This is a genomic window from Enterococcus sp. SMC-9 (assembly GCF_021011285.1).
In the GTDB taxonomy this organism is placed as follows: domain Bacteria; phylum Bacillota; class Bacilli; order Lactobacillales; family Enterococcaceae; genus Enterococcus_C; species Enterococcus_C montenegrensis.
In genome coordinates, this window is sequence record NZ_JAILYE010000004.1 from 57,070 (window position 1) to 114,740 (window position 57,671).

53 protein-coding genes, 1 pseudogene and 2 riboswitches (2 of these 56 only partly in view) are annotated in these 57,671 nt (G+C 36.5%); of the genes and pseudogenes, 7 read left to right on the forward strand and 47 right to left on the reverse strand.

The window, feature by feature from the left end; genetic code table 11:
* From K4422_RS13620 to K4422_RS06945, 19 genes are all read right to left on the reverse strand, one after another.
* Positions 1-209, reverse strand: the 5' portion of a protein-coding gene (locus K4422_RS13620) for a glycosyltransferase (protein WP_230710051.1). The gene continues 925 nt to the left of window position 1, outside the view; the window shows 209 of its 1,134 coding nt (coding positions 1-209); its start codon is at positions 207-209; its stop codon lies beyond the left edge, outside the window.
* A complete protein-coding gene (locus K4422_RS06860; RefSeq protein WP_230710053.1) occupies positions 206-1,345 on the reverse strand; it encodes a CDP-glycerol glycerophosphotransferase family protein in 1,140 nt (379 codons plus the stop codon). The genes K4422_RS13620 and K4422_RS06860 overlap by 4 nt, the downstream gene beginning before the upstream one ends.
* Positions 1,342-2,514: an O-antigen ligase family protein gene (locus K4422_RS06865; protein WP_230710055.1), complete on the reverse strand. Its 1,173-nt coding sequence runs from the start codon at positions 2,512-2,514 to the stop codon at positions 1,342-1,344. The genes K4422_RS06860 and K4422_RS06865 overlap by 4 nt, the downstream gene beginning before the upstream one ends.
* A 15-nt stretch (positions 2,515-2,529) precedes the next feature.
* Positions 2,530-3,555 (reverse strand): glycosyltransferase, encoded by a 1,026-nt coding sequence (locus tag K4422_RS13625; RefSeq protein WP_230710057.1) that lies wholly within the window; start codon positions 3,553-3,555, stop codon positions 2,530-2,532.
* A gap of 8 nt (positions 3,556-3,563) precedes the next feature.
* Complete coding sequence (gene wecB / locus K4422_RS06875; RefSeq protein WP_230710058.1) at positions 3,564-4,688, reverse strand: non-hydrolyzing UDP-N-acetylglucosamine 2-epimerase; 1,125 nt, start codon at positions 4,686-4,688, stop codon at positions 3,564-3,566.
* A 1-nt stretch (position 4,689) separates the two neighbouring features.
* Positions 4,690-5,799 (reverse strand): polysaccharide biosynthesis C-terminal domain-containing protein, encoded by a 1,110-nt coding sequence (locus K4422_RS06880; RefSeq protein WP_230710060.1) that lies wholly within the window; start codon positions 5,797-5,799, stop codon positions 4,690-4,692.
* Positions 5,796-6,818 (reverse strand): polysaccharide biosynthesis protein, encoded by a 1,023-nt coding sequence (locus tag K4422_RS06885; protein ID WP_230710062.1) that lies wholly within the window; start codon positions 6,816-6,818, stop codon positions 5,796-5,798. Before K4422_RS06885 ends, K4422_RS06880 begins: the two co-directional genes overlap by 4 nt.
* Positions 6,805-8,037 (reverse strand): glycosyltransferase family 4 protein, encoded by a 1,233-nt coding sequence (locus K4422_RS06890; protein WP_230710064.1) that lies wholly within the window; start codon positions 8,035-8,037, stop codon positions 6,805-6,807. Before K4422_RS06890 ends, K4422_RS06885 begins: the two co-directional genes overlap by 14 nt.
* On the reverse strand, positions 8,034-8,657 hold the full coding sequence (locus K4422_RS06895) for a sugar transferase (protein WP_230710066.1): 624 nt from the start codon (positions 8,655-8,657) through the stop codon (positions 8,034-8,036). Before K4422_RS06895 ends, K4422_RS06890 begins: the two co-directional genes overlap by 4 nt.
* A complete protein-coding gene (locus tag K4422_RS06900) occupies positions 8,644-9,768 on the reverse strand; it encodes a DegT/DnrJ/EryC1/StrS family aminotransferase (protein WP_230710067.1) in 1,125 nt (374 codons plus the stop codon). The genes K4422_RS06895 and K4422_RS06900 overlap by 14 nt, the downstream gene beginning before the upstream one ends.
* A 1-nt stretch (position 9,769) precedes the next feature.
* Positions 9,770-10,417 carry an acetyltransferase gene (locus K4422_RS06905; protein ID WP_230710069.1) on the reverse strand — a complete coding sequence of 216 codons (648 nt, stop codon included), beginning with the start codon at positions 10,415-10,417 and terminating at the stop codon, positions 9,770-9,772.
* Positions 10,401-12,230 (reverse strand): polysaccharide biosynthesis protein, encoded by a 1,830-nt coding sequence (locus K4422_RS06910; protein WP_230710071.1) that lies wholly within the window; start codon positions 12,228-12,230, stop codon positions 10,401-10,403. Before K4422_RS06910 ends, K4422_RS06905 begins: the two co-directional genes overlap by 17 nt.
* 11 nt (positions 12,231-12,241) lie before the next feature.
* Entirely contained in the window at positions 12,242-13,006 is a 765-nt protein-coding gene (locus tag K4422_RS06915) for a tyrosine-protein phosphatase (protein WP_230710074.1), read from the reverse strand.
* 22 nt (positions 13,007-13,028) lie between these two features.
* Positions 13,029-13,736 carry a CpsD/CapB family tyrosine-protein kinase gene (locus K4422_RS06920; protein ID WP_230710076.1) on the reverse strand — a complete coding sequence of 236 codons (708 nt, stop codon included), beginning with the start codon at positions 13,734-13,736 and terminating at the stop codon, positions 13,029-13,031.
* A gap of 12 nt (positions 13,737-13,748) precedes the next feature.
* Positions 13,749-14,546 (reverse strand): YveK family protein, encoded by a 798-nt coding sequence (locus K4422_RS06925; protein WP_230710078.1) that lies wholly within the window; start codon positions 14,544-14,546, stop codon positions 13,749-13,751.
* 16 nt (positions 14,547-14,562) lie between these two features.
* Positions 14,563-15,495, reverse strand: coding sequence for an LCP family glycopolymer transferase (locus tag K4422_RS06930; protein WP_230710080.1), 933 nt, complete (start codon positions 15,493-15,495; stop codon positions 14,563-14,565).
* 11 nt (positions 15,496-15,506) lie between these two features.
* Entirely contained in the window at positions 15,507-16,403 is an 897-nt protein-coding gene (locus tag K4422_RS06935) for a hypothetical protein (RefSeq protein WP_230710082.1), read from the reverse strand.
* Positions 16,404-16,895: 492 nt separating this feature from the next.
* Positions 16,896-18,083, reverse strand: coding sequence for a 3D domain-containing protein (locus tag K4422_RS06940; protein WP_230710084.1), 1,188 nt, complete (start codon positions 18,081-18,083; stop codon positions 16,896-16,898).
* 211 nt (positions 18,084-18,294) lie between these two features.
* Entirely contained in the window at positions 18,295-19,065 is a 771-nt protein-coding gene (locus K4422_RS06945; RefSeq protein WP_230710484.1) for a putative ABC transporter permease, read from the reverse strand.
* Positions 19,066-19,344: 279 nt separating this feature from the next.
* Between K4422_RS06945 and K4422_RS06950 the strand changes: the two genes are divergently transcribed.
* Together K4422_RS06950 and K4422_RS06955 are read left to right on the forward strand one after the other, a co-directional pair.
* The gene (locus K4422_RS06950) at positions 19,345-21,099 is read left to right on the forward strand and encodes an ABC transporter ATP-binding protein (protein ID WP_230710086.1); all 1,755 of its coding nucleotides are present in this window, start codon (positions 19,345-19,347) and stop codon (positions 21,097-21,099) included.
* Positions 21,089-22,846, forward strand: a complete 1,758-nt coding sequence (locus tag K4422_RS06955) for an ABC transporter ATP-binding protein (RefSeq protein WP_230710091.1) — start codon at positions 21,089-21,091, stop codon at positions 22,844-22,846. Before K4422_RS06950 ends, K4422_RS06955 begins: the two co-directional genes overlap by 11 nt.
* Positions 22,847-22,900: 54 nt before the next feature.
* On the opposite strand, the gene K4422_RS06960 is transcribed toward K4422_RS06955, so the two are convergent.
* The 6 genes from K4422_RS06960 to K4422_RS06985 all read right to left on the reverse strand — a co-directional run bounded on the left by K4422_RS06960 (position 22,901) and on the right by K4422_RS06985 (position 28,783).
* Positions 22,901-24,073, reverse strand: a complete 1,173-nt coding sequence (locus K4422_RS06960) for a glycoside hydrolase family 3 protein (protein ID WP_230710093.1) — start codon at positions 24,071-24,073, stop codon at positions 22,901-22,903.
* Between the two features lie 279 nt (positions 24,074-24,352).
* A complete protein-coding gene (locus K4422_RS06965; protein WP_230710095.1) occupies positions 24,353-24,880 on the reverse strand; it encodes a folate family ECF transporter S component in 528 nt (175 codons plus the stop codon).
* Between the two features lie 39 nt (positions 24,881-24,919).
* Positions 24,920-25,021, reverse strand: a riboswitch (THF riboswitch).
* 571 nt (positions 25,022-25,592) lie between these two features.
* Positions 25,593-26,216: a hypothetical protein gene (locus tag K4422_RS06970; protein ID WP_230710098.1), complete on the reverse strand. Its 624-nt coding sequence runs from the start codon at positions 26,214-26,216 to the stop codon at positions 25,593-25,595.
* A gap of 335 nt (positions 26,217-26,551) precedes the next feature.
* Positions 26,552-27,439 carry a 16S rRNA (adenine(1518)-N(6)/adenine(1519)-N(6))-dimethyltransferase RsmA gene (gene rsmA / locus K4422_RS06975; RefSeq protein WP_230710099.1) on the reverse strand — a complete coding sequence of 296 codons (888 nt, stop codon included), beginning with the start codon at positions 27,437-27,439 and terminating at the stop codon, positions 26,552-26,554.
* Positions 27,423-28,016, reverse strand: coding sequence for a ribonuclease M5 (gene rnmV / locus K4422_RS06980; protein WP_206902362.1), 594 nt, complete (start codon positions 28,014-28,016; stop codon positions 27,423-27,425). The genes rsmA and rnmV overlap by 17 nt, the downstream gene beginning before the upstream one ends.
* On the reverse strand, positions 28,013-28,783 hold the full coding sequence (locus K4422_RS06985; protein ID WP_206902417.1) for a TatD family hydrolase: 771 nt from the start codon (positions 28,781-28,783) through the stop codon (positions 28,013-28,015). Before K4422_RS06985 ends, rnmV begins: the two co-directional genes overlap by 4 nt.
* 560 nt (positions 28,784-29,343) lie before the next feature.
* Here K4422_RS06985 and K4422_RS06990 point away from each other — a divergent pair.
* Together K4422_RS06990 and K4422_RS06995 are read left to right on the forward strand one after the other, a co-directional pair.
* Entirely contained in the window at positions 29,344-29,946 is a 603-nt protein-coding gene (locus tag K4422_RS06990) for a hypothetical protein (RefSeq protein WP_230710102.1), read from the forward strand.
* 193 nt (positions 29,947-30,139) lie between these two features.
* Positions 30,140-30,991 (forward strand): annotated as a pseudogene (locus K4422_RS06995) (metallophosphoesterase); the annotation flags it as partial.
* 345 nt (positions 30,992-31,336) lie between these two features.
* Here the strand turns inward: K4422_RS06995 and yfcC are convergent.
* From yfcC to K4422_RS07045, 10 genes are all read right to left on the reverse strand, one after another.
* Positions 31,337-33,061, reverse strand: a complete 1,725-nt coding sequence (gene yfcC / locus K4422_RS07000) for a putative basic amino acid antiporter YfcC (protein ID WP_230710105.1) — start codon at positions 33,059-33,061, stop codon at positions 31,337-31,339.
* Positions 33,062-33,445: 384 nt separating this feature from the next.
* A complete protein-coding gene (locus tag K4422_RS07005; RefSeq protein WP_206902358.1) occupies positions 33,446-34,474 on the reverse strand; it encodes a 3-deoxy-7-phosphoheptulonate synthase in 1,029 nt (342 codons plus the stop codon).
* Positions 34,475-34,845: 371 nt separating this feature from the next.
* Positions 34,846-35,523 (reverse strand): uroporphyrinogen-III synthase, encoded by a 678-nt coding sequence (locus tag K4422_RS07010; RefSeq protein ID WP_230710107.1) that lies wholly within the window; start codon positions 35,521-35,523, stop codon positions 34,846-34,848.
* A gap of 117 nt (positions 35,524-35,640) precedes the next feature.
* Positions 35,641-35,943 carry a nitrite reductase (NAD(P)H) small subunit gene (locus K4422_RS07015; protein ID WP_230710109.1) on the reverse strand — a complete coding sequence of 101 codons (303 nt, stop codon included), beginning with the start codon at positions 35,941-35,943 and terminating at the stop codon, positions 35,641-35,643.
* Positions 35,943-38,372 (reverse strand): nitrite reductase large subunit NirB, encoded by a 2,430-nt coding sequence (nirB, locus tag K4422_RS07020; protein WP_230710110.1) that lies wholly within the window; start codon positions 38,370-38,372, stop codon positions 35,943-35,945. Before nirB ends, K4422_RS07015 begins: the two co-directional genes overlap by 1 nt.
* 183 nt (positions 38,373-38,555) lie before the next feature.
* On the reverse strand, positions 38,556-39,014 hold the full coding sequence (locus tag K4422_RS07025) for a precorrin-2 dehydrogenase/sirohydrochlorin ferrochelatase family protein (RefSeq protein WP_206902354.1): 459 nt from the start codon (positions 39,012-39,014) through the stop codon (positions 38,556-38,558).
* Positions 38,995-39,708, reverse strand: a complete 714-nt coding sequence (locus K4422_RS07030) for a sirohydrochlorin chelatase (protein WP_230710118.1) — start codon at positions 39,706-39,708, stop codon at positions 38,995-38,997. The genes K4422_RS07025 and K4422_RS07030 overlap by 20 nt, the downstream gene beginning before the upstream one ends.
* Positions 39,709-39,733: 25 nt before the next feature.
* Positions 39,734-40,366 (reverse strand): response regulator, encoded by a 633-nt coding sequence (locus K4422_RS07035; RefSeq protein ID WP_230710120.1) that lies wholly within the window; start codon positions 40,364-40,366, stop codon positions 39,734-39,736.
* A 12-nt stretch (positions 40,367-40,378) separates the two neighbouring features.
* Positions 40,379-41,362 carry a sensor histidine kinase gene (locus K4422_RS07040; protein WP_230710122.1) on the reverse strand — a complete coding sequence of 328 codons (984 nt, stop codon included), beginning with the start codon at positions 41,360-41,362 and terminating at the stop codon, positions 40,379-40,381.
* On the reverse strand, positions 41,359-41,796 hold the full coding sequence (locus tag K4422_RS07045) for a GAF domain-containing protein (protein WP_230710124.1): 438 nt from the start codon (positions 41,794-41,796) through the stop codon (positions 41,359-41,361). Before K4422_RS07045 ends, K4422_RS07040 begins: the two co-directional genes overlap by 4 nt.
* Before the next feature lie 97 nt (positions 41,797-41,893).
* Here K4422_RS07045 and K4422_RS07050 point away from each other — a divergent pair, with 97 nt between their 5' ends.
* Entirely contained in the window at positions 41,894-43,375 is a 1,482-nt protein-coding gene (locus K4422_RS07050; protein WP_230710126.1) for an amino acid permease, read from the forward strand.
* Between the two features lie 263 nt (positions 43,376-43,638).
* Here the strand turns inward: K4422_RS07050 and K4422_RS07055 are convergent, their stop codons facing one another.
* From K4422_RS07055 to K4422_RS07065, 3 genes are all read right to left on the reverse strand, one after another.
* A complete protein-coding gene (locus K4422_RS07055) occupies positions 43,639-44,967 on the reverse strand; it encodes a DUF438 domain-containing protein (protein WP_230710128.1) in 1,329 nt (442 codons plus the stop codon).
* Positions 44,968-45,198, reverse strand: a complete 231-nt coding sequence (locus K4422_RS07060; protein ID WP_230710131.1) for a DUF1858 domain-containing protein — start codon at positions 45,196-45,198, stop codon at positions 44,968-44,970. It lies immediately after the preceding gene.
* A gap of 256 nt (positions 45,199-45,454) precedes the next feature.
* The gene (locus K4422_RS07065; protein ID WP_230710134.1) at positions 45,455-46,198 is read right to left on the reverse strand and encodes an oxidoreductase; all 744 of its coding nucleotides are present in this window, start codon (positions 46,196-46,198) and stop codon (positions 45,455-45,457) included.
* A 185-nt stretch (positions 46,199-46,383) separates the two neighbouring features.
* On the opposite strand from K4422_RS07065, the gene K4422_RS07070 reads away from it, so the two are divergent.
* Positions 46,384-47,223, forward strand: coding sequence for an aldo/keto reductase (locus tag K4422_RS07070; protein ID WP_230710136.1), 840 nt, complete (start codon positions 46,384-46,386; stop codon positions 47,221-47,223).
* 114 nt (positions 47,224-47,337) lie between these two features.
* Here the strand turns inward: K4422_RS07070 and K4422_RS07075 are convergent, their stop codons facing one another.
* The 5 genes from K4422_RS07075 to K4422_RS07095 form a co-directional block, all read right to left on the reverse strand.
* Positions 47,338-48,123 carry a Cof-type HAD-IIB family hydrolase gene (locus K4422_RS07075; RefSeq protein WP_230710138.1) on the reverse strand — a complete coding sequence of 262 codons (786 nt, stop codon included), beginning with the start codon at positions 48,121-48,123 and terminating at the stop codon, positions 47,338-47,340.
* A 112-nt stretch (positions 48,124-48,235) separates the two neighbouring features.
* Positions 48,236-49,528 (reverse strand): hypothetical protein, encoded by a 1,293-nt coding sequence (locus tag K4422_RS07080; RefSeq protein WP_230710140.1) that lies wholly within the window; start codon positions 49,526-49,528, stop codon positions 48,236-48,238.
* 15 nt (positions 49,529-49,543) lie between these two features.
* Complete coding sequence (locus K4422_RS07085) at positions 49,544-50,059, reverse strand: hypothetical protein (protein ID WP_230710142.1); 516 nt, start codon at positions 50,057-50,059, stop codon at positions 49,544-49,546.
* Positions 50,060-50,284: 225 nt separating this feature from the next.
* On the reverse strand, positions 50,285-51,250 hold the full coding sequence (locus tag K4422_RS07090) for an AEC family transporter (RefSeq protein WP_230710144.1): 966 nt from the start codon (positions 51,248-51,250) through the stop codon (positions 50,285-50,287).
* 18 nt (positions 51,251-51,268) lie between these two features.
* Positions 51,269-52,891 carry a malolactic enzyme gene (locus K4422_RS07095; RefSeq protein WP_230710146.1) on the reverse strand — a complete coding sequence of 541 codons (1,623 nt, stop codon included), beginning with the start codon at positions 52,889-52,891 and terminating at the stop codon, positions 51,269-51,271.
* Between the two features lie 159 nt (positions 52,892-53,050).
* Between K4422_RS07095 and K4422_RS07100 the strand changes: the two genes are divergently transcribed.
* On the forward strand, positions 53,051-53,962 hold the full coding sequence (locus tag K4422_RS07100; protein WP_230710147.1) for a LysR family transcriptional regulator: 912 nt from the start codon (positions 53,051-53,053) through the stop codon (positions 53,960-53,962).
* Positions 53,963-53,998: 36 nt separating this feature from the next.
* Here K4422_RS07100 and K4422_RS07105 read toward each other — a convergent pair whose 3' ends face one another.
* The 4 genes from K4422_RS07105 to K4422_RS07120 all read right to left on the reverse strand — a co-directional run.
* Positions 53,999-54,322 carry a hypothetical protein gene (locus tag K4422_RS07105; protein WP_206902337.1) on the reverse strand — a complete coding sequence of 108 codons (324 nt, stop codon included), beginning with the start codon at positions 54,320-54,322 and terminating at the stop codon, positions 53,999-54,001.
* 9 nt (positions 54,323-54,331) lie between these two features.
* A riboswitch (SAM riboswitch) is annotated at positions 54,332-54,426 on the reverse strand.
* A 55-nt stretch (positions 54,427-54,481) separates the two neighbouring features.
* Entirely contained in the window at positions 54,482-54,949 is a 468-nt protein-coding gene (locus K4422_RS07110) for a flavodoxin domain-containing protein (protein ID WP_206902336.1), read from the reverse strand.
* A 257-nt stretch (positions 54,950-55,206) separates the two neighbouring features.
* A complete protein-coding gene (locus K4422_RS07115; RefSeq protein ID WP_206902335.1) occupies positions 55,207-57,054 on the reverse strand; it encodes an ABC transporter ATP-binding protein in 1,848 nt (615 codons plus the stop codon).
* Positions 57,055-57,066: 12 nt separating this feature from the next.
* Positions 57,067-57,671: the 3' end of an ABC transporter ATP-binding protein gene (locus K4422_RS07120; RefSeq protein WP_230710153.1), read on the reverse strand. It continues 1,786 nt past the right edge of the window; 605 of the gene's 2,391 nt are visible here — the last part of the coding sequence; its start codon lies beyond the right edge, outside the window; it ends in the stop codon at positions 57,067-57,069.

The following is a 57,671-nucleotide window of genomic DNA, read 5'->3' on the forward strand; positions in this document are numbered from 1 at the left end:
ACCGAAATATATTTTTTATTACACTTATAAATCGAATATAAATACGGAATATTTTCAAAATCGTCGTTTTGAGCTCCTTTGAGATTTTCAATCTTCATTGCTTGAACCGTCTCGACAAAAATAAACTGATTACCAAATAGCTGATAAAAATGATCAGCAATAGGTTTAATATGATGATTGAAATAATTAGAAACAAAAACTATATTCACTTTTTACTTCCTCTCTGAAAAAAACCTAATTGAGTTAATAAATCTTTTGAATTATTAGGGAAATTATCATATTTTTGAAATACATTTTTTTGATCTTCTGTCATACTTTTTAAACTAGTTACTTTATCATCATCTACAAGGGATGATAAAAAAAGAAAAAAGCTTTGAATATCGTGTATAGTATAATTTTTAATACTTTTATCTACATTCTCTATCAAACCTCGATTTTTTACATATTTAGTGCGATCTGAAACGTCAATAGCAATTGGTTTATTTAATAATAAGTAATCAAAATAGATAGATGAATAATCAGTAATCAGTGCTGAAGTCTTGTTTAAAATAGAATAAAAGTTTTGTGGTAATAAATTATTTGAAGATGTAGCTATCCTTATATTGGTACATTCTTTATTAACCTGCTCCATCTTATAATTTTTATTCAATAAATCATATGGATGAAGTTTAACGATTAAATTAATACCTTTCTTTTTTAAAAAAACATCTAAATTTTGCATATCTAATAAGCTAAAAAAGGATATTGCATTCTCGTCATATTCGCCATTCAAATCTTCAGAATAAATATTTTTTCTATAAGTGGGCATCCAAATAACAGTTTGATTTAAGTTATCAAATAAATCAAAAAAATCGAATTGATCGTTACTGCTAAAAAAATCATTTCTTGGAGATCCCATATGCAATATTTTATCCGGATTAATTCCAAAAGATCTTATTAATGGTTCATTAAAAATTGGTGAATTACTTATAGTATAATCAAAATTAAATTTTGCAGCTTTATTTGAGAGTTTTCCAATCATCTTCAATGGCATACCATGCCAAAGATTTATTTTTTTTTGCCAAATAGGGCTAGAAAATTTTTCAAAGAAACCGTGCGTATAAAATATATAGTTTCCAATGAAAGAAAATAACAAGCCCTTTATAGATTTTTTTTGTACAAAAATAATCTTAATATTATTTTCTAAATTAGGCTTCATTAACAGCTGCTTATGTGTTTCAATTTCCTTTTCGTTATTACAAAGCCAAATATATTTTCCTTCAATCCTTGATTTAATCATCTCCCCAAATACTGCATATGTGTTTCCTGAGGTATTCGTATCACTAACAAATATATATTTTTTCATCTATTCCCCTCCAATTCTGCGTCGTAAGAAATAAAAATTCCACATAAAAAAAATAAAGAAAAAAGAGATGATGGTACAAATAGTGTATGTTCAAACAAAGAAGAAATAATGCTAATGAAAAAAAACAAATAGGATATGAGACTAGAATTGCGAATCTTACAAAATATTCCTATCAATATACCTAGTACCTGAATACAACCAAACAATCCAATGGTCACTAAAAAGTATGTTGGCGTGTTGTCCGTATTCAAAAAATGAGCATAAACATTTTCATCTGAATAGAGGGCACTAGAATTTAAATTCCCCATTCCAAACATAGTCAATCCATTGTCGATGAGATATCGGATTGTAATAATTTGTCTTTCAAATCTGCCACTAGTTAATGTATTAAATTCATATAAATTAAAAGATATATCATCAAAATAGAATATAAAAAATAACAATATGGTACAGACGGTCACACAAAAAAATATAACGCGAATTTCAATTCGTAGTTTTTTTATCATGTATATTGTTATAATAAAAAATATTGCTAAGGCGGGTGAAAGTAATGCTGTTCTGGAACCTGTATTGATTATTACAAAAAGGTAAAATCCCCCCATAATTAAATTCATTTTCAATTGATCTTTTCTTAATATAGATATTAGGCAGCAGATTAGACCCACCATAGCAATTAATCCGACAACATTAGGATTAGTAAACCCCAAATAACTTCTATACTCTCTTTCGTTTCCAAGCATATCAGCAAGTAAGTTGATTATATTAAATTTAAGTTCTCTACTATATATCACGTTCAAAAATAATGAAATAAAAATAGCTATATTCGTTATTTTGCAATAATTATATATATCGTTAAATAAACTAATAACAGCGATAACGAGAAAGATAAACAAAATATAACTAAAACTAAAGATAAGAGCATCCACAGTCATTAGACTATAAATATTAAATAAAATCAAAACTAGTGGACTTAAAAAGAAGGGTCCCAATAAGCTTAAAATTAAAGCATATCTTTTCAAGCTGATTTTTTCCTTAACTAAATAAGTAATCATTAAAAATGTAAAAGCGTATTTCATTAACTTTCCAAGCGACTGAAACTGAATTGAAGAAGATAAGACATAGCCTAATATTAAAAGAAAATAAAAGTTAACGTATAATTTTTTATTCATTTATGCACCACAACCTTATCTATTTCTCGTAATTATATCCAATAATGAATCATTATCTTCTTTTCGTTCATTCTTTGGTATATATGGAATATCCTCTTGAATTTGTTTTCTCATTAAATTAGCAAGTTGATTGGCATCAAAAAAATCAAAAAAATAACTATTTGGATAGCCATCTAGTACTTCTAAGGACACCTCTGTCTTTGCCGCAAATATCTTCGTTCCGGAATTCATACCTTCTAACAAAGGGATACCATATGATTCAATATACGATGGAAATATCAATATACTTTTAGAATACATTTCTAAAACTTTTTCTCTTGAAATTTTCCCCAAAAAAATAATATTGGATGTATTTACATTATACTTGCCAGAATTTTCAATAGTTAGAAAAACTTTAAAATTCACAATTTTTTGTTTGTTAAGAATTTCAATTGCTTTATAAATAACTTCATGGTTTTTATACAAAATATCAGCTGCAGGAAAGAAAAATGTTCTTACTTCCTTATCTTCATAAAAAAAACGCTGTGGCTTAACTTTTGGCTTTAAAATATAAATATCATTATTCATTTGTCTTTTTAATTCATTTGCTAAATATACAGTTTGAACTATTACTCCAGATTTACTAAGTTTTATGGTCTTTTTTATAATTAATCCTATTATTTTTTGATATATAGCGTACAAACGCTCTTCTTTTTTAAAAAAAGAAAAATGTTTTTCTTTTTGAAATGGTAATATTTGATGTAAATACACAAATTGTGGAGCTTTGATGCCCAAAGTAGCTGTATTTTGTAAGGAAATGTATATATCTGGAAATAAGTTATTAATCAATCTTCTCCCAAAAAAGACATCAAAATTTAGCCTTTTAATCCAACTTTTTTTTATATCTGGAAGAATCTTAATCTTTATGTTTGGTTTCTCTTCAAGGTAATAATCGTTGAGTAAAAAAATCCATTCATTATCATCATTAGAGTCTATAATCTCCTGATAAAGTTCTTTTAAAACCGACATTGCTCCTCCTTCAGAAGCCGCAATATCGTTCACAACAATCCTCATTTACTCCACACCACACGATTCACATAATCTGTATAACTTAAAATAATCCGTAATACTTTATTCGAAACATTAGGCATCGAATAATCTGCAACATGTCTTAAAGTATCTTTTTCCTGAGTTTCCAGAACCTTCAAGCCTTGTAAAATTCTTTCTTTATCCAATCCCACCATCATAACGCTCGCTTCTTCCATTGCCTCAGGACGCTCATGTGCTTGACGAATATTTAACGCTCTAAATCTAAGAATAGAAGATTCTTCGCTGATTGTACCACTATCACTTAATACTGCTTTAGCATTAACTTGTAGTTTATTATAGTCATTGAATCCCATAGGTTTCATGGTTTGCACAAGTTCATGGAATTTAACACCCTTAGCTTCAATCATTTTCATCGTTCTTGGATGAGTACTAATAATAATTGGCAATTGATAAATCTCCGCAATAGCATTTAGACTCTCAACTAACGACATAAAATTAGTTGTCGAATTAATATTTTCTTCGCGATGCGCTGATACGACAAAGTATCCATCTTTTTCTAGATTTAACTTTTCTAATATATCAGAGTTTTCAATATCTTCTTTACGAGAATTCAAAACTTCAAACATTGGGCTTCCAGTTTTAATCACTCGATCTGCAGGTAATCCTTCACGTAATAAGTATTCTCTTGCAATATCACTATATGTTAAGTTGATATCCGCGGTATGATCAACAATTTTACGATTGGTCTCTTCTGGTACTCGTTGATCAAAACAACGATTTCCGGCTTCCATATGAAAAATCGGAATATGTCGACGTTTCGCAGCGATAGCACACAAGCAGCTATTTGTATCGCCTAAAACAAGAAATGCATCTGGTTGTACTTCCTCTAAAATAGGATCAATTTTTATTAAAATATTGCCAACTGTTTCTATTGCTGTACCTACAGCAGCATTTAGGAAATAATCAGGTTTTCTTAATTTAAAATCTTCAAAAAACACTTCATTTAATTCATAGTCGTAATTTTGCCCTGTATGAACTAAAATATGTTCAATTGCCTCAGATTCTTCTAATCGATTGATCACTGCAGCAAGGCGAATAATTTCGGGGCGCGTTCCAACTACAGTCATGACTTTTAACTTTTTCATGTCAGACCTCCACGTAATAAGTATCAGGATTTTTCGGATCAAAAACCTCGTTGACCCACATAACAGTTACCATATCGTTATCACCTAAATTTTCGATATTATGTGTATAACCGACTGGAATGTCAACTACTTCAAGTTTTTCTCCTGAAACAAAATATTCAATAATTTCATCAGTATCGATTTTCCTAAAACGGATAACGCCAGTACCACTTACCACTAAAAATTTTTCATTTTTAGTATGATGCCAATGATTTCCTTTTGTTATTCCAGGTTTTGAAATATTAATGGAAACTTGACCACGATCTGGCGTTCGCAAAAATTCGGTAAAAGAACCACGATTATCAATATTCATTTTTAATGGGTAACTAAACTGATCTTCTGGTAGAAAACTTAAGTAAGTACTATATAAATTTTTCTCAAAGCGTTGATTTAATTCTGGTAAAGATAGAGTTTTGCGGCTTTCCTTAAAAGAGATAATCAAATCTTTCAATCTTCCGATAGAAATTGAATCAATCTCAGGAACGACACAGAAACCATCAATAGTAGTTGGATTTCCAACCAAACAACGTAATAACTCACTAACTACATCATCAATATAGCAAAAATCAATTATTACGTTTGGATCATTAACGGTAACTTCTTCATCACGAGCTATTTTATAGCAAAATGTTGCCACAACAGTATTGTAATTTGGACGTGACCATTTTCCATATAAATTGGCAAAACGATAGATGTAAACATCCGTGCTCGTTTCTTTAGAGTAGTTTCTGAATAAATCTTCACCAGCTTTCTTGCTTTTTCCGTAAGGATTATCAAGCTCAGCTTGTGTGGAAGAAGACAGCACAACAGGACAATTATTATTCTTTTCTTTTAAGATACTTAATAGTTCCGAAGAAAAGCCAAAATTTCCAGTCATAAACTCAGTTTCATCTTTAGGCCGATTAACGCCTGCCAAATGAAAGACAAACTCAGCATTTTCACAGTATTGTTCCAATAAATCTTTAGAGGTATTAATATCGTATTCATATACTTCATGTTGATTCAAATTCTTTAATTGAGCAACTAAATTTTTTCCTACAAAGCCTTTAGCCCCGGTTACTAGTATCTTCATTTGGCACTCCAAGCTTTCAATTCTTCTTGTATAATATCTAATTCCAATAATTTTTCTTTAATTTCATCAATGGTTAAGCGATGTGTATTATCAGAATTATACTCTTCATCTTGAGACAATTTTTTATCTCCATCTACAAAATACTTATCATAATTTAAATCACGTTTATCTGCAGGAACGCGGTAGAAACCACCCATATCTTTTGCAACAAGGTACTCTTCACGCGTTAATAAAGTTTCAAAGCGCTTTTCGCCGTGTCGTGTTCCAATAATATGAATTTCATTATCAACATTAAATAGTTCTTTTACAGCTTGAGCCAAATCGCCTACAGTTGAAGCAGGTGATTTTTGAACCATGATATCGCCAGGTGAAGCATTTTCAAATGCAAATGCCACTAAGCCTACTGCTTCATCAAGATTCATTAAGAAACGTGTCATATCTGGATCTGTCACTGTTAATGGTTTACCAGCTTTAATTTGTTCAATAAATAGGGGAATAACTGACCCTCTGGAAGCCATAACGTTACCATAGCGTGTGCAGCAAATCATAGTTCCTGTTCCTTCAACAGCACGAGCTTTGGCGATAATTACTTTTTCCATCATTGCTTTTGAAATCCCCATTGCATTGATTGGATAAGCTGCTTTATCAGTAGATAAACAAATAACTTTCTCAACACCAGCCTCAACAGCAGCAGTTAAAACGTTATCTGTTCCTAAAATATTAGTCTTTACAGCTTCAATTGGGAAAAATTCACAAGAGGGCACTTGTTTTAAAGCAGCCGCATGAAATACATAATTTACGCCGTACATCGCGTTTTTTACACTAGCTAAATCACGCACATCCCCTATGTAAAATTTCAACTTATCATTATTGTATTTCTTGCGCATATCATCTTGTTTCTTTTCATCACGAGAAAAAATACGAATTTCTTTTAAACCAGAATCTAAGAATCCCTTCATAACAGCATTACCAAAAGATCCTGTACCCCCTGTGATTAGTAACGTTTTATTTTCTAACATTGTCTTCATCCTCGCTAAAGTGTCTTATTATATTTTTATATGATTTTGAAACATCAAAATTATTCTTTAAATACTCGTAACCGTTATTCCCCATGATATTTCTTTTATCTTTGTCTAACAATACTGATAAATTATTCTTAAAACCATCTATGTCACCATGTTGAGACCATAACCCATATTCTCCATCAACCAATAAATCCTTTAAGTCTGTATTGATATCAGTCGCAGCAAGTATTGGTAGCTGAGCTTGCATATACCCTAACATTCTTGACGGAATATTAGGAATTGTGAACCGTTTATCTAAAAGAATCAAACCTATATCCGCCGTTTTTTCAAGATTATTGTAATTTTCTTTAGGCAAATATTTCATTAGCTGTGTTTTTTTTAATTTCATATTAGATAAGTAAATTTGGATTTTTTCATACTCCGTACCTGATCCAACAATCACCAAAGATACTCCTTGTATCACGTCAATGTATTCAGCAATTTCTAACAAAAAATCTATTCCTTGTGGAATTCCCAAGTTGCCTCCATAAAGAAGTAATGTATCACTCTCTGGTATATCCAATTGCTGACGCATGTTCTCATTATCTATATCTTTATTAAATTCTTCAACACGAATGGAATTTGGATTTACTTCTATAATTTTGTCATTCAAAAAAGGATTATTTTTTAGCAAATATTCTGAATTTCCCTTTGACATTGTTCCAATGTAATCAGATGCTTCATATAGTTTCTTCTCTTTGTATCTGAAATATTTATAGATAATAGATATAGTTTTCAACTTATTCAGATCTACAGCATTTTGAGGAAATATATCCTTTAGTAACAAATAACTTTTTGCGTTGTCTCTTTTCTTTACAAAACTAACTACTTTCTGAAAGGTAACGGGTGGTGTTGAATAAATAATCAAATCAAATGATACATCCGAAAAATATTTTTTTATTCCTTGTATATATTGACTTTCTAAGCGAATTGTTGATATTCCTTTTTCTATCAAATTTGTTTTTTGTATATTGCCTATTCTAAGCTTTAAAATCCGACAATTCTTTTCTATATTAATTAGCTTAGTTACTTTCTTTTTTTTTAATTCCACCGGAGAAATTATAGATATGTTATGCCCATTTTTTTTGAATTCTGAAAGTAAATCTGTATATATATTTCTTTCATTTAAACTATCAAAATCTAATAACGACAAGAAGAGAATGTTAAGACTCATGATTTATTTCCCTCAAATCTTTCAATCGTGACATGTTCATCTGCAGATATCCCTTCTCTAACAAATACTTTTTTTATCGTTAAGAAAAATATCTTCACATCAACCCTAAATGTAATATTATCCACATATTTACAATCCAAATTAAATTTTTCTTCCCAACTTATCGCATTTCGACCATTTACTTGAGCCAAGCCAGTTAGCCCTGGTCTAACCTCATGGCGCTTCTTTTGTTCTGAATTATACAATGGTAGGTATTCAACGAGCAGCGGTCTTGGACCAATAATACTCATATCTCCCTTAAGAATATTCCAGAGTTCGGGTAATTCATCAAGACTCGTAGATCTCAGTAATTTTCCAAATTTTGTTAGCCGCATTTCATCTGGCAACAAATTACCTGTACTATCTTTCTCATCAGTCATCGTTCGAAACTTATACATTGGAAAAATATGTTCATTTTTCCCTGGCCGAAGTTGTTTAAACAAAACTGGGGAGCCCAACTTAGTCCTTACTAAAATAGCCACAATTAGAAAAATTGGGCTTAAAACAATCAAAGCTAGGCCGGAAAGCAAAATATCCAAGCAACGTTTTACATACTTTCTATAAAAACTAGCCTTTCTCATTGGACAACACTCGCTTTATAACAGTTGCTACTCGGCTTAGATCCTCATCGGACATTTTTGAATCCGAAGGTAGACATACACCTGTTTCAAAAAGTCGTTGAGCAACGGTTTCCCCAATATAATCGTACTTTTCAAATACAGGCTGCAGATGCATTGGCTTCCAAATAGGTCGAGACTCGATATTTTCTTTTTCCAACTCGTCCATCAAGTAGGTTGGATTCACGTCTTTTAAAGTAATAGCTGATAGCCAATAGTTTGAAAAATCCCAATCATTTTCTGGCATAAATGAAATCTGCGATAATTCTTTCAATTCTTCTTTATAAAAATCATGTATATAGCGTTTTTTGGCAATACGGTCCTTCAAGACTTTCAACTGACCTCTGCCAATACCAGCAACAATGTTGCTCATACGATAGTTATAGCCAATCTCACTATGTTGATAATGTCTTGCTTGGTCCCGCGCTTGCGTTGCCCAAAAACGGACTTTCGCAATTCTCTCTTCGTTGTTAGAAACCAACATGCCCCCGCCAGACGTTGTGATGATTTTATTACCATTAAAAGAATAAATACCATAATCTCCAAAAGTGCCAGTATATTTCCCCTTATATGTCGTACCCAATGATTCTGCAGCATCTTCAATCAATGGTACATTAAATTCTTTACATATTTCCATAATTTCATCTAATTTCGCAGATAGTCCATAAAGATGAACAACAATAACAGCTTTGGCATCTGGATATTTTTCTAAAGCTTTCCGTAAATATGCAGGATTCATATTCCATGAATCTTTATCACTATCAACAAATACCGGTGTAGCATCTTGATAAATAATAGGATTAGCTGTGGCCGAAAAAGTCAATGACTGACAAATCACTACATCCCCTTTTCCAACACCAACTGCCTTTAAAGCCATATGGATTGCCGAAGTTCCTGAAACTAAAGCGGCTGCATGTCCCGCACCTACGAGTTCAGCTAACTCATTTTCAAAACCTGTAACATTTGCACCCAAGGGAGCAATCCAGTTTGTATCAAATGCCTCTTGTACATATTCTTGTTCATATCCTTGATCACTCATATGTGGTGAAGACAACAATATACGTTCATTTTCCATTTTATTCCCAGCTTTCTATTACTCTAGTTGGTACTCCAACATTTTTTGTCTTACTCTCGATATCTCTTATCACAACACTACCAGCTCCGATAATTGATGCTTCTCCTACTGCTAGTCCCTGAATAATTTTACTACCTACACCAATACTAGTTTCATTCCCAATCCTAACATTCCCCGAAACATTAATGCTTGGAAACAACGAGTTGTAACTACCTATTTCAACATCATGACCGATTGTTGTAGCAATATTTATCATATTAAAATTACCTAGTCTGATTGAGCTAGTAAAAGTAGTGTTGGCCATAATAATATTTCCAATCCCCATCTCAATCTCAAGACCAAATAAAGCACTTGGATCTATCAAATTAGGGAATATTAAATTTGATTTAGTTCTCAGTTTTTTATAGATATTTTTTTTAGCCTGTGGATTGGCAATTCCGATAGCAATAGCACACTCTTCATCTAAAGATAATAAATAATCTGTATTTCCTATTACTGGGTAGTCTAAAATCACGTTCCCGTGTAAATCACTATTATCATCCACATAGCCTAGTAGTTGATAATTTTCAATACGTGAAAGTAAGAATGTTACTTCCTTCGCAAATCCACCAGTTCCGACAATAATGATTTTTCTATTTATTCGAGGCATTTGCAAATTTCACAACCTCTCTAGCCAATTCTTTGTCATCAACATCAGCTAAGCTTTTAACAAAAGCCATTACCTGTGTTAAATCAAATCCCTTGATATTACCAACAAATATCTTTTCATAAACTTCTTCATCATTACGCTCTTTATCTAAAAGCAATTCTTCATACAATTTTTCCCCAGGACGAATACCCGCTTCTACAATTTCAATATCATCTTCACTGTAACCACTTAAACGGATCATATTTTTGGCTAAATCGATAATTTTAACGGGTTCGCCCATATCTAGCACAAATATTTCACCACCTTTTGCTAAGGCACCAGATTGGATTACCAACCGGCTTGCTTCTGGGATTGTCATAAAATAGCGGGTCATCCGAAAATCCGTAACTGTCACGGGGCCACCTTTTGCGATTTGTTCTCTAAATAATGGAATAACACTGCCGCGAGAACCTAGTACGTTACCGAAGCGAACTGCTGAAAATTTAGTTTTTCCAGTTTCATTTAAGCTTGTGACAATCATTTCTGCTATTCGCTTTGTTGAACCCATCACATTTGGTGGATTGTTGGCTTTATCTGTTGAGATCATAACAAAGTTTTTTACATTATTTGCTTTAGCAGCTTCTGCCACGTTTTTTGTCCCATAGACATTGTTTTTTACGGACTCTCTGGGATTATACTCCATCAAAGGAACGTGTTTATGGGCGGCGGCATGATAGACAATATCCGGATGGTAACGCTCCATCAATTCAAAAATTAATTTGCGATCTTGCACATCGGCAATAACCGGAACATATTCCGTTACTTTTCCTTTATACTTTGTAGTCAATTCCCGATGAATCTGGTAAATGGAATTTTCCCCATGTCCAAGTAATAAAATTCGTTTTGGGTTAAAATTAGAAACTTGTCGACAAATTTCCGAACCAATTGAGCCACCAGCACCGGTCACTAAAATCGTTTTCCCCGTTAATTGATCTTTAATAGCTGCAATGTCAAGCTTAACTTCTTCTCTTCCTAATAAATCAACGACATCAATTTCTTTTAAGCGTGACAAACTAACTTTTCCTGCTGCAACTTCTTCCATTGAAGGCATCGTGTTAACTTTTACTTCAGTTGATTCTAGCAGTTGAAAAATTTCACGCAGTTTTTTTCGCGATAAAGACGGGATAGCAATTGTCACCATGTCAATATCATTCTGTTGTACAAGTTCTGGTAAATCGCTAATTCTACCTAATACACGTCTGCCTGAAAGGTAAATTTTTTGTTTGTTGGGGTCATCATCAACAAAACCTATAACGTCAATGTCCCCGGCGGTTTTTGAGCCCAAAAAACTATTTAACAGAATACGACCACCTTCGCCAGCACCAACGATTATGGTGCGTTTTACTTCATCAGCATTTTGATTTTTACCACGCATATTCCGCCATTCCACAAACAAGCGCCAGATTAAACGACTACTGATAATCAAAAATGTCGATAAAATATATGTAAATAACTCTAAACGACGACTAAAAATATTATCTGAAAAAATAGATAATAAAATGATACTAAAAAAAGATTGTGAGGTTGTCGCTAAAAAAATAGCAATCATCTCTCTTAGATTGGTATAACGATTAATCCGTGTAAAAACGTGAAAGACAAAACCAAAAACTAAGTATAAGCCTATTGAAAGTAGCGTAGAGGATAGTACAAACCTTTCAGAAATTGGTACGAAAGGTTTCATAAATACATACGCTAATAAATTAGCAATTGCAATTAAAATACAGTCAACCACAACCAATATTGCAATTTTTCTTCTTCGTGTTAATGCAAACACACTTACTCCCCCTAAAATAACCCAAATTTTTTCTTTTTCACTGCAGTATAATTTGGCAATAGGATTTGATCCCCATTTAACAAATCTTTTGCTACCTGTTTCATCGCAACAACTTTGGCTTCACCAAAATCCTTTGCAATTGCTTCATAAGCTTCTTTCATGTAAAAGTTACGCTTCTTCACCCCATGAGCATCCGAAGCTACCATTTGGACTAAGTTATGTTCGACCATTTCTTTGGCCGTTTTCTGAATAGATTTACCAAAAGTGCCAACGTAACTTGGTGCTGTCAATTGAGCTAAGCAGCCCATATCTAAATATTCAATTAAATGATTAGGGTCTTCACGAAATTTAGCATTTCGCTCTGGGTGTACGATAACTGGAATTTTCCCCATGCCACGAAGTTGAAAAAAAATATCTTCTGTATATGCTGGTACATCTATTGTCGGAAATTCGATTAAAATATATGTATCATCTAAATCTGTAAATAGAATCTCATTATTTTTAATGTCTTCGATTAGTTCGCCCGTAATTCGCACTTCCTGTCCTTCTAGAACCGTTAATGACAAATTCCGTTTGTCCAGCTCTGCTTGCAGAGCTAGGACACGAGGAACAACAGTTGATTTAGGATTTGAATATTTCCCATTATTATGATGTGGCGTACAAAGAATATGGGTAATTCCTTGGCTAATCGCTTTTTCAGCCATTGCAATACTAGCAGCTAAATCTTCAGCTCCATCATCTACCCCGGGTAAAATATGACAATGTAAATCAATCATCGTTCCTCACTCCTAAAATTTTTTAACTACCGTAGTAATAATAATAACCTTGATCTTTTGTATGTTGTGCACCATTATAGACAACACCTAATACACGTGCGCCAACCATTTTTAATAAATCCCGTGCTTTTACCAATGATTCTTTCCGAGAGACATTTTCCCGGATTACAAGTACCGTTCCATCTGCTTTTGATGCCATAATTTGTGCATCTGTCACTGCCACAACCGGCGGCATATCAAAAATGACAATATCGTATAAATTTCGGGCTTCATCAATTACTTGATCCATCCGCGCAGAGCCTAATAATTCAGATGGATTTGGCGCTTTCGGACCACTGGTTAAAATTGATAAATTCTCAACACCTGACGGCTGGGCAGCTTCTAAAACACTTTTTTGTGTACTTAATACTGTACTTAAACCAATCTCATTACTTAAATTGAAAGTTTTGTAGACAGTTGGTTTACGCATATCGGCATCCACTAGAAGTACCCGCTGCCCTGATTTTGCAAATACAACTGCTAGATTCGCTGAACTTGTCGATTTGCCTTCTCCCGGTCCAGATGATGTTACAACAATTGTCTTAATTTGACGATCTGCGGAAGAAGCAAATTGAATGTTGGTACGAATCGTTCTAAATTGTTCTGAAATTGGTGAGGATGGGTCAACTAAAGTAATCAAACTTACAGGATGAGTTTGAGCTCCTTTACGTTCTGTATGTTTTTTTGACATTTTTGCTCCTCCTTATACACGTGAACGACTGCGTCTTGAAGCAGCTTCTGCATTTTTATTTTGATTTTCGTTTGATTTTTTAAATGATGGAATTAATGGTTTCTTCTGAATAGTAGCATCTAATTCTTTTTGACTCATTTGTGGTACGGTACCTAAAATCGTAAAGCCTAAATCTTCTGAAACAAACTTATCATCCTTCACAGTTCTGTCCAAAAGTTCTAATACAAAAGCTAGACCAACGCCAATCATCAAACCTAATACTAGACCAATTGCCAAATTCAATTTATTATTTGGTGAAACTGGTGTCATACTTGCAGATGCTTTTGAGATGATTGAGATTTTATTAACTTCTAGCACATCTTTGGCCGTTTCTTGGAAAATTTGCGCCGTTGTGTTGGCAATATGCTCCGCATTAATTGCACTACTATCTGTCGCTTTAATCGAAAACATTAATGAATTTTGTTGTTGCGTAACTTCCAATGCACCTTTAATTTCATTTGTGTTCATATCTAAGTTGTATTCTGATTCTAAACGGTCTTTAACTTGGTCAATTACCAAGTCCCCGGTAACAAGTTCTTTATACGTATTAATCATTTGCAAATTCGTATTTACGTCATTGGGGTTTGCTGTTGCTGTATCCCCTTGAGGTAAGGTTACAATTAATTGTGCCTGCGAGCTATATTGGGGAGTGATAATAAAGAATGTTGCCACTCCAGCTAGTGCAAGTCCAATAAAGCTACAGATGAAAATTGAAGCTAAATGTTTTCGTAAAATATCAAAAATTTGTTTCAGACTGATTGTCTCTTCCATTTTTTCGCCACTTTCTTTAGTTATTTACTGCTAATGTCTTTTTAAGTTCGGTTTGGACGCGATCTAATTCGGTTTGGCTAACTCGTTGGTAAGAAATGCCGTCTTGCATAAAACCGTCACCTTGCATTTGATCTTGCTGAATTTTGCCAAAGGCGCTACGATAATCGGCTGCAATTTTCTTCATATCATCAAAACTCATATCCGTTTTAACGTTGGTCTCCATTGCATCAAGCACTTCTTTATAACGGGTTACACCGTCAAAGGTTAATAATTTTTTTGCCACACCTTCAACAATCTTGCGTTGCCGTTCTTGCCGACCATAATCGCCTCTTGGATCTTCATGTCGCATGCGTGAAAATGATAGTGCTTGATCGCCGTTCAATTGAATTTTGCCATACTCAAAAGTATAACTATCTTGACTAAATTTTTGATCATTCGTAACCGTAATACCACCAACAGCATCGACTAATTCTTTTAGGCCCTTCATATTAATGGCAACATAGTGATCAATTGGAATATCAAGGTACTTTTCGACTGTATCCATTGACATTCCTGCACCACCAAAGGCATAGGCGTGGTTAATTTTATCTTTTGTCCCTCTGCCGACAATGTCGACATATGTATCACGGGGAATACTTGTGATTAATGTTTTTTCAGCATTTGGATTCACAGCTGCAACCATCATGGTATCAGAACGCCCAATTTCAGTTCGCCCTAAATCGCCCGTATCTATTCCAAGTAGTAACACAGAAAATGGTTTTTTTTCTGCAATCACGTTTTTTTGTTCCGCTTTGCGTTTTGTATCGAGTTGTCGTTCAACCGATTCGTATGTTTTTTGAACCGAACCGCTTAAATCCATGTAGACTTTGGCCCCAATCCCTACTACCGCAAGAGTTAGAATTAAGATAAAGCCAACAATTCCTAAGACAATCTTTTTTCCTTTAGACATATTGTTCTCCTTTAATAGCCAGTTTCAGAATATGATTCTCCAGCGCCCGTTTCGTTTGTTTCCCCTACGTTACTAGATTGCATCGTAGCTTCAGAATAAGTTGATGTGTCACTTGCTACGTTAGCCTCACCATAATCTGTCTTTCCTAAGCCTAGCTGTGTTGAAATTTTATCTGCTTGTTCAGTAAATTCTGCTTTTAATGTTTTATTGCGAACTTGACTGATGCTGTTCACCAGACTAAGATATTTTTCATATGTGGCATTATCTGTCACTTTACCGTCTTTTAACATACTATCAAGGGACTTATTAATGCTTGTTACTCGTTTTATCTGGGCATCTGCATAAGAAAGATACTCTTTTACTAGCTTCGTCCAATCACTTTCTTGAACAAAACCTAGCCGTTCTCGCACGGCACCGACATCTGTATCTTTTACTTTAGCCTTAATAACGACATTATTTTGTGCTTTTTGCCAATCGGTAACTGGTTTTTCAAATAAGTCATTCACATTATTTTGAATGGCAAACTTACTTTCAGCATCTGACATTTGCTTGTTTAATGTTTCTTTTTCTTTAGCAATAGTTTTCATGTTTTTTGGCACATCGGTTTCTTCAATACCAAAATCATCTGCTGAAACTTTAACACCATCCAACTTGGCACCAACTTGGGTTAATTCAGCGTCTTTCAAGTCCTTCTTCAAAAAAACTTTGTCCTTGTTTGAATAAAGTGATGTAAGATCACTATCCACTTCTTTTAATCGTTCTTGATCTTTTTCAACGGCAGTTTCAGCATAACTTACTTTTTGCTGATATTGTTTGTTGTTGTTTTCACGATAACCGACAAAACAAATCGCGACTGCACCGACTCCCACAGCTGCGACTGCGATCGTTTTAATAAGGGGGTTACCCATTGATACACGCTCCTAACTAACTTTTCTATTATATAACACTTTTTTTCGCAAAATCTCTAGCTTATTATACGTTAAGAAGGCAACATTTTAAAGGGCTATTTAAAACGTTGCCTCTTTTCACAATCTAGAATAAAAAAATTCTTTTTTAACAAAAAAGAGACTAGCTTATTTTTTTTAATAACAAATACTATAAATTTGCAATAATTCAACTAAATAATGATTACCAGAAATGCGCCACGTGAAACTATTTTTTTCTTAAAAAGATGAAATTGGATAACATTTCAATGAAATCAAATTTTCTATACCTTTATAAAGAAAACGTTTTTTCAGTTTAAACAAATTTAGATTTTTTTATAAAAAATTTATAAATTTCATCATAATTCTATCAAAACAAGCAAATCACCAGTTAAAAGATCGTAAAAAAAGGTACCAACACACGTTGATACCAGTTCTTACATTTTTATTTACGATTTCCGGTTTGTCACTAGAAAACTAACCTCGGATCGTCACTTGTACCTGACGGCGACCCCATTTTGTACATTGAGCAACTGTGGGAAAATGCACATCAATAATATTTCCTTTAATTGCACCGCCTGTATCTAGCGCTAACGCAACGCCGTAGCCTTGAACTTCAACTACTGTTCCCAGGGGAATCACGCTTGGATCAACGGCGACTGCTTGTGGATTTTGACGTAAGTCTGTCCCACTGGCCGTTAGATAGCTAGCACCTGGTTCGGCATAGGAATAAGCTGTTGATTCCATCATCATGGTACGACCACCACTAGTGGAACTGCCAGTGTTGTTATTATCATTATTATTGGTAGCATCATTATTAGAATTATTAGTGGAGCTTGAATTATTCGTAGTATTATTAGTGTTTGTTTCAGAGCTACTATTGGTATTATTACCTGTAGATGAGCTTGCGGTATTTTCAGCCGCTTCTTTTTGTTTAGCTGCTTCAGCTTCTTTTGCTGCTTTTTCGGCGGCAGCTTTTTGCGTCGCTGCCTTTTCTTCTGCTGCTTTTTGCGCTGCTAGACGGGCTTGTTCAACTTCTTTACTTTGGGCAATTTTTTGTAGGGTGCTTTGATTTTCAGCTAATTGATTTTTCAAATTAGCAATTTTACTATCCAATTCCCCTGCTTCAGCTTCTAAACTGGTCTTATTTTCTTTTAGGCTTGCAGAGGTTTTCTGCGCCGTAAGCTCTAAGTTTTCCAATTTTTCTTTTTCTGTGTTTAAATCGGCAACTTTTTGTTTTTGCGCATTCTGCAATAACGTCATAGCATAAGCACGGTTGATGAATTCTTGCAGATTGTCTGCGTCTAATAAGACGGACCAATCACGCTCTGCCCCACCGTTTACTTGAATTTCTTTTAAGCGTTCTGCCATGATTTCTTTTCTTTTCTCAATACTTTTTTGCGTGGTTGCAATATCTTGTTGTGCTTTTTTTAATGTTGCTTCATTTTCAGCAATTTTTGCTTTTGTCTTTTCTACCTGATCGTATTTGTCATTCACGTCGTTTAAGGCCAGTTGTACCTCGGCGCTGATTTGATTACTTTGACGTGTGATTGCAGACTCTTGCTCATTTAAAGAGTCCATTGATTCCGCAGCTGCAAATACCGGGCTGACAAGATTGATGGCTACAACAGCTGTCAAAACTGTCACCAATTTTTTTGCCTTCACAAAATCCACACCTTTCTTTTCTAATCTCCAATGCCACTTATTATACAAAGGAAAGGTGTATGTATCATTTCAGTTAGATTACATTTTGTTACAGATGCTGTGAAGGTAAATCGAATTTAACCATTTCTTAAAAGTTTTTAGCAACGAAAAAGCGAGGAAAATACTAGCTTCTCCTCGCTTACATTTTTCGTAATATTTTCGTAACATAAAGCTAATTTTTTTTACGATTTGCCACGTAATGCCGGACATCTTCTAAACTTTTTACATTGTCTAATTTCAACCCTTTAAAGTTTTTTAACAGTCTTCTTTGGTGGAAATTCAAGCGGGGAAAGGCATTTTCCGCTTCAGGATGCTCTTTAAAGTATTGGGATAAGGCCAGGCGCTGCTGTACCGTATCTTTTTTTGTGTCAAAGCTGTCTTTTAATTCTTCTTTACGCTGATCTAACTCTAAGGCAATTTTTTTGGTCATACTTTGGAATGAAGCTAAGTTTGCTAAGGTATAGCCTAAATCAAACATCATCACACCAATTAAGACAACCGGTAGATAAAAACCAAAATGTGCCGCTAGCCAATTAACGCCGAGCATGACTTGGGGCTGAACTACTTTTACAATCAATACACATCCAACGCCCCAAAATAAAGAGACAGGAATTGCCACCCGACCATTAATATTTAACGGTACATCATGATAGTCCCACCATGAAGCATGGAACAATTTTTCTAATCCGTAACTGGTGACATACTCTAAAATTGTCACCAGCACCGCTGCGAAGATATATAATAGTAGTAAATTATCATGAAACGGTCGTAAAAAGTACAAAACCATTAAAATACCAAACCCGTAAATTGGGGTTATCGGCCCCATTAAAAAGCCGCGATAGACAAATTTTTTGGCCTTAAGCGAACAAAATATCGTTTCCCATAACCAGCCGATAAAAGAATAACAAAAAAATAATAATACCACTGTAATAAATTCGTTCATTTCTTCACCTCTACTCATTTTCATTGGTAATTACCCTCATTGTACCAAACTTCGCCAGCTTTTCTAAAACTAAAGGGCCTGCCTTTTCTCAATATCTATCCTAGGTTACAATAATAAACATAAATTGAATTTTGAAAGTGGGAATACTTTTTTGTTTTTGTTAATTATCAGCTTATACTTCCAATTTTTTTCTAACAATTAGTGGTATCATCCCGCCTGATTCTATTTTTTAATTATTATTTTATAGCAATCATTTACAAAAAGAATAGGAGTTTATCCATGTTTAAGTTATTAGTTTATGCAAAAAAATACCGCAAACAAATTATTCTGGGTCCTTTTTTCAAATTTTTAGAAGCCGTTTTTGAATTAATTTTGCCCTTACTAATGGCACAGTTAGTGGATATGGGCATTCGCGAAAATGATAGCCAGGTTGTCTGGCAAATGACGGGTTGGATGGTTTTGATGTCGGTAGTTGGATTGCTATGTGCCGTGATTTGCCAATATTATGCCTCTGTGGCTTCCCAAAATTTTGGAACAGAGCTGCGCAATCAGGTTATGAAAAAAATTAATAGTTTTTCCCACGCCGAATTGAATTTATTTGGTACAGATACACTAATCACGCGCATGACAAGTGATATTAATCAGTTGCAACTGGCCTTAGCGATGCTCATTCGCTTGGTGGTACGGGCACCTTTTTTAAGTATCGGCGCAGTTATTATGGCTTTTACCATTGACTGCCAGGCTGGAATCATCTTTTTGGTGACATTGCCACTATTTTGTTTAATATTATTTTTTATCATTAAAACCACTGTCCCCCTCTATCAAAAAGTACAACAAAAACTAGACGTCTTAAATGAACTTGTGAACCAAAATCTAAGTGGCGTGCGGGTTATTCGCGCTTTTTCGCGACGTAACACTGAAATCACGCGCTTTTCAAACCGTACAGATGAGCTTTCCAGTGTTTATGTACGGGTAACAAATATTTCAGCTCTTCTGACACCGGCGACCACCTTGATTATGAATATTGGAATTTTAGCTCTCTTTTATTTAGGCGGCTTTAAAGTAAACACTGGCCACTTGGCACCGGGACAAATTTTAGCCTTAGTAAATTACATGAATCAGATGCTCTTGGCTTTAATTGTCGTATCAAATTTGGTTATCATTTTTACACGTGCGGCCGCTTCTGCTAACCGCGTAAACGAAGTATTGGAAACCAAACCCAGTATCACTAAATTTAGTGATACTAAAGCAGGTAATCCTCCAATTGCAGGAGATTCTTCTTTAAGCAGTAAAAAAGGCGCGATTGCTTTTCAACAAGTTGCTTTTCGCTTTGCTCCTGAATTTGGACTGGTTCTAGAAAATATTGATTTTAAAGTAGCTGCTGGAACAACGCTTGGTATTATCGGCCCCACCGGTAGTGGCAAGTCAACTTTATCTCAGCTTATTCCGCGTTTTTATGACGTCACAGCCGGCAGTGTTACCATTGACGGGCGCGATGTGCGCAAGTGGTCTTTAACAAAATTGCGCAGTGAAATTGCTATGGTCCCCCAAACAGCAGTTTTATTCAGCGGGACGATCAAAGAAAATCTACAATGGGGCAAAAAAGACGCCACCGACCAAGAGTGCTGGGCCGCCCTTGAATTAGCGCAAGCCAAAGAATTCGTAACCGCATTACCTAAAGGCTTACAAACTCCAATTTTTGAAGGAGGTAAGAACTTTTCAGGCGGGCAAAAGCAACGATTGACGATTGCGCGAGCTGTGATTGCAAAACCACGTATTTTAATCTTAGATGATTCTCTTAGCGCGCTGGATTACAAAACTGATTTAAATTTACGACAGGCGCTCCAAAATAAATTAGACGGTACTTTAATTATCATTTCTCAACGGGTACGCTCTATTCAAGATGCCCAGCAAATTTTAGTTTTAGATGCTGGCAAACAAGTCGGCCTAGGCAGACATGAAGAGTTATTAGTGAATTGCCCAGAATATCAAGCCATTGTTGCTTCACAAGCGGAGGTGTCCCATGAAGCCTAAAAAAATTGACTGGTCTGTTTTAAAACGCTATCTTCCATACTTATCAGCCTTCAAAAAAGAAATTAGTGGGGCAATTATTTTAGGTATTGCCTCAGGCGGGACCAGTGTCTATATTACTTATCAAATTGGTCAAGCAGTCGATCAAATGTTAGGGAAAAACGAAGTGAATTTTAGTGCTTTGTATCATATTCTTTTACTCTTTGCCAGCGTTGTTTTCATTACCGTCATTAGCCAACTTTTCATTCAACGTCTGTCTAACAAAATTGCTTATTTTTCCGCCGGACAATTACGTAAAGATGCTTTTACGCATTTAAACAAACTTCCGTTGAGTTATTACGATCAAACACCCCATGGAAATATCGTGAGTCGTTTCACTAATGATATGGACAATATTGCGATTGCCGCGGCGGCTGTTTTCAATCAGCTTTTCTCAGGCGTTTCCATTGTGTTAATTGCGCTAGTTGTAATGTTACGTTTAAGCATTGTTTTGACAATTGTTGTTTTAGTCGCCACACCTATTATATTTTTCGTTAGTTGGCTGGTTGCGACATACTCGCAAGCTAATTTTGCCCGCCAACAAGAAATCGTGGGGGAAATTTCCGGTTTTGTCACAGAAATGGTAGGAAATCAAAAAATCGTGAAAGCCTTCCAGCAAGAAGACGTCAATCAACAAAAGTTTGAAGCCATTAACCAAGAATTAAATGTACGGGGCCAAAAAGCACAATTTTCTTCTTCTTTAACAAACCCCATGTCACGTTTTGTCGATCATTTAGCCTATTTGGCGGTCGGTTTTGTAGGTGGTCTATTAGTTTTAAATGGTAGTCAGTTGGTGACAATTGGTGTCATTTCCAGCTTTACAATTTACGCGAGTCAGTTTACCAAACCATTTATTGAACTTTCTGGAATTACAACTCAAATTCAAACGGCCATTGCCGGTTTAAACCGGACTTTTGAAATTTTAGATCAAAAAATTGAAACACCTGACGCTCCTGACGCAATTACTTTAAAAAACGTCAAAGGTGCTGTTCGTTTTTCTCAAGTGGATTTTAGCTATACGAAAGATCAACCGCTAATTCACGATTTCAACTTTGAGGCCGCTCCTGGTGAAACGGTCGCCATCGTAGGAAAAACCGGTGCTGGTAAATCCACACTGGTTAACTTATTAATGCGCTTTTATGAAGTGGATCACGGAAAAATAACGTTAGATGGTTATGATATTCGTCATTTGACTCGGGATAGTTTACGACAAAGTTTCGGTATGGTATTACAAGATACGTGGCTTTTTGATGCAAGCTTACGGGAAAACCTCACTTATGGTAATCCCAAGGCAGAAGATGAATTGATTTATGAAGCATTAAAGAAAACTTATATGTATGATTATGTCGCGCGTCTGCCACAAAAGCTCGATACGGTTATTGGAACAAGTGGTGTGAAAATTTCCGATGGTCAACGCCAATTGTTAACCATTGCCCGGACAATGATTTCCAAACCGCATCTTTTAATCTTGGATGAGGCAACAAGTTCTGTCGATACTTTAACGGAACGAAAAATTCAGGCAGCTTTTTTAGCCATGATGAAAGGAAAAACCAGTTTCGTAATTGCTCACCGCCTTGCTACTATCCAAGCTGCTGATAAAATTCTTGTAATGGATCACGGTCAAATTGTTGAACAAGGTACTCATGAAAGTTTACTAAAAAATAATGGCTATTACGCTGAACTTTATCACGCACAATTTGAACAATCCTAAAATAATAAAAACTGGCACACCTACATTTTTTTGAAGGTAGCTGTGCCAATTTTTTTATGAGATTAGTCCTAAATTTTTCTTCCAGGTTAATACCCGCATAACGGCAGTATCCAACGCCTCTTCGGAATATTCCCCACTTTTAACAGCAGTTAATATTCTTGGAATTTGTACTTGATAGCTAGAGGACATGATTAAATCATTGCCTGCTTTTAGAGCAGCAAGTCCAGCATCCGCTTGGGAAATAAAATCTGCTAGTCCGGCCATATCCATATCATCAGTCATAATCACACCGTCAAAACGTAATTCATTTCGTAAAACATCATGAACTGCCTTTGAAATTGAAGCGGGCTTGGTTTTATCAATCCCATCAATAATATTATGGGAAACTAGCACACTATCTGCTCCAGCTTTAATTCCAGCTTTAAAGGGCTTAAAATCAGTCTCACGCAATTCTTTTAAGCTTCTTGTATCACGGACAATTTCCACATGGGAATCACGATTATTCCCATAACCGGGAAAATGTTTTAACGTCGAACCACTTTTTTCTCCCTTAAGCGCCTTTACCACGGTCTCGACATACTCACTTGTTCCCTGTGCATCTAGCCCAATCGTCCGATCATAAATAAAAGCATTCGGATCTGTCGCCACGTCAGCAATAGGAAATAGTCCTGCATTAATGCCAAAGTCGTGCAAAACTTTTGCCTTATTAATTGTATCTGACTTGATCGCTGCAAAACCACCAGCGGCATAAAGTGCTTGGGGTGAGGCGAAAGGTTCAGCGACTAAATTAGCATTCTGACTTACCCGCGTGACGGTACCTCCTTCTTCATCTGACCCAATTAACAATGGTATTTTGCTAGCAGCTTGATAACTTGCAATTTTTTGTGTCAGACTTGTTTGGCTTTCATTTTCCATATCGCGGCCAAAAAGAACATAACCACCTAAATGATAGGTTGTTATATCTTCTACCTGATTGACTTCTGGCACGCGAACGAAAAATAATTGCCCTACTTTTTCTTCCAAGGTCATATTTGCCACTACTTCTTTTATCGGGTCTTTTTTCTCACTACTAGAAGTTGTTGCAACACTTTCATCCACAGCTGTAGAACTAACGGAAGTTTTCTCATTTGTTTGATAATTTGTAAAACCAAAGAATAAATTCAAAATAAAAAAACCACCTAATACTAAAATAATTGCAACTAAAAGAATGATCAAAAATCGTTTCATAATTTCCTCCAAAGGATACGTATAATGTCATCTTTCATTTTAACATGTTAGCGAAAAATTTTTGGTGAAATATGCACAAAATCTTCGTTTCATCTTCTTTTTTATCCTTAGCAGTAAATCTTGGTAGCAATAAGGAGAGTATATTTGTAAGATGACGTGTTGCATTGACAATGCTTAAACGATTTTGCTTTAGTAGCATTTATAACCATCAAAAAAACTGTAAAACTAGAAAATTTACTAGTCTTACAGTCTGCGCCCTGGGATGGAGGACGTTAGTGATTAATTTGAGTGTAGTTTTTTTGCCAAACGTTGATAAGGTAACGCTCGGCCTACGATATAGATAATCATCGTTTCTAAAGGAATCATGATCACCGCTTTAATCAAGCGGGTTGTCCATAATCCCGGATTAGTTAAATCCATGCCGTACATCAAAGATAACCACAGTGGTGTTAAGCAAAAACTAAAGACCACGGTGTTAACTAAGACACACAGAAAAGAATTTTTTAACGTAATTTCTTTTTTGTAAAAGAAAAAACCATAAATAAGTCCACCTAAAAAGGCATTAAACGTAAAGCCAATAAAAAATGGGGACTTAGCCAATAAAGTATTTCCGATAACATCGGCGACTACTGCCCCAACCCCAGTCCAAAATGGACCAAATAAAGTTGCCATCACCACTTCTGGTACAAAGCTAAAAGTGATTTTTAATAATTGGGTTTCAAACCCGAAAACTTGCGATAAAACAACCATCAAAGCAATTAACATTGCCATGACCGCAATCTTATAGGCATCTAGTTTTCTTTTCATAACTCAGCATCTCCTTAATAGAGCTGCCGCATAAAATAATGCAGCGAATGCGAAAATAAAACCGCGAATTGCATGCAATCCTTCGTCCCAAGGGCAACATCCCATCCCTCAGACACTTAACGCTTTATTTCCTACTCTGTCATATTTGAGGTTTAAAAACCTCGCCTAAAATATAGCACGAATAAATTGCTACAACAAGCTAACGAGCTTTTGTGCTTAAAATTTTATAACGAACGTTAGGAATCTAACCGCTTGCAGTATTAAAAACTGAGAGCACTGGGGCAACTCTTTCGCAATAAGACAAAATCTTGATAAATTGCTTCTCAAATTTCTCAAGATTTAGGCTTATTGTCACTAAGAGTTAGTGCGTAAAGTTAGATATTTAAAAGCTGAATAAACTGCCCTCAGCTCGTAAAAAATAAATAATAAATTTCCGGAAATTGTTCCTCAAATTTTTGGAAATTTTGTTTTATTTCTTGACGTGCTAGTTTATGAAGCTAGATATTTAAAAACTGAGAGCACTGGGGCAACTCTTTCGCAATAAGACAAAATCTTGATAAATTGCTTCTCAAATTTATCAAGATTTGGGCTTATTGTCGCTAAGAGTTAGTGCGTAAAGTTAGATATTTAAAAGCTGAATAACTTGCCCTCAGCTTACAAAAAAATAAAAAAATCCTGCCGTAAGTTTACGGCAGGAAAATATTTTTAGCTATTATCGGGCAGTTTTCACATTGCCAGTAACTTCTTTTTGTAATTTCAGAGCTTTGGTAAAGACCGGAATGTCAAAGTGTTTACTTAATGTACCCGCAACAAAGTACGCAATATTGTAATCCACCAAACTGTGAATTACGCCACCAAATCCTAATAAGACAAAGTAGAAGTAAAAGACACCCCCATCATAGGTTCCTGGTGTACCCAAATTAATCATGTTAAAAGCTAAAACGACCACCACTTCTGCTGCCGCATGAATTAAACCTAAAACGACGTTATACATTTGAAAACGGACATTGGCTAAAGTAAACTGGCCATTTTGCAACACGATTTGAGGATTTTTTTGCAGATATAATGCCCCAATTGTAGCAAAAATTACATGAGTTAAGGCTCGTAATGCAATTACAACAGGTAACCCAGAAACTAAAAACCCAAAAGTTGTTCCCAACGCAACTGCAATCGCTACAGCTGGGGAAAAGAACATCGCAATAAATAATGGCACATGGCTAGCTAATGTAAAAGATGCTGGTCCAATCACAATTTTAGGCATCACCATTGGAATCATGATCCCAAGGCCAATTAGTAAAGCAGCAATCGTTAAATGACGCACAGAATTATTTCTCATTTTTTCCTCCTCAAAAAACTCTAACATTTATTTTTTCGTACTCAACCAACGTGTCAAGACACTTAAGTCTTTTTCATTTTAGTGGTATTTATTTTAAGTGTCAAGACATATATTTTGTTTTTGCGAAAAGAGTCTGAAAAATTTCACTTATTTTTTAAATGCAGTTAAATTCAGGTGATAGTTATGTACGCCTTTATTAAAAATCTCCTCAAAAAAAGACCACTGCTCTATTCTATTATCTTTATTTTTTCGCTAAACAAAATCAGAGGCTACGACAATTTTTCTGTCATAACCTCTGATTAAGATACATTTATTCTAATTTCAAATTTTGTTTTTTATTTACTGATTGTCATCATGGCATTGCTTAAAGCTGCAAATTCAGCTAACGATAATGTTTCCCCACGGCGTTTTGGATCAATGGCTGCACTCTCTAAGCTTTTTGTCAACCAAGCTTTGGTGGCATCATCTTTTCCATAAGCGTGCAGTAAGTTATTCCATAATGTCTTACGGCGCAATTGAAAAGCAGCCTTCGTTAATTTGAAAAATTCTTTTTCGCTAATAACCTCTACTGCTGGTTGACTGCGACGTGTTAATTTTAAAATTGCGGAATCAACATTTGGTTGTGGTACAAAGACGGTTTTGGGAACGATGAAGGCTAATTTGGCTTCCATAAAGTATTGCACCGCAATCGATAAAGAACCATAGGCTTTTGTGCCCGGCTCAGCTGAGATACGATCTGCCACTTCTTTTTGCATCATCACGACCATTTCAGCTACAGGTAAATCACTTTCCAAAAAGTGCATCATAATTGGCGTCGTAATGTAATAAGGTAAATTTGCGACAACTTTTAGTGGCAGCGAATTATCCGTAAAGTTTTCTGCTGTCAATTTCAGCAAGTCCGCTTTTAAAACATCTTGGTGAATGACGTTAACATTTTTATAGGTATGCAAGGTATCTGCTAAAACCGGAATTAGTCGCTCATCAATTTCAAAAGCTAAAACTTCTTTGGCAGACTTGGCTAATTGCTCTGTCAAAGCCCCAATCCCAGGTCCTACTTCAATGACGTTTGTCCGATCGTCAATTTCAGCAGTGGCAACAATTTTTCTTAAAATATTTGGTTCCGTTAAAAAATTTTGGCCTAAACTTTTTTTAAAGGTAAAGCCGTGTTTTTGTAAAATTTCTTTGGTCTTCGATGGTGTTGCAATATCACGTGTGTCTTTCAAGGTCGTCCTCCAGCTCTTTTTTGATTTCTAGCATCGCTGTGTCTAATTCTGCGGCGGTAATGCGAAACATCGCCAGCCGTTTGGTTAATTGTTTACTGTTTGTATAGCCAATTCGTAATTTATCACCGAGTTTTTCCCGTAATAATTTGGCAGAAGCTCCCGCTATTAAACCATAGTCTATTAAACTTTGTCTACTGATTAATGGAATTTCTTCACTTGTAGTTACAGGCGTCACAACTTTTTTTAACGCCTCCAAAATTGCGGCATCACTCGCATGTTCTACTCCTAAAGAACCATGACTGCGATTAGGTGTCGCTTCTTTGCGTGGTAAAAAAGCATGCTTGGCAGCTGGCACGACTTCCATAATCGTTTTGCGAATTTTCTCACCGGAAAAATCTGGGTCCGTGAAAATAATGACTCCGCGTGTTTCTTGGGCATGTTCAATCTGGGTTAAAATGTCCTCATTGATGGCCGAGCCAATCGTTTCAATGGTGTCTGCTTTGACAACTTCTTGCAGGCGTCTTGTATCGTCTTTTCCTTCAACGACAATAATCTCTTCAATGACTGGCTTTTTCATCGATTAATTCCAAAGAGGCGATGGGCATTAGCCCGAGTAAGTGCTGCGACTTCTTCAAAGGGCATTTCTCGCAGTTCTGCAATTTTTTCTACGACATAACGGGTATAGCCCGGTTCATTGCGTTTACCCCGATAAGGTACCGGTGCTAAATAAGGCGCATCCGTTTCGACCAAAAGACGATCAAGGGGTACAACCGTTGCCGCTTCTTGCACATCAAGCGCCTTTTTGAACGTCACGACACCACTGAAGGAAACATGCATTCCCAGATCCAAAAAGCGTTTTGCCCACTCGCCACTACCGCTGAAACTATGCATAATCCCGCCGATGTCTGCTATTTTTTCATCTTTTAAAATACGATACGTGTCTTCAATGGCGTCCCGGGTATGAATGCTGATTGGTAAATGCATTTCTCTGGCGATGGCAATTTGGCGGCGAAAGATTCTTTCTTGCACTTCTTTTGGATCTTCCATCCAATAATAATCCAATCCAATTTCCCCTAAAGCTACCACTTTAGGTAAGGTTAGCTGTGTTTGCAATTTTTCTTCAATTTCTTTTGTATAGCTACCTGCCTCAGTTGGATGCCAGCCAATAATGCTATATATGTCAGTATATTCTTGACTTAAAGCTAAGCTTTTGTCGATTGTTGGCGTATCAAATCCCACGACTGCCATTTCAGTGACGCCAAGTTCTTTGGCTCGTTGAATCGTTTCTGGGATATCTTCATTAAATTGTTCGGCATTTAAGTGTGTATGAGAATCAAAAATCATCAAGTTCACATCCTTCATTAATATCATTTCGTAATCATTTCGTAACATTACGCTAAACAAACACAAGTGGTGACAGTCTACTGTAAAAATTTTCCACTTGTTGTCGTCATTTCATTAGTAACTTTAGCACAAAACCGCTTGTGTCTAAAGTAAAGGCCCCGCAAAAAATGACTTTTGTAAAAATTTAGTTTACTCGGCTGAAAAGAAAAAAATCTCCCACACCACAAAAGATTAAGTAAATGCCCACAATTCTTAAAATAGGGATAAAATGACTGGCCAATCTTCTGTTTTTAGCAATTCCATCTTTTTAGTAGGAGCGATTGCAACATTGTCTCCTGCAATAAATCCGTCTTTGGTCCGATTTATAATTCTCCTTACTCTTTATAATTAAAGTAGCTTTTTTATTAGAAATTAAGCTTACCAAAAATGATTTTCCCGCTTCACAAGTTAACAAACAAAGGTATCGTAAAAATCATTTCATCGGTTTTTTTTCACTTACAACCTTGCTTTAAGCACTCTCTTACACCAACGTTTGATCGTTTATATAAAGGAGTTAAAACATGGAAAATTTCAACCATAAGTATCCGCAGTTGGCACAATATCTGCGCCAAAAGTATAAAAAAAATACCAAAGATCAAGTTTTGACTTGGAGCCATTTTGCTATTTTAGCTTTATTTGGTCTCTTATTAAAATTTAGTTTTACTGGACAACTGCTGTTAATTTTTAGCTTTATCGCCATTGCAGCACTTGTTAAAGGCCCCCTGATGCTTTTATATAGTTCAATTTATCTCTTTTTAACAAGTTTATTTCCGCCACTAGGAATTCTCTTATCGACTGTTTTATTCGTTTTATCCTTCCTAGAATTAAAACGCAATTGGCAGTTGAACCTCACCGCTTTTTTCTTTTACGAACTGCCGTTACTTACGACGCTCTTATTAACGTTTGATTTTGGCAATCCTTTTTGGTTAAAAAATAGTTTGTTACTAATCGGGATAATTACGCTTCATTTCCTATTGCAAAACCTCTATCGTCAAGATTTCACAAGTTGGTCCCTAATGTGGTTTCTCATTGCCGCACCTTATGAAATGTTGTTATTTATCATTCCAAAAAAGAACAGCCGTTTGCGTCACAATCCTTCAAAAAAACTCCGAAAATTAAAGTGAGGCTGTGCTTTTTTAGATTTCAAATCATTTCAAGCGTCTCCTGTCAACGTTTCGGAGACGTTTATTTTATTTGTAACAAAAACGAAATAATTTTCATCTAAATTTAGCAAAATCTTATCTGATGTTCGATTGCTTTTTCTCAAACTATCTTATATTCTATACTAGTTAGCAGAATTTTAAAGGGGGCCGTTTTGTGCAGTTAATTCTAGGTATCATCGCTATTTTACTAGTATTTTCAATTTATGCATTTTTCATTGAACCTAGCAGGCTCAAACAACGGCATTACCTCATTCGCAAAAATAAACAACGGGTATTGGATATTTCAGATGCTTATGACATGTTCGCCCATGAAGGCGATGTAACAATTGCTCATATTAGCGATCTTCACTTTTCTCGCTGGTTCAAGCCACGCAAAATGAATAAAATCATTCGTTCTGTCATGGAGATGCAACCAGATATCATTGTTTTTACAGGTGACTTAATTGATGATTATAAGCATTGGCCAAAAAAACAAACCGATCGCTTAATTGAAAAATTAAAACGTCTAAAAGCTCCGATGGGAAAAATTGCAGTATTAGGCAATCATGATTACAAGCACGGTGGCCAATACTTTGTCAAAGAAGTATTAAAAGAAGCTGGTTTTACTACCTTAGTTAATGAAGAAGTTTTTGGTTCTGATGCGAAGATTTCCATGAATATCGTCGGAATTGATGATTTAAGTGGTGGGAAACCCAACTATAATTTTGAATCAACATTAGCTGAATGGCATATTTTATTAGCCCACCAGCCTGATCAAATTGATGCTATTAATAATTTGGAACAATACGATTTGGTTTTATCTGGTCACAGTCATGGTGGTCAAATCCGACTACCGTATTTATACATCAAAACAGAAGGCGCAAAGCACTATACTGACAGCCTGTACTTACCAACGAAAAATACAATTTTATCTGTGAACACCGGTATTGGCACCACAATGATCCCTGCTCGTGTTGGTGTGCCACCAGAAATTGTTTATTATCATCTTTCCAATAAACGCCAAATCTTTGAAAATTTTGATGGCAATTTTAATTTTGAAAAACAAATTACGGTCGAAAAAAATGAAGTTGTGCAACAAGAAGAAAAAAATGACTATCTTACACCCGACAGGACAACTGTTCCACAAGAGCCAGCTGAAACACCGACTGATACCCCAGCCGAAAAAAAGACGGATAAAACCGATAAAGTAGTGGATATCAACTTATTCCGCCGTCGTTATAAAAATAAAAAAATTATCTAATACAAAACAATACGACTTTCAAAATTTGATTTTGAAAGTCGTATTGTTTATCCTATCCATTCTACCCTACAACAAAAAAACTCCCTCTAAAAAGAGGAAGTTAATTGCGTGCTATTGTAGACCAATTGCAATTGCGATCACGATGAAAATTGACCCTAATACAAAGAAGAAACCTTGCATCTTGATTTGGAATTTCGCCCATTTGGCCCATTCAATATGTGCGACACCTAAAACCCCAATTAAACTTGCTGAAACTGGTGTGAAGGCATCAACAAACCCTGCACCTAATTGATAAGCTAAAACTGCAACTTGGCGAGAAACGCCCACAAGGTCAGCCAATGGCGCCATAATTGGCATTGTTAAAGCTGCTTGTCCTGAATTTGATGTTACGACTAAGTTGAATAAACTTTGGAAAACATACATTGCCCAAGCACCAACCATCGCTGGAACACCGCTTAATAAACCGCCTACGCCGTGTAACATTGTGTTTAATGCAGATGGCATGTTCGCATCAGAACCACCTAAGACAAGTAGAATTCCTTTTGCCATCCCTACAACGATCGCTGTGCCGGCTAAATCAGCCGCACCGCTTTGGAAACTTTTGGCAATATCATTCCAACCCATTTCGTCCAGTTTGAACAATACTGCAATAATACCGGCAACTAAGCCCATTACAAAGAATTGAGATGCAATTTCAGGAATATAATATCCTTCTTGGGTTACTCCCCAAACGATCCAAATTAAAACAACTAACATTTCCAACAAAATTAATTTGTGACCTAATAAGAAAGGTTTCTTTTCATCTGTCGTTTTTTGAATTTGATCACGGAAATGTGCATCTGATTCATAAACTTCTGATTTCATTGGATTTTTACGAATACGTTCTGCATATAATGATAAGTAAAGTGCAGAAAGTGCGGTAATAACAAACCACATAACTAAACGGAAGGTTGCACCAGATAAGACTGGAATTCCGGCAATCCCTTGGGCAACTGCCACACTAAATGGACTCATCCAAGAAGCGGCATTCCCCACCTGCGAGGCAACATAAGTCACGGTGACCGCCACAATAGAGTCATACCCTAGCGCTATGACAAAAGGCACCATCACCATTGAAAACGGAATAACTTCTTCGGCCATCCCAAAAGTGGCACCACCAAAAGAAAAGGCAAAGAATAATAACGGAATCGCTAGCCGCTCTAGACCACGCGTTTTGGAAATAAAGGCAAAAATACCAGCATCAATCGCGCCTGTACGCATAATAATCCCAAAGGCACCACCGACGACGAGAATTAAAGCAACAATCCCAACAGCTGAACCGTACTTGTCACCAGAAACTAATCCTTCAAAAACAAAGTTCAAGAAACCAAAACCATTAAAATCATCGGTTCCCCAAATCTTAGCTGTCTTGTGAAGCTTTTCTGACTTATCATAAATTTTGTCACCGTATAATTTATACAGCGCATCATCGGTCAGATTAATGCCATCTAGTGTTTCTTGAGAAAGTTTACTTTCCCCGTCTTTTATGACACCTTCAACATCTTCTTTGGCAATATCTAATTTTTCTAATTCATTTTGATTGCCCGCTAAATCTTCTAGTTTATCAAAGACAAACTCTTTATTTAACGGATAATCATAGCGGAAGGTATCTTGCTCCAAGACCGTCCGTGTTGCTACTTCCCCATTGGCATCTTTGTACTCAACTTCAGTGGTAGAAAACTTACCTGCTGGTACAATAAACGTCAATAGCCACGCCGCGATAACAACCATAAAAATAATGACATAAGTATGGGGCGTACGCATTTTTGTTAAATCACGTTTTTTCTTGTTCTTCATATCTCTATCCTCTCTTTATACGATAACAATATTATAAGTTATTCTAGTCAAAAATCATACGTTTCTTTTGTAATTTTTTTTAGATAAGCTGAATAATTATTGAAATTCCTTTTACAGCAATACCTTGATAGAACGCGATTTTAAAAGTTTTTAATTTCTGAAAATTCAAATTATTACCGCTAACAATGATGCTTTTTTCTTATTTTAACTAATTGGGTAAGGTTATCTTATACAAAATAAATGATAGCTATAAAATAATAATAAAAAATTAAGGGGTGATAATTCCCACCTTTTTAGGCAATAGAATAACCCAAGATAAATTTTATTTTTTATCTTGGGTTATTTTATTGCCTGTTTCCTGCATCAATTTGTTACTTCAAAAATTTATTCGGCATGTTTTGCAATGTAGCGAACTAGCTCTTCTGTTTTTTCCCAGCCGAGACAAGGATCGGTGATCGATTGACCGAAAACGGTTCCATCCGGTTCTTGACGACCATCTTCTATAAAACTTTCAATCATAAAGCCACGAACCATTTTTTTAATTTTTTGATTGTACTTGCGGTTTTCTAAGGTTTCTTTGACAATTCGAATTTGTTCGAAATACTGTTTACCAGAATTATCATGATTGGTGTCCACTACCACAAAAGGATTTTTAAAGTTTCCAGCTTCATAACGATTTGTAACTTCGATTAAATCTTCATAGTGATAATTGGGAATATTTTTCCCTACTTCATTTAGTCCCCCTCGTAAAACAACGTGGGCTAATGGGTTAGAAGAAGACTCCACTTCTGCACCATTATAAATGAACTCTTGTTTTTGTTGCGCAGCATATAGTGAATTGAATAGAACGGTTAAATTCCCACTCGTAGGATTTTTCATCCCCGTTGGCTGATTGATACCACTGGCCACAAAACGATGTTGCTGATCTTCTACAGAGCGGGCACCAACTGCAATATAACTTACCAAGTCTTCAACGAACTCTAAATTTTCAGGGTAAAGCATTTCATCAGCAGTCGTTAAACCTGTTTCAGTTAAAACACGTTTGTGTAATTTACGTACGGAAACAATCCCCCGAATTAAATTACTTTCTCCATTGGGATTTTGCTGATGCAACAGGCCTTTGTAGCCATCGCCATTGGTTCGCGGCTTATTCGTGTAAATGCGTGGTACCATGAATACTTTATCAGCGACTTCTGCTTGTAATTTTGCTAAACGATGTACATATTCCATCACAGCTTCTTCTTCATGGGCTGAACACGGACCAATGATTAATAAAATACGTTGATCTTCACCGGTAATAATTTTTTCTAATTCCAAATCACGTGCTTTTTTTTGCGCCGCCTCTGCTTCTGATAATTTTGCTAATGACTTTACTGACTCTGCGTTAATTTTTTTACTGATTGCTTTAAACATGTCCTTTTACCCCTTTATTTTAAGATTTAAATACAAAGAAAAAGACCTCATCCTTTCAATTTGAAAGGACGGGTCTTGAAATAGACTCGTGTTACCACCTTTTTTTATAGTCTGCTTGCGCAAAACTACCTCATTAGGTACAAAAATACTTATACCCTGGCAAATTTAACGAAGGCACACCATCCGTCGCAGCCTACTTGATTCGGTGCGAAGTTCAAAGAGGAATTCAGTAAAAATAATTGCGCGCCTCTCAATTACCGGCAACTTCCTGTCTTCTTATTTTTACTTACTATTTCTTGTCATCACTTTTATTTATTGCATTTATTGTATACAGCTATTTTTTAATTGTCAAGAAAATTCTAACAATTATTTTAATCAATCTTTTCTACGTCACTTTTCAATCGTGCAGTATACCCGGCTTTTTCAATTGCTTTTTTTGTTGTTTCGCCAATAGCAACAAACTGTAACGGCAAAGCCGAATAATTTTTATAAACCTTAATAAAACGTCTCCAAGCAGAAGGACTCGTAAAATATACGGCGGTGATTTTTTTTGTCTCCAACACCTTTTCTAACTTTTTTTGACTCGTCAGTGGAAAAAGGTTGTCATACGCAATAAAACTCTGTACCTCGTAATTTGCCAGCATCTGTTCCACATTATTATCTGCCAATTGACTTTTCGGATATAAAATACGTGTTTTTTTAGGGTAGGCTTTTTGCCAAGTCGTTAACAGCATTTCCTTTGTCTCTTTGGGACTAATAAAAGTAGGGGTAAAACCTGCATTTATCACTGCTTGGGCAGTTTTTTGTCCAATTACAGCGATTTTCACACTAGATTGGGCATGTCTTAAAATACTTTCAACCGGGACTTGACTTGTAAAAAAAAGCCACTGGGTTTCTTTAATTTCTGCAATTTCGTTAGCGGATAATTTTCGTAAGGAAATTGCAGTTAAAGGTAAAATTTGCGTCTGATAACCCCTGGCTATAAAAAAAGCTTGATCCACTTCATTTAAACCAGCTAAACGTGTTAGCAAAATGCACGCTTTTTTCATGATGTTTCCTTTCTAAAATAAATACCCAAACCATTTTTTAGGTCACAAAAGTTAAAATTGTCGCCACCTAAGCTTAAGTTTGGGTATTTTTGTCATTTTGAGTTACACACGCCAAATTTAGATTTCAACGTAAACTTCATCTTCGTCAATCATAACTGGAAAAGTCTTGATCTGACCTTCATCAGGTTCTTGAATCCTACCGTCAATAAGGGAGATTTTGTAATCCCGCATCGGTTCATAGAGGTAATCCCCTGCAACCATGCCTTCTAAAATCGGTCCTTTTGTTAAGGGACAGTAATCAGCTAAAGCGTAAATTTTCCCTTCAGAAGTCGTAAAAATCGCAATTTTTTCATCCTTAAGGGTGACCGAACGCCCCACTCGCGGAATGAGTTTACTTTTTTTGGTGGCTAAAATTTTCATTACGAAACCTCCGCTTTTTCCGGTTTTTCAATCGTATACATTTTTTCTCGTAAATCAACATCTTTTGTAATTGGTCCCCACGGATCCCGCTGACCTTTTGCCTCTAATGATTCACGCAATGCTGTCCATAGCTCTACTCTTTTTTTCGTATCCAATAAGACGGTCTTCACATTATCAAAGCCCATCCGTTCAACCCAAGGCGCTGTCCGTTCACCGTAAACGCCTGTTTCACGATAATATTGCAACATTGCACCACAGAGTTCAATGACTTCAGCTTCTGTTTCAAAAGTCCCTAACATTTTGGCTTCGACAAGTTCTGTTCCGCCGTTGCCGCCAATCATTACTTGAAAGCCATTTTCCACACCGATAATCCCAAAGTCTTTTACCGCCGATTCGACACAGCTGCGAGGACAACCCGAAACACCGACTTTAAATTTGTGGGGCGTATCCAAATACTCAAATGTCTCTTCCAATTTTACCCCTAAGCCCATTGTATCTTGGGTACCAAAACGACAGAAGCTTTTCCCCACACAAGTTTTAACAGAGCGGAATACTTTGCCATACGCTTGGGCTGCAACCATATCTAATTCTTCCCATATTTTTGGCAGGTCAGCTTTTTTCACACCATAAAGGCCGATGCGCTGAGAACCGGTGACTTTGACCAATGGGACATTATATTTTTCCGCTACTTGTGCCAATTTTAATAATTGTTGCGGTGTTGTTTGACCACCACGCATCCGGGGAATAACCGAAAAAGTCCCATCTTTTTGAATATTGGCATGCATCCGTTCGTTTACAACCCGCGATTCACGTTCATCCTCATGCTCTTTTGGCCAGGCTACATTTAAATAGAAATTGACCGCCGGACGACATTTAGGACAGCCCTCTTTATTTTTCCAGCCGAGGGTTTCAAATACTTCTTTGGTACTCAACAAATGTTTGGCATAAATTTGTGTTACCACTTGATCTCGATTTAAATCTGTACAACCACAGATTCCCGTTGCCGCTGTAACACTATCGCCCAGTTCAGCTTCTAACAAAGTTTGTACTTGCGGTTTACATTTACCACACGAAGTTCCCGCTTTTGTAACTTTCCCAACTTCAGCGACACTGGTTAATCCTTTTTCCCGGATTGAACGTAGAATATCACCTTTTGAAACACCATTACAGCCACAAACCGTTTCATCCTCATCCCATGACAAAACATCATCGCCTGTGCCAGCACCTTCGCCAATCGCCTGTAAAACTGCGATTGTTTGTAACTCATCTAAAGATTGTCCTTTTTTCATCATGTTGTAATAGCGACTGCCGTCTTCTGTGTCGCCGTACAAAACGATACCGGCAATTTTTCCGTCTTTTAAGAAAATCTTCTTGTATTTTTTACTGCTACTATCAAAAGCTTCAATACTTTCTAGACCTTCTGTATTTACAACATTGCCCGCAGAATAAAGATCTGCCCCCGAAACTTTCAACGAAGTAAACGTCGTTGAACCTTGATAAGGCTTAATATCGGCTTGTTGTGTTAATTTATCTGCTAAAACTTTGCCCTGTTCAAATAAAGGTGCCACCAGACCATAACAAATACCATTATGTTCAGCGCATTCCCCGACTGCGTAAATATCTGGTAAATTGGTTTCCATATAGTCATTTACCACAATTCCACGATTAACCGTCAAGCCAATTTCTTGTGCCAATTCTACTGCCGGACGAATTCCAATCGACATCACAATTAAGTCGGTTGCAATCTCACTACCATCACTAAAGCGCATCCCTTCTACTCGTGTATCCCCTAGAATTTCTTTAGTGTTGTGTTCTAACAAAAATTTCAATCCTTGATTTTCAAGCTCAGCTTGTAATAACTTGCCTGCTTTTTCATCTAGTTGAGTTTCCATTAACCACTTTGCTAAGTGAACAACGGTAACGTCCATTCCTTGGTCATATAACCCTTTGGCTGCTTCTAAACCTAATAATCCACCACCGATTACGACTGCTTTTTTATATTTTGCAGCAGCTTGTAACATCGCTGCTGTATCATCAATCGTACGAAAAGCGACCACACCTTCTTTATCAACACCAGGAATCGGTAAGAGAAATGGATGTGAGCCGGTTGCAAAAAGCAGTTTGTCAAAAGGAACGACTTGTCCAGAATTGGTAGTAATAATTTTGTTTTCAGTATCGACTCCGACAGCTTCATCATGATTAATTAATTGAATGTGGTTTTCTGTATACCAAGCAATTGGATTAGTAATAATTTCTTCCACTGTCATTTTATTTTGCAAAACATTGGATAACATAATGCGATTGTAATTTGGATAAGCTTCTTTACCAATAATAGTTACTTCATAGCGATCTGGATCACGACTGATAATTTCTTCAATCGTTCGAACTCCCGCCATTCCGTTTCCGATTACGACTAAACGTTCTTTCATGGATTTTCCACCTTTATTGTTAATAGCTTCACAATAAAAGAAATCACCCTTGAAACCTATTGGGGAATCCCCTATATTTGTTGTTTATTTCACAAAGTGACCAAAAAAATGCTGCCTTTTCCTGCAAACACCAAAGTAGCCCATCACCTTTTTCTTATCCTTCGGTCAGATAAAAAAACAGCCTCAGCTATTGAGACTGTCTTCATTTCTTAAGATTTGCTGCAATTTTTCTTTTAACTCTTTTGTTTGACTTGGGCTTTTCCCCTTAGAAGAAAGTGCAATTTCAAAATCATGATACGTAAAACTCGCCAAATTAAAAAAATTACTGTTGGCTTTATTTGTCGTATCATTCACAAGTTGTGTTGGTAAAATGTCTCTTGTGATTTCATGATTCACCCTATCGTCATTGGTACAAATGAAAATCATTTGAAAATCAGCAGTGTCCCCTATTTGGTAGATTCGCTTGTGCCACGTTATCTTTTTTGCCACTGCTGCTTTTTGCACATAATCACTGGCAACAGGTGCAATTACCGTCGGACTATTTCCGGCTGCCACTAGTTTTTGAATTTTTCTAGTAGCAATCTTCCCTGCCCCGACAACTAAAATTTTCATAGTGACAACATCAAGCATGATGGGTAACATTGCTATCTGCCAACCTTTCTAAAATCGCTGCGACCACTGCTGGACTATCCGCCAAAGTGGGTAAAATCGTATCTTTAGTTCCTCGTTTTGTTACAATATCTTGTTTAATTTTTGTCGGTAAAAATCCTTCTGTGAGAAAAAGCCGTTGAACAATTAAGGGTGTCGGGATTTGGTTTAAAACTGTTGTATAAAGATGCTCACCATGGTAATTGGCAGGATATACTTTACGTCCAGAAATTAACGTCAATTTCTGGGCAATCTCTGCTAGCTGCACATAAGGTTCCAAAAAATGAGGCGTCCCGTGGGCGATTAATAAAACAGATTGTGGTAAAAGTTTTGGCTGTGCTGCTAATTGTTCTGCTAAAAAACGCAAAACAGCATGGGTTGTACCAAGGGGTTCTAAATAAGTTGCAATAGCCTCTTTGGGCAAAACAGCTCCCGCGCGCATTGGCAACTCTACTTTAACATGGGTAGCTGCAAACAATAACACTGGCAAAAAGATAAATTCCTGGCAGCCTTTTGCAACAAGTTTTGCAATGCTATCTTCTAACGTTTGATGTTCTCCTTCTAAAAAACCGATGGCAAAAGGAACTGATACTGCTCGCGCTGCCTGTTCAATGGCAGCAATATTCGTTTTGACAATGTGATCTTGGCGTCCGTGTAAAACAAATATAACCCCTTTTTTTGCTGGCACAACTTTTCCTCCTTAAAAAAAACTGCTAAAAATCGATCAAATGGTGCTTTAAACTATATTGCAATAAGCTAGCATAACTATCCAACTGCAACTTTTTACGAATATTGGCCTTATGGACTTCCACTGTTTTCACAGAAATAAAAAGTCGTTCGGCAATTTCTTTATTGTTATACCCTAATGCAATCAAAGGTAATATTTCTTTTTCTCTTTTAGATAAGCTGGCATATAAACGATCTTCTTGGCCATGAGCAATTTCATTTAACGCCTCTTCATCATAGCCGGCATAATAACGTTTGCCTAAAAAAACGTTACGAATTCCCGTTAATAATTCTTCATCAGTGGCACTTTTTAATACGAAACCATCCGCATGTGCCGCTAATGCACCACGTATATAAGATTCTTCATCATGCATTGTCAAAAGAATAACTTTTACGTCAGGATGCGCTTCTTTGACCCGTTTAGTCGTAACCAACCCATTTTCTCCTGGAGGCATACTGATATCTAGCAAAACGATATCTACCGGCAAATTTTCAATTTTCATGAAGACCTCGTTGCCATCGGCAGCATCGCCAATAACTTCCATGTCCGCTTGTGCATTAATCATAAAAGCCAATGCGTTACGAACCAAGGCATGATCGTCTGCAATCAAAATTTTCATGGCGCTCCTCCTCTAATTCTTTGCGGCAGCACTATGCTCTAATGGTACCGTAATTTTTATTTTTGTACCTTGATTTGGCTCAGTAACTAAACTAAAGCTGCCATTTAAGGCGTAAATTCGCTCTTGCATGTTCATTAAACCTAAGCCTTTTTTTTCCTGCAGTAAATGAAAGCCCCGACCATAATCAACAATTTCAATTGTTAAAAAAGTTTGAAAAGTCAAAGTTAATTGCACTTGATTCACACCCGCATACTTCATAGCATTGGCCACTGCTTCTTGTACCACGCGATATAAAGTCGTCCGTACAGTTTCAGATAAGGAAGCTTGCTCTCCTGTAACCGTTAAGTCAATTTCAAATCCCGTCATTTCTTCTGTGCGGGCAATAAATTGCTCCAATGCTGGTACAAGACCAAAGGCATCTAAGGACATGGGACGCAATTCACCAGCTAAATCGCGGACTTCTTCAAGTACCTCAGCAAAATGGCGGTCAATGGCTTGCAACTTTTCTGGCTGCATTTCTGGTGTTATCCACTTTAACCCCCTTGTTTCCAACATCAAACTGTAAATACTTTGGGCAATCCCATCATGTAGATCTTTGGCAATTTTTTTCCGTTCACTTTCTCTAGCGTCATTTAAATACCCAAAAAGCGAATTCACATTATCTGAGGCTTTTTGTAGGGTAATTTGAAGCAAAGTTGCCTGCTTGCCAAAAGTAACTTGCCCCCAAAATTCATGGGGATTTTTATCTTGATCTAGTAAAATGAGAGGAAAGCCAGCTGGGGTAATTTCACCTACAACAAAAAAATTACTTTTCTTTTCAGGCAAAAGCTCAGAAGTGGTATTCTCTCCTTTGGCGATCGCAATTATTTTTGCCAAGTCAAGACGATAGCTTTTTTCTAATTTCTTTGCCGCTAACGTCCGGTGCCATTTATTGTCTGCTAAAAGCCAGATAGCTTCAGACAATTGAGCAAAAAGATTTTCCTCAAACATAATCATGACTCCAACTCCTTTAAAGTTGGTGCTAATATTTCAGCGGCTGTCACTACAGCTTTTATTTCAGTGGGGGTAAAGGCGTGAGTATGGCGAAAACCAATCGCCAAAATACCGATCACTTCGTTTTTTACGGTGACTGGAACGGCCAGCATGCTATCCAATGCCTCCACTCTGGCAATCGGGTACTCTAATAATTTATCCGGCTGACTAAAAATAGCTTCATCTGCTTGCGGACGTCCCGTTTTCCAAACCATTCCGGCAATCCCACGCCCAACTTTCAAACGAATCTTCTGATAAGCTTCACTTTTATTTCCGCTAACATAACGCCAACGAATAGTTTGTGGGGCATTTGCAGGTGCACAATTCACCGCAATCCCAACAAAATCACAGCGCCATAAACTTCTTTTTTCTTGCAACCAATTTACTATATCTTTCATCTGCTACTCCAATTCCCTATATTTCAACAACCAACTTGTAGTTTGTTACAAAACTCACTAATATAATACCGTAATCTTACGAGGAGGCAATCACTTGATGCAAAAAAACATGTCCATCACAACATTAATGTTGCTTATTATTACTACCGTTTATTCATTTTCAAGTATGGCGACTGCCTTTTTTATGCTGGGGACCAAATCATTGGCATGGTTTATTATTAGCGCACTTTGCTATTTTATCCCCTATGCTCTTATTGTAGCGCAATACAGCAAAAAATACGCCCATCAAAAAGGCACTATTTATGATTGGTTAAAAGATTCCTTCTCCCCTAAAGTTGCCTTTATTACTGCTTTTTTATGGTATTGCAGTTATTTCACTTGGATGGTCAGTCTCTTTATGAAATTGATGATTCCTTTATCTATTTTGCTGTTTGGCAGTGATATGACTGGCAAAATGAATTGGTTCAATTTGCCCGCCCAAGTCTGGTTAGCACTTTTAGCTATTCTTGCTGTTTTATGTTTAACCTATTTATTAAGTCGCGGGTTTAAAACTATTTTATCTTTTTTAAAAATCAGTAGCTTGGCCATGGTTGCACTTTTACTACTTTCACTTTTTAGTAACCTGACTTTATTAGTATTACAACCTGCCAATTTTATCCCAAACTTAGTTAAAAGTTGGCAGGCACCCAGCTTTTTTGCCGGAACGTATGACCAGTTTTTTAGCCAATTACCCTTTTTCATCTTTGCAATCACAGCATTTGGTGGTTTAGATACTGTCGCTAGTTTAGCAGATAAAACCAAAGAAAGCCGCAAAAAATTTCCTCAAGCTGTTATTTTCAGCGCAGGAATTATCGCTTTATTATACATCTTAGGCATCATTTTATGGAGTGGAACAAACGATATCACAGCTTTGCGTCAAACCAATCAAATGCACTTGGGAAATCTGATGTATGGCTTAACTGGTAGCTTAGCAAAATCATTGGCACAAGCTTTCGGTTTTAATTACTGGCAGACGAATCTTTTGTATCAATTTTATATTCGCTATACAGCTTTTACCTTATTAACAGCTTACTTAGGGCTGCTTTCTTCCATTACTTACGGACCTTTAAAAAGCTTAATTACCGGCACGCCAAAAGAAATATGGCCGAAGTCTTTTATTAAACTCAACCACAAACAAATGCCAGATAATGCCCTCTGGCTACAAGCAGGTGTGATTAGTATTTGTATTGCCGCATTATCTTTTAACAATCAAATTATCGGAAATCTATTCAATCAACTTACCTATATGACCAATGTTTCCCGCGCATTACCCTATTTTGTGGTGGCCGCAAGCTTTCCTTTTTTCATTAGAAAAAATATCGTCGGACAAGAAGAACTTTTAATTTCTGATAAAAGAGTCAATCATCTGCTTTCTATCAGTGTTTGCCTCTGTGTAGCAGTCGCAATCTTTTTTCAAGTCTATGAACCTCTGAAAGCCGGTGAATATAACAATGTGCTCACGTTAATTTTAGGACCAGGCTTATTTGCACTACTAGCCGCCAAATTGTACCAACGCTTTGAGCGTAACCAACCTATTTAGCCAAAACTTGCTTACAATCAATTTTGTTAAGATATTGCGGTTTATCTTAGCTAAATAAGAGCCGTAGAAATTTAGCTAAGCTTACTTAAAAAATGCTCATGTTAAAAACTTGTTGTCTTTTTACCCTTTTAGCTTATTATCTTCAAAATAAAACTGCGCTAACATTGGCAAAAATATTGGCCTGAAATTTTTTTCATCCCTTAACAACAAAAAGCCTAGCATAACTTTTCCATAATAAAAAAGTTACGCTAGGTTTTTTAGTATTATTTTTGATCTAGTAGACGATTTTGCCCGTTGATAGCTTGAATTTCAGTAATATCTTGCGTGACTTCTAAACATCCCATATATTTACCTTCTTCATCTTGTAACGCAAAATAGCGGATGTATATTTTGCGCTCTTTTAAATCAATCCAAAAATCGGCAGTTTGTCGTGTGCCACTTTTAAAATCATTTAAAATTTGTTCGACTACATGCATACTTTTGGGAGGATGACAATTCACCACTTCCCGACCAATCACTGAACGGGTTCGTGGAAAGACGCGTTTTTGACCTTCCGAATAAAAACGTACCCGATCGTCTTTGTCTACAAAAGTTAAATCTACTGGTAGCACTTCAAAGATTGCAAGTAACTGCTCTAGTTTTAAACTTCCGGTGGGGAAAACTACATTTTCAGCTGAGCTTTGGTCTTGCCAATCGTAGTGTTTGCTTGGAGTTTCTTGGGTGATAGCATCGTTTGCTAATCCTGCAGCAATTTCTGCTGTTGTCTCTTTGGCCTGCGCAATCGCAGCTAAGCGGGCTGGTTTTTGATCTTGTTCATCTGCCAAAGCCTTTTGACTTGCTTTAAAAGCCAGTGGCTCAGGAATAAAGGCAAACCCAATCTCAAAGCTGTCTTTGGCGATTTCTTCCCAGTCCTTCAAACTAAAAACATCTAATGTCATCGGCGCCATGATTTCTTCTTCTTTAAAAATCATTTCTTCGATTTCTTCTTTTAGTGCTTGCCATTTTTCAGATAAAGGATTAAATGCCGCTTTTTCACTGCCAGCGTACTGGATCAAATCTTTTAACATTGCCCGTACTTGGTCGTCCACCCCCCACATAACTTGTGGTGGTGCAGTGATGCCATATTTTTCCATATAGCTAAAAATCAACGTTTCTTTGCGGGCATAATGCTTTTCGATTTGACCCAAATCTTCTAAAGCAGCCAATAAACGCTCCTTGTTTGACCAATCACCTTTTTTCATTTTCTTTAATAGCTCATCCACTTCATCTGTCAGCAAAGACTGCAACACCTGATTTTCCAACTTTAATGTGTGAATGGGATGTCCTGGTTGTTCATGCTCCAAATTAGAACGATGAATCTCATTGATTGCCCCTTTAAAGACAGCAGCATGAATATTGCATAATCGTTGTATTTCAGCTGGATTCAAACCAGATTTAATCAATGCTTTTTCGGCCGCGGTAATTTCCGTTACATCGACTCCATCAAATTCTTGATTAAACAAATCTTTAGCTTCTGCAAAGGAGCCACCCTCATGTAGTAAAGCTAAAATTTCTACAATTCGCTCTTGGCGTTGTGCGCGTGTACGTTCCATTTATTTTCCTCCTGTCACGGTAAATCCTGCCGCTTCAAAAGCAGCAATAATTTGCGACAATGGTATTTTTTTCAAGCGGGCACCTTTTTCAATTGTCATATAACGACCGGCAGTTTGTAGCATCCCCGGTTTTTCAATCGCAGCAAAACCAAGCTTTGCCATAATTGTTTTCACTTCAGGATACTCTGTTACCACATCAAAAAGACTGCGCGTCAAATCAAGTTCTTTCAAATTATTCCATCTCCTCAGACTATTGAGAATGATTCTCACTGACATTATACCGTGAGTTGTGAAGAAAACCACTAGGAGATTTCCCTAATTAAATTTTCTATTATGTCGCTTTTGCAAATAAAAAATGAATCGGACGCTGATTTTTTTCAACTCAATATCACAAAAAAATACAGCAACGACAATCATAGAACAGTCGTTACTGTATTTTTGCATGCTGGCTAGTATTTTAAATAAAATAGACTAGTAACACAGATACTTACATCGCCTTTTCAATTTTGTCTTGTTGAAGAATAATTCCCTGCAATTTCTTTGCTTGTAATTGAATATTCGTCAAGCCTTTGACGGTCTTCATTTCCACTATCGGCACAACAATCTCTTTAGCTGCAAGATAGTCTCCAGCCAGCAGGAGTTCTTTGGCCGCCAACAACTCTTTTTGCAATGACTCTTCTTTCGCAGCTACTGCCGTTTCAAATTCCAAAGCCAAGGTATTACGTTCTTGGCAAATAGTAACCAAATGCGCTGCTTGATCACAAGCTTTATTTAAAATTGTCAATTCACTTTCAGCTTTTACCAAATCGTTTTGTCTCAGAGCTGCTTGTAATTCCGTCAGATTATTATGAAAGGCCTTTTTCTCCTCCTGAAGTTCTGCAACTTTTTCTTGCATCGCTCTAGCCTGTGCTTTTAATTCAGCGGAGCCTTTGGGGATGCGCAAAATCTTTTTACTCTGTGAGGTCACAAAATCAACGTCTAGATCTTGCCCTTTAAGTGCCAGCGCAGGTTCTAACTGTGCTTTATAAGCCAGAGCCTCCTCATCATTTTTTTTAAGAAAAAGAGCCCGTTCCACGTTAATCGCTGCATTACGATAATCCTTTTTTTCAATCGCTGCCTCTGCAGCTGCGAGTGAATCATGGTACAGCTGCTTATTTTGATACAAAAAGTAGCCGCAAGCACCACTTGCTAACACAAGTAACGTTCCCAACAAGAGAAATATCTTCTTCATTTTCGCATCCTCTCTTTCATCCCACTCATTTTTTTCTAATCTAATTGTAACGATTATTAAAAAAGATGACAAGGAAAGTGATGATCACTTTGACTATAAAAGATTAATCAGCCACGACCTATCATTTCACTCAAAATCAATTTAGTGGTAAGTTAAAAAAAAGCACATTTTAAGGAGGAAAAATCATGACAGTACCAAATCTTGTTTTAAACGATGGAAATTATATTCCTGCTCTTGGTTTTGGGACGTATAAAATTCGTGGCGATCATGGCATGCAACAAATTCTAAGTGCCATTCGTGATGGCTATCGTGCGCTTGATACTTCCACAAACTATGATAATGAGGGCATTGTTGGTGAAGCTATTAGACGCTCTGGTATACCAAGAGCAGAATTTTTTGTCACTTCAAAGTTGCCGGGAAAATATCATCATTACGAAGATGCTTTATTGTCAATTCAAGAGTCCTTGCGTCGGATGGGATTGGATTATTTTGACCTTTTTCTAATTCACTGGCCTTTACCAAAAAGAGGGCTTTACCATGAAGCCTGGCAAGCACTCGTTACCGCACAAAAAATGGGCTTAGTTCGTTCCATCGGGGTTTCCAATTTTGAGCCAGAGCATTTGGACAAAATTATTGCAGATACACAAGTGACACCTGCAGTTAATCAAATCGAGCTTCATCCTTATTGGACACAAGAAAAAATGCTCGCAGAAAATAAAAAACGCGGTATTATTACGGAAGCTTGGAGTCCGCTAGGTCGGGCTAGCGCTTCTTTAAAAGAACCCTTAATTCAAGATTTAGCGAAAAAATACAATAAAAATGCCGGTCAAATCATCTTACGTTGGCATTATGAACGAGGGATTATCCCAATTCCCAAAGCAAGTTCATTAATTCATCAACGATTAAATCTTGATATTTTTGATTTTGCTTTAATGCCAAATGAGATTGCAGCAATTACAGCTTTAAATAAGCCCGACGGTCGGATTAACGACCAAGATCCTAACGAATACGAAGAGTTTGAATAAAATATAAAACACCTGCTGATATTTATGCTTAAATGTAGTGACCGCTAAAGATTAGATCTTAGTCTAACTTTTGAGGTGGCTACAAAAAACATAAACTTCAAGCAGGTGTTTTCTTTATTTAACTAGCCCTAGCATCTCACATGCATGCCAAATCCCGTCATCTCCGACTCTTTTGGTTACAAACTTCGCTTTAGCTTTTAGCGCTTGGCAGGCATTTCCCATCGCGACCGGATAACCGACAGCATCAAACATCGCCAAATCATTTTCCTCATCACCAAAAGCTAAAGCTTCTTCTGGTTGAATGTTTAATTTTTCCAATATTTCATGTACACCCGTTGCCTTTGAAACTTGAGCTAAGTGAACATCCATTACGACTGGTGCCACTTTTTCAGCTATCAGTAAATTATTTTCCACTTGGATATAGTTACGATCTTCCATGCGGACAATTAACTGAATAACATCTTGCGGTAATTCTTGAATATCTTTAACATATTCAATATATTTTGCAGCAGCATCTTCTGTCGCAACTTCCATACTTGTTGCTAAAAAACGTTCCGGTGTTTCAATAATGTAACGAATTTTCTGCCGATCAAATTCCGCCATCGTCGCTTTCAATGTTTGCTGATCGATTGGATGAAGCGCTAGCTCTGCTCCTTTATACAAAACCTGTGTACCATTAGAAGCAACTAAACTTTCTACCCCCAACTCTGCTGCAAATTCCCGCAGCATCAAATGATTTCGACCTGACGCAATGACAGGCTCAATCCCATTTTGCTTTAGTTGCCGTAATGCTTCTTTAGCTGATGCTGGAATTCTTTGCAAAATTCCCATCTCATGGGGCAATTCATTGTCAGCTAGTGTTCCATCAATATCAAAAAATGCAATTTTAAATTGTGTCATAGTAAACCTCTTTCTACTTTCTCTTATCTCAATTTTATCAGTTAATGAAAGAGATTACATCGGAAAAGAGAAAATAAACTTAAGAACAAAGAGTGTTCCTAAGTTTATTTTTTTACTGCTTAGCTGAGCCATTTCCATGCCCTGGCGTATAATTTGCTGCTTCAGCTTCTGTAATTAGACGAAAATTACCAGGATTTTTTACTTGCCCGTAAGTTTTGCTACTTTCTACCTTTAAGAACTTATAACCTGGTGGTGCCTGATGCCAACCACCAGCGCTTGGAATTGGGGCCGGTATTTCATTATTTGCTGCGGCGTTTTCCCCTTTTTGTGCCTGTGCTGCTTTTTGTTGCTCTGCTTTTTCTTGTGCTTCTTTACGTTTCGCAGCTTTCTTTCTAGCAGCTTCTTCTGCTTGGCGCTTTGCTTCTATTTTGCGCTCATTGCTTACTTTATACGAACTATCATAATTTGTTTTTAAGGCTGTATAGTTACTGGATAAATCCCCCGGTTGGTAATTTTTTAGGCCCAGCGCGTCATTTAGCGCTGTCCTGACTTGGTTTAATTCTGTTTTTTCAGTGGGATTTAAGTTTCCTTTAGCTAATAATTCATTTGCAGCTTGAATTAACTTACGTGCGACTTCTTCATTTTCACTAAAATCTTGTTCGGTATCTTTTGCCCTGTCTTGTAATGTAAAAAGTAGGCTATTAGAAGCTTCGCGCCGACTTTGCAGCGTTATTAGATCATCAGCATCTTTAAAATATTTTTCGTTTTCTTTTTGTAGTTTTCCTAATTCATTTTTATCTGTTTTAGCTAAAAATTTATTTTTTTGTAGTGCCACAGCTGCTTGGTTATCAGCTTTTAGATTCGCAACGAAATTTTTCATTTCAGTTTGGTTATCTGACATTTTTTCTGCTAGTGCTGCTGTTTTTTTAGCCAGTTGCCGCACTGGTTTTACTTTTTTCGGTGCGGTAATTTCAGCAAGCTCTGTTGCCAGAACTTCAACTTGCTGCTCATCTGCTTTCTCAATGAAAACTTCCTGACTTTTTTTCGTTAACATACCTAATTCGTCAATTATCTTGTTATATTCGTGAGCTGCTGTTTTGGCTTCATTTATTTCTAGCCTACTATTAATTTTTGCGAGTAATTTTTTTTGTTGCTTAATTTTATCTTGTAGTGAATCACGATTTTCTTTAGTTTTGGCTTCATCAAACGCGACCACTGTTTGTTTTAATTCGTTTTTATCTTGTGGCGTAATAAATTCTGAAGCAATCGCTTTTTGTACTTTTTGTTCTTGTTTAGCCTGTGTATCATAAACTTCTTGGTAAGCGCTAGCATTCATCCCCGTTGCGACAAAGCCGGCACTCATAAATGCCAGTACTACTCCGATAACATCGCGTTTTAACTTCATATGTATTTCCCCTTTTTACACCAAGTCTTGTTTACGGTTTTCAATCGAATTTCGATACCATTGCAAGGAAATCTCGATATCTTCTTTTAGTTGTTGGTCGTAGGCAATGTAATTATAGTAAGCGGTAATTTCGCCAATAATCTCATTCAAATCAGCAATTGCTTGCGCGTCATCTGTAGTATTTTTATTTTTTAACCTAGCAAATAGTTGGCCCGCTTCGTAATCAAAGTAATGCTTTAATTGATAATCAACAAAGAAAACCAGCACGTCATTTTGCAAAATTTCAGGCTGATAATTTTGCAAGAATTCGATCAATTGATGATAATATTCACTTTCTGGCTTCATTTTCTTCATTTGGAATAAAACAATCCCCATTGCAATTACGTACCAGATAAACGGACTAATTCGAAATATATCCAGTGCTGCAATAAAACTTGCCACGCCTAATAAAAGCGCAGATAAAAGAATAAGTTTTGTTAAATAGCGTTTTTTATTCTTATATAGCGATAAAATATAATAGTACTCGCTCATTTTTTACTCCTCCAATTCACTTTATTTTTTTATTTAATTTCATTGTAGCTTATCCTTTAAAACAAAAGCAAAAAATAAAATAATTATTTAGTAATTGAATTTAAACTATTTATTTTATCACAAAAAAACTCAAACAGATTCGCTATTCTTATCACACTTTAATCAAGTGTAAAAGAATAGCAAAGTGTTTGAGTTTTTCACAATTTTAAAATCAGGTTACTTTTACTAGATATATTGCACAATTGTCATTAAAATTGGGACAACGACAACAAATAAGATGGTACTGGTAGTGACTAGATTTGTGGCGTATTTAACATCTCCATGGGCATCTGCTGCCAAAATTGGCAAGACCGCTAACATTGGTGTTGCCGATTGAACGACTAGTGTTTGTTTCAGCAAGCTGACCAAGTGAATGCCAAACATAGAAGACCCCAAGCTGATTAATCCAATTAAGATAATCGGTGACAAAACAAAGCGACCAATTAAAGCAACCACGGTATCGCGGTCAAAGCGGATACTTTTTAATCCAGCATCATATAAGACAATCCCAATATAAAGTAGCGACAATGGTGTCACGATACATCCAATGTAACCAAGCGTTGCATTTATAAAACTTGGTACTGGAATGCTAAAGATCAAAAAGATTAATGCCACAATAAAGCCCAATAAAGGTGGTGGCAGTAACTTTTTCCAATTCAATTTTGCTTTACTACTACCTTTTTCCTTCGTTGGATCATCATTGGAAATTAAGAACACACCAAAGGCCCAAGTCGACACCGTATTGGTAACATAATAAACCAAAAAGTAAGGCAAAGCTTTTTCCCCAAAAAGGGCGATGTTTAATGGTAAGCCAATAAATATCGTGTTGGCATTTACCACTGCATTCATAAAAATCCCACGTCGTCCCGGCCGAATCTTCATAATTTTAACTAACAGATACGCGATAAGATAGCCAATTACAACTCCTAAGAGGGGAAATAATAAACTCCCTGACAAAGAAATCAAACTGTCTTTCGTTAAATACTTTAAAACCGAGACAAAAATTGAAGCAGGTAGGGCTACTTTTGTAATTAGTCCTGAAATATTTTTGCCAAAATTCTCGTCAAACCAACCTTGTCTTTTCAAAATATAGCCCAAAGCAATCATCAAAATAATACTAATGACACTTTGAATAGATTGGAAGAAAACCACAATAAACCCTTCTCTCTTTTAATATTCAGGAATCCATTTTGTTGCTTTAACAGCAGTTTTAATGTCGCTGATTTCTTCTTTATTTAGTTTTTGATCTAAAACACTTTGACCAACTACTTCGGCGATTTTTTCAGAAAATGCTGCTAATTTTGCTACTGGTGGTAAGACAGGTGCGCCAGGTTGTGTCGTATCTACGATTCCGCCTAAAGCATGACTTGCTTGGGATAACATTTCTCCATTTACACGACTGGCGGTAGAGGCGATGATCCCCAAACCAAGACCTGGATACATTAGTGCATTGTTGGCTTGACCAATTTGATAAGTAACATCATTATATTCCACGTCTTTTGCTGGAATACCAGTTCCAATTAAGGCTTTCCCATCCGTCCATTTAATCAAGTCTGCTGCAGTTGCTTCAGCTAATTTTGTTGGATTTGATAATGGAAAAATAACTGGACGTTTGGTGTGAGCAGCCATTTCTTTCACAATACTTTCGGTAAAAGCACCTGGTTGTGTGGAAGTTCCAATCATAACCGTAGGGTGAATAGCCTTCACCACATTTTCTAAATTGGTTAAATCCAAATCAGTAGAAAATTCACTCCGTTTACGGGCAAAAGCTTTTTGTCCATTGGTTAAATCAGCTGTATCTTCAAATAGTAGACCTTGTTTATCCACCAAATAAAAACGGGCACGCGCTTGTTCTTCACTTAAACCTGCCCGCATTAGTTCATCTAACAATTGGTTGGCAATTCCAACACCGGCCGTACCAGCACCAAAGGTTAGAAAAATTTGATCGCTTAATTTTTCTTGGGAAATATTCATTGCTCCTAAAACACCTGCCAAAACCACAATACCAGTACCTTGAATATCATCGTTAAAGGTTGTGATTTTATCTTGGTATTTTTCTAAAATTGTGGCAGCATTGCTACGGCCAAAATCTTCCCAGTGTAACAATAGTTCTGGAAATAATTTTGTAGCGGCCTGAACAAATTTATCAACAAAATCCATATATTTTTCACCATAAATCCGTTGGTGTTTATTGCCAAGATACAAAGGATCGTTTAACAATTTTTCATTATTTGTTCCCGCATCTAACGAAACAGGTAATACTTGGCTTGGATCAATTCCTGCAGCGGCGGTGTAAACCATTAATTTACCAATGGCGATATCCACACCATTGACACCCCAATCTCCCATGCCCAAAATACCTTCTGCATCCGTTACAACGATTAAGCGAATATCGCGGCCTGCAGCAGCATTTTTTAAACTTGCTTCGATATCTTCTGGTGCATCAATCGATAAAAAAGCTGCATCTTGAGGTTCAACAAATAATTCATTGTATTGTTCAATTGAATCTGCCACCGTTGGATCGTAAACAATTGGCATAAATTCCACGATATGTTGTCCCATCAATTTGTAAAACAATGTGCGGTTCGTATTAAAAATGTTCATTAGAAAAATCCGTTTTTCCAAATCACTAGGTTTACTTAAATATTGTGCATAAGTTTGAACTGCTTGCTCTTCTAGCGTTTGAATACGACTTGGCAGCATCCCAGTTAAACCTAATTTTTCACGTTCAACTTTAGTAAAAGCTGTTCCTTTGTTTAAAAATGGATTGTTTAAAATTTCCATACCTTTCATTTTGAAAGCCTCCTCTTAATTTTGCGGTTATCCCTCGTTGACAATGACAAGGTTAATCCTTATTCCTTGCTATAGTCAAAAGCTGCAGTTATGATAAATTTAATTTATATGATAAGACTACCAAGAACTATTCATTCCAAGCAAATAGGAGGCTTTATCATGAATATTCGTGACTTAGAATACTTTCAACGCCTAGCTTTAGAAAAAAATTATTCTAAAGTAGCCGACTTTTACCACGTTAGCCAACCAACGATTACTTATGCCGTTAAACGCTTAGAAACTGAGCTAAATGTCAGTTTGGTCAATCGCAATCAGGCTCACAAAAATATCACCTTGACCCCAGCCGGTCGCCAATTTTTATTACATGTAAATAGCATTTTGCGGGAGTTGCGAATTGCCAAACAAGAGATGACACATTTCACGGCAAAAAAATTGCCTTTGGGATTGCCACCGATTATCGGCAATTATTATTTTCCAAAATTATCTCCGAAACTTTTACAAGCAGATATCCTTCCCCATCTCATTATTCAACGAGAAGGTTCTGAAAACTTATTGCGCCAAATCAAATTAGGCCGTCTGGATGTTGGCTTAATCGGCTCTTTAGATGCCATTCATGAAGATTTTTTAAATACCGAAATCTTAACTAAGAAAAAATTCAAGATTGTGGCTGCACCAACACACCCACTAGCTACAAAAAAAACAGTAGCTTTCGCTGACTTAGGGGACGAAAAATTTTTATTACTAAGTGAACAATATGTACATCATCATGCCTTTGCTCGCTTAAGCCAAAGTAGTAACACAGATCCAAAAATTATTTATCAAAGTGATGATTTGGATATCTTAAAAGGTATGATTAAGTCTGGTATGGGAATCGGCTTTTTAGCTGAACTTGCCGTTAGTCCTGATGATAACTTAGTAACGATTGACTTATCGGATTTAACACAGCCGCAATTTCTGATTTCTCTCATCCATCGCAACAGCAGTATCGTAACACCAATTATGGAGGAATTATTGGCATTAATTCGGCAAGTTGTCACTGAAGATGAAAATAAAAAAGTTCAAAAAGACTAAAATCCATGTCTTTTTGAACTTTTTTGATAGATTGCTTTATTTTCTAGGTCTAAAGGGAACTACATTATCCGGCAAATGCTCTGGCGGAATTGGCGTTCTGTTATTACTCGAGAGAAAATTGTTAGCACTTTTCTCCGGTTGAAGTAGCCGCGCCTTCATTTGTTCAAGTTCTCGTTTTCCTTCTTCTTTTTCTTCTGCCATTTGTTCTTTAATCGCAACTATATCGGCAGGATCAATCGTTAAATGCTGATACTTTTCCTTAAGGTGATGAAAAGCCATGGCTTCAGCAAAACACTTCGGGCCACCACATGCTACAATTTTCAAATACGTTGCATACTGTCCTGTAAATCTTTTTTTCATCTTAAATTCCTCCTATCTTTCCTTTGGGCAGGATGGAGCACCTTGCTTTTAGCAGGTTGCTGAAGCGTCATAGAGCCTGTTCTCTCAGCTTCTCGTGATAGATGACTTCAGTATAACATGAATTTTTTAAATTTTTTTTAACAATATTCGATTGCGGACTTAACTAAATATCTTAGCTAATTCGTCAATTTTTTCATGCTTAAGCAGATTAGTGTAATTGGTTAATCCTGCTACCTTTTTTATAATAAGTCTACTAAAAAAAGGACATTGTTTCGGATCATAAATACCACCCACAAATGTTTTTATAGTGGCATGTTGTAATAATTCTGCAGGAAAATTTTGCTCAAAAACTTCTGTCGCCTTTTCTGGCTGTAGCCCACAAAGAAATAATCCCAGTCTATATTGTTTCAATTCTTCTTGATAGGTTGTCATAAAAGTTTTCATTTCTTTACTAATCATGCCGGCAGTTACAGGCGAGCCGATAATGATTGTCTGATACATTTTCAATTCATTGAAATCAGTTCCTTTTAAAGGGAGTGCAACAGCATCGGGAATCTTTGCAGCAAGTTGTGTGGCAACTTGTTTTGTCGTCCCCTGTTTTGTCGTGTAAACAATTGCAGTCTTCATATTTTCTCTCTATTCATCAGTATTTTGTACTATTTTATTATACCAAATAATTTTGTAGACTTATTTTTTGAACTTTCGTGATTATTTTATTCAAGTCATCACTTTCCTGATTAACTATACTAACGCTAAATTTTGTTTCGTGTTTTTAAATCATTTTAGAAAAATTGATTTGAACGATCCTTGTCATAAAAAACGTCCCACACTTAGACAATTAAGTTAAGTGTGGGGCGCCATTGTATTTCTAAATAAATTTTAATCTAGCCTGCCAACTCTTCAAATTGAGAATTGTAAAGTTGTGCGTAGTAGCCACCTTTGGCTAATAATTCTTCGTGGGTACCTTGTTCTTTTATATCCCCATCTTGCATGTAAAGAATTTTATCGGCATCTTTAATTGTCGATAAGCGGTGGGCGATAACAAAGGAAGTTCGTCCGGCCATTAAATTGTTCATAGCATTTTGAATTAGGACTTCTGTCCGTGTATCAACAGAAGATGTCGCTTCATCTAAAATCAAAATTGGTTTATCGGCTAAGATTGCTCGGGCAATGGTTAACAATTGTTTTTGTCCTTGGGAGATGTTAGAAGATTCTTCGTTTAACTCCATGTTGTAGCCACCAGGCAATGTTTCAATAAAGTGATGAACATGGGCTGCTTTTGCTGCTGCGTAAACTTCTTCATCTGTTGCATCTAAGTTCCCATAACGTAAGTTGTCCATAATGGTTCCTTTAAACAACCACGTATCTTGTAGGACCATCCCGATATTTTCCCGTAAGTCGGCACGATTGAAATCCCGAATATCATGCCCATCAATTTTAATGGCACCTGAATTCACATCGTAAAAACGCATCAACAATTTGACCATTGTTGTTTTACCAGCACCAGTTGGTCCAACGATGGCGACAGTTTGCCCAGGATCAACATGACTGCTGAAATCGTTAATGATGATTTTATCTGGTGTGTAACCAAAGTGTACATGTTCAAAGTCCACTTCACCTTTAACTTTACCGATCTTCACTGGATTTTCGACTGTTTGTGCTTCTTCTTCTTCACCTAAGAATTCAAAAACACGTTCAGCTGCAGCTGCCATAGATTGCAGCATATTCGAAACTTGTGCCAATTGGGCAATAGGTTGTGTCAAGTTACGAACGTATTGGATAAACGCTTGAATATCCCCAACGGTAATTGTACCGTTATACGCCAAGATACCCCCGATAATCGCGACTGCAACATAACCTAAGTTACCGACAAAGTTCATAATCGGTTGCATCAAACCTGAAAGAAATTGTGATTTCCAAGCAGATTTAAAAAGAATGTCATTTTGTTCTTTGAATTCATTTAACGCATTTTCTTCATCGTTAAATAGATGAACAATATTGTAACCACCGACAGTTTCTTCTACTTGACCATTAATTTTACCTAAATATTTTTGTTGCGTAGCAAAATATTTTTGTGAGTATTTTACGACAACCATAATTAGGAGTAACGAAATGGGTACGATCAAAATAGAGATACCAGTCATTTTAACAGAGATCGATAACATCATAATGATTACACCAATAATAGTAAAAGTTGACGTAATCAACTGCGTAACCGATTGGTTTAAAGATTGTCCCAGCGTATCCACATCATTTGTGATACGGGATAAAACTTCACCAGTTGTCCGGCTTTCAAAATAATTCATTGGCATCCGGTTGATTTTCTCAGAAATTTCTTTACGCATACGATAGGTAACTTTTTGCGTGACCGTGGACATAATCCAACCTTGCATCACACCAAATAGTGCAGCTACTAAGTACAAACCTAACATGAAGAGTAAAATTTGACCGATTTTATCAAAGTTGATGCCGCCGGTACCTTGATATTTTTTAATTAAGCCATTAAAAAGTTCTGTAATGGCTTTGGATAAGATTTTTGGTCCCCAAATATTGAAAACAGTTGATGCTGCCGCGAATATCATGACGAACAAGACAGCAATCTTATAATTTGCCATATAGGAGACTAATTTTTTGATAGTACCTTTGAAGTCTTTGGCTTTTTCGCCACCGGCCATACCGCCGCCCATTGGTCCATGTCCGCCCCGCGGACGTTGTTGTTTACTTTCTGCCATTTTCTTCGCCTCCTATTCTGCTTCCAAACCTAATTCAGCATTACTCAATTGTGATGAAGCAATTTCTTGATAAACAGCAGATGTTTCCATCAATTCATCATGTGTACCTTGCGCCACAATCCGACCTTCATTTAAAACGATAATATTGTCAGCATGCAAAATAGTAGAAATTTTTTGTGCCACAATAATTTGGGTAATATCTTTAACATTTTCTGCTAATGCGCGTCGCAGTGCAACATCGGTTTTATTATCCAAAGCAGAAAGTGAATCGTCAAAAATCAAAATTTTCGGATCTTTTGCTAACGCACGTGCAATGGACAAGCGTTGTTTTTGACCACCAGAAACGTTTGTCCCACCTTGTGAGATGGCACGATCATAACCGTCATCATTGGAGTCGATGAATTCTTCTGCTTGGGCAATCATCGCAGCTTTTTTCATTTGTTCGTCTGTAATACCTTCCACGTCACCAAATTTAATATTAGATTTAATATCGCCAGAGAATAAAATTCCTTTTTGCGGTACAAACCCGATTAAATCATGTAATTTATGCAAACTCATTTGGCGAATGTCTACGCCATCAATGGTAATGCGACCAGTCGAAACATCAAACAAACGGG

Bases quoted from the DNA above. Each gene is read 5' to 3' on its own strand.
- K4422_RS06915 (WP_230710074.1), bottom strand. From the start codon at position 13,006: ATGATTGATTTACATTGTCATATTTTACCCGGGGTAGATGATGGAGCT.
- K4422_RS06965 (WP_230710095.1), bottom strand. From the start codon at position 24,880: ATGAAAAGAAAACTAGATGCCTATAAGATTGCGGTCATGGCAATGTTA.
- K4422_RS06900 (WP_230710067.1), bottom strand. From the start codon at position 9,768: ATGGAAAATGAACGTATATTGTTGTCTTCACCACATATGAGTGATCAA.
- K4422_RS06990 (WP_230710102.1), top strand. From the start codon at position 29,344: ATGGAAAATTTCAACCATAAGTATCCGCAGTTGGCACAATATCTGCGC.
- K4422_RS07050 (WP_230710126.1), top strand. From the start codon at position 41,894: ATGCAAAAAAACATGTCCATCACAACATTAATGTTGCTTATTATTACT.
- K4422_RS07115 (WP_206902335.1), bottom strand. From the start codon at position 57,054: ATGGCAGAAAGTAAACAACAACGTCCGCGGGGCGGACATGGACCAATG.
- nirB (WP_230710110.1), bottom strand. From the start codon at position 38,372: ATGAAAGAACGTTTAGTCGTAATCGGAAACGGAATGGCGGGAGTTCGA.
- K4422_RS06970 (WP_230710098.1), bottom strand. From the start codon at position 26,216: ATGAGAAATAATTCTGTGCGTCATTTAACGATTGCTGCTTTACTAATT.
- K4422_RS07105 (WP_206902337.1), bottom strand. From the start codon at position 54,322: ATGAAAAAAAGATTTACAGGACAGTATGCAACGTATTTGAAAATTGTA.
- K4422_RS07035 (WP_230710120.1), bottom strand. From the start codon at position 40,366: ATGAAAATTTTGATTGCAGACGATCATGCCTTGGTTCGTAACGCATTG.
- K4422_RS06925 (WP_230710078.1), bottom strand. From the start codon at position 14,546: ATGGAAGAGACAATCAGTCTGAAACAAATTTTTGATATTTTACGAAAA.
- K4422_RS06895 (WP_230710066.1), bottom strand. From the start codon at position 8,657: ATGAGAAAGGCTAGTTTTTATAGAAAGTATGTAAAACGTTGCTTGGAT.
- K4422_RS06920 (WP_230710076.1), bottom strand. From the start codon at position 13,736: ATGTCAAAAAAACATACAGAACGTAAAGGAGCTCAAACTCATCCTGTA.
- rnmV (WP_206902362.1), bottom strand. From the start codon at position 28,016: ATGAAAAAGCCAGTCATTGAAGAGATTATTGTCGTTGAAGGAAAAGAC.
- K4422_RS06860 (WP_230710053.1), bottom strand. From the start codon at position 1,345: ATGAAAAAATATATATTTGTTAGTGATACGAATACCTCAGGAAACACA.
- K4422_RS07095 (WP_230710146.1), bottom strand. From the start codon at position 52,891: ATGAAAGGTATGGAAATTTTAAACAATCCATTTTTAAACAAAGGAACA.
- K4422_RS07065 (WP_230710134.1), bottom strand. From the start codon at position 46,198: ATGAAGAAGATATTTCTCTTGTTGGGAACGTTACTTGTGTTAGCAAGT.
- K4422_RS06890 (WP_230710064.1), bottom strand. From the start codon at position 8,037: ATGAGTCTTAACATTCTCTTCTTGTCGTTATTAGATTTTGATAGTTTA.
- K4422_RS06985 (WP_206902417.1), bottom strand. From the start codon at position 28,783: ATGATTTTTGATTCTCATACACACTTAAATGCCGAACAATTTAATGAA.
- K4422_RS06885 (WP_230710062.1), bottom strand. From the start codon at position 6,818: ATGTTAGAAAATAAAACGTTACTAATCACAGGGGGTACAGGATCTTTT.
- K4422_RS07100 (WP_230710147.1), top strand. From the start codon at position 53,051: ATGAATATTCGTGACTTAGAATACTTTCAACGCCTAGCTTTAGAAAAA.
- K4422_RS06955 (WP_230710091.1), top strand. From the start codon at position 21,089: ATGAAGCCTAAAAAAATTGACTGGTCTGTTTTAAAACGCTATCTTCCA.
- K4422_RS07055 (WP_230710128.1), bottom strand. From the start codon at position 44,967: ATGGAACGTACACGCGCACAACGCCAAGAGCGAATTGTAGAAATTTTA.
- K4422_RS07085 (WP_230710142.1), bottom strand. From the start codon at position 50,059: ATGAGCGAGTACTATTATATTTTATCGCTATATAAGAATAAAAAACGC.
- K4422_RS07025 (WP_206902354.1), bottom strand. From the start codon at position 39,014: ATGTTACCCATCATGCTTGATGTTGTCACTATGAAAATTTTAGTTGTC.
- K4422_RS06960 (WP_230710093.1), bottom strand. From the start codon at position 24,073: ATGAAACGATTTTTGATCATTCTTTTAGTTGCAATTATTTTAGTATTA.
- K4422_RS07045 (WP_230710124.1), bottom strand. From the start codon at position 41,796: ATGAAAGATATAGTAAATTGGTTGCAAGAAAAAAGAAGTTTATGGCGC.
- K4422_RS07040 (WP_230710122.1), bottom strand. From the start codon at position 41,362: ATGATTATGTTTGAGGAAAATCTTTTTGCTCAATTGTCTGAAGCTATC.
- K4422_RS07110 (WP_206902336.1), bottom strand. From the start codon at position 54,949: ATGAAGACTGCAATTGTTTACACGACAAAACAGGGGACGACAAAACAA.
- K4422_RS06880 (WP_230710060.1), bottom strand. From the start codon at position 5,799: ATGAAGATACTAGTAACCGGGGCTAAAGGCTTTGTAGGAAAAAATTTA.
- K4422_RS06950 (WP_230710086.1), top strand. From the start codon at position 19,345: ATGTTTAAGTTATTAGTTTATGCAAAAAAATACCGCAAACAAATTATT.
- K4422_RS06945 (WP_230710484.1), bottom strand. From the start codon at position 19,065: ATGAACGAATTTATTACAGTGGTATTATTATTTTTTTGTTATTCTTTT.
- yfcC (WP_230710105.1), bottom strand. From the start codon at position 33,061: ATGAAGAACAAGAAAAAACGTGATTTAACAAAAATGCGTACGCCCCAT.
- K4422_RS07080 (WP_230710140.1), bottom strand. From the start codon at position 49,528: ATGAAGTTAAAACGCGATGTTATCGGAGTAGTACTGGCATTTATGAGT.
- K4422_RS07005 (WP_206902358.1), bottom strand. From the start codon at position 34,474: ATGTTTAAAGCAATCAGTAAAAAAATTAACGCAGAGTCAGTAAAGTCA.
- wecB (WP_230710058.1), bottom strand. From the start codon at position 4,688: ATGAAAAAGTTAAAAGTCATGACTGTAGTTGGAACGCGCCCCGAAATT.
- K4422_RS07075 (WP_230710138.1), bottom strand. From the start codon at position 48,123: ATGACACAATTTAAAATTGCATTTTTTGATATTGATGGAACACTAGCT.
- K4422_RS07070 (WP_230710136.1), top strand. From the start codon at position 46,384: ATGACAGTACCAAATCTTGTTTTAAACGATGGAAATTATATTCCTGCT.
- K4422_RS06935 (WP_230710082.1), bottom strand. From the start codon at position 16,403: ATGGGTAACCCCCTTATTAAAACGATCGCAGTCGCAGCTGTGGGAGTC.
- K4422_RS06930 (WP_230710080.1), bottom strand. From the start codon at position 15,495: ATGTCTAAAGGAAAAAAGATTGTCTTAGGAATTGTTGGCTTTATCTTA.
- K4422_RS07015 (WP_230710109.1), bottom strand. From the start codon at position 35,943: ATGAAAATTTTAGCCACCAAAAAAAGTAAACTCATTCCGCGAGTGGGG.
- K4422_RS07010 (WP_230710107.1), bottom strand. From the start codon at position 35,523: ATGAAAAAAGCGTGCATTTTGCTAACACGTTTAGCTGGTTTAAATGAA.
- K4422_RS06905 (WP_230710069.1), bottom strand. From the start codon at position 10,417: ATGCCTCGAATAAATAGAAAAATCATTATTGTCGGAACTGGTGGATTT.
- K4422_RS06865 (WP_230710055.1), bottom strand. From the start codon at position 2,514: ATGAATAAAAAATTATACGTTAACTTTTATTTTCTTTTAATATTAGGC.